This window comes from Pseudomonas sp. L13 (assembly GCF_009935965.1).
Lineage (GTDB): Bacteria > Pseudomonadota > Gammaproteobacteria > Pseudomonadales > Pseudomonadaceae > Aquipseudomonas > Aquipseudomonas lactis.
This window is the reverse complement of sequence record NZ_QODJ01000027.1, coordinates 1-54,231: the sequence shown is the minus strand read 5'-3', so window position 1 is coordinate 54,231 and position 54,231 is coordinate 1. Positions and strand designations below refer to the sequence as shown.

The window sequence follows — 54,231 nt, the reverse complement described above, 5'->3', positions numbered from 1 at the left end:
CTTGTACAGAAACCCGGCGAAAGCACTTGGTATGTTCGTATGGCAGTACCAACAGGGGTTCGTCATGCCTTTGGTGGTCGCACCAAGCTGATCAAGACGACTGGCACCAGCAATAAGGCCGAAGCCATGGACAAGCGGCTTCCGATCCTCGCTCAGTGGAAAGCAGACATCAAGGCAGCACGAGATTCCAAAGCTGATAGTGGGGATGAGTGGAGACTCGCTCAACACACGGCGGGGCTTGAACTTCAGGCGAAGCTCTCCAGTGCGGTAACCCGTATTTATACGCCACTCCCTCCGAACACCCCTGCGCCCAATCTTTCATGGTTTGAGCGCATCCCAGAGATTGTCACCGAACTTCGCAGCGAGGGCCAAGATGCTTTTGCAGATCGACTCACCGAACACGTAAAAAAGTACGTAGCTGTGATCGAAAACGGCGTTACTGCCGGGGAAGCAATTGACCTTCACAATGAACTCCTAACGATCATGAGCGATATGGAAGCGGCGTGTATCGCAGACGAGTACAACCTCTCTGAAACTGAGCAGCAGGAAGCTCAAACAATTGCTCGTAACCCGGCAACCTACAAACCAGTTTCACCTATTACGGATCATCGTCTGGAACAGTTCAGAACGTACCGGGTGAAAGATGGAATTGCGGCCAAGACCATTGACCAGCAGGAAGCCAAGCTCACAAAGCTGTCTGGTTACCTTCGTGATCAAGGTACATCGCTGACCAGTGCGACCATTGCCGCGTGGTTGGAAACGCTCAACCTATCGAGCAAGACCAAAGCTCAATACTTGCTAGCAGGTTCAACGTTCTGGCGGTGGGCAACGAAGAATGACGCGCGTTGGCAAGAGTTGCACCTGGGACTCGACAACCCGTTCAAAGGGCAAGAACTTCCCAAGGTGCGTGGTAAAGCTAAGGCAGATGCAGCCCGCAAGGCGTTCGCCCCAGAGCATATTGAATACCTGTACGGAGTCGCCCAAGCAGACGGTAACCAGACGTTGTGTGACTTGATCATGTTGGGTGCCCACACCGGCTGCCGTATCGAGGAGCTTGCTCAGCTTCGCAAAGAATCGGTGGTGAAAATTGAAGGTGTTCTGAGCTTCAATATTGACGACAGCAAGACTGTCGCTGGTATCAGGCAAATACCTGTTCACCCTTCCCTGTTGGCCACGGTCGAACGCCTGATTGCTGATAGTACAGACGGATTCCTCCTGCCAAGCTCAGCCGGAAACAAGTACGGGATTCGATCCGATTCCCTTAGCAAGGCATTCGGCAGACTGAAAACAGCACAAGGTTTCGGCAAACACCACGTATTCCACAGCGTGCGGTCGATGGTGGTCACCCTGCTACTTCGTAGTGGAGTACCTGGCCCCACCGTTGCAAACATTGTCGGTCACGAAACTGGATTGGTTACGTTTGACGTTTATGACGAAGGTGCTAGCCCTCGGCAGAAACTAGATGCCCTTTCCAATCTGTCATTCAACTTCTCATAATCGCAACATATTTCCACAACAAAAATCCTGCCCCACTCACTGGACGCATGCAGACAAACACAGCAAGCGACGACATTCAGCGGGGCTACTGCCTATTCACTACAGACATGTAAACTGCTATGTTTAAGTCATAGCCCTTTTGATAATCCGTCAAGGCGGCAATGAGAGCGGAAAATCAAATGCAAAACAAACCAAAGATAGTGCTTTTTCTAGGCAAAGCAGATACTGAAGGCGTCACCATTAGATTAAAGGCCGTCGGCGCACTATATAAACGAAAGATGCTAGAATCTCGCGTAGAAAACTGGGAAAAAATAATAGCGATATTTCATGAGTTTAATGTATCCTCCGTTATTGTAAAGTTAACAGGTACAACCTTCAGGGCACTTTGCGAAGAGCGATACAGCGAAGTACGAGAAAAGTTATTAACATTGATTGCATCAAAACCAAACTTATTCCTCGGACACGAATCGCTCCTGGTGGGAGTGGACGAGTACAAGGAATATTATGAGGAATACAAAGAAGCTCCCGAAGCAGGTCAAGTTGAAGACATTAATCCTGAGCTAATTGATCCTGAGCTGGCTGAAGACTATGAGTACGAACTAGATTACATAAACATTTTCGACCCTCTCCCTACAGAAGTGATCAAAGAGGTTACAGATTTATTTACAAGGCATGAAATAACTATAATTCCATACAGGAAAAACGTGGAGCTAGTTGTTATCGCCTCCAAATTTGTCGAGCAAAATGACAGCAACTTAATATTCAGAATCTATGTCCCTTCCGAGCGAATGTGGGCAAATGAAGCGGAGAAGCTATTGCAGCTATTCCGAGAATATTTACACAAAGTTTCCGGTCTAAACGTCCGTCAAGAACAACACAGAACGAATCACGGTGTAGTTTATGAATTCTTTGGAGGGGATGGTGTAGAGCCAACAATACTCCCTCAGAAATTCAATGAGTTTTCATCCTTTATGGAAATGTGCGTCTCCAACCCTGAACACGCACAACTACTATTAGAATCGACACACCTGAACAAAGCCGAAGTATTCAATTTAGTCGAGCGATATAGTCGAGAAGCAAGAAGACTGCATGTAGATATTAAGCAAGAAAGAGAAAGAAAACTTCTTGCCATCAGACATATTCTAGAAAGTGAACTTTCCGAATATGCCAGAACTGAGCGCGACTGGGAAATTATTGAAAAAATCATTGATGGAAGCGTACCTGCCGTCACTGGAATATCCTCAGCCCTTTCCATAGATCGCCGTCAGCTCCCAGAAGCAAATAACAATGTAACTATAAATGTAAACCCCCAGATTATAGGAACAATTAACGGAGTAGTAGCTCAGCAAATACTTGGCGATCAACATCTTGGCACGGACGCAAAGCAGTTACTTGAGTTAATCGAGCTATACGCTGGAAGCAATAAAACCACACTAGCATCTGCCGTGCATGAACTGAGCGATAAAAGTTCTGCACCCGAAGATAAATTATCAGCAAAACACCATTTGAAAGGCTTTCTTTATTCCGCTGCCGGAAAAATCGGAGATGTGGCTTTGGATATAGCCCAGAAGTACATCGAAAAGCAGGCAGGTCTGTAAAGGCGAACGCATGAACCTGTAACGGTGGAGCTATTTACTTTGGTTGCCCTAGATTTGATCACGGCAATTAAAATGAATAGTTCAGCCGGCAAAACACAGCTGTACTCACCAGTTAGAAAACCAATTATTGAGGCATGGGAGGAGCATTTCGTCACTCAAATCCCACCAACACCTAATGGCAGGACTTAAACAAGATACAAACAAATAGTGTTCAAAACAACCATTACGGTATTGACAATTACTCTCATTTGGGAGATAATGCATATATTGGAGAGAACAGATCAGCCGGTCTCTTTCCAGTTGTTTTAGCCAGCAACTGCGGTTCCCTCTAATGCAATCCTTGCCCATTCCTTCAAGGTTTGTATCGTGGTCTGATCCGCCAACAATCTCTCTCCTGAACAAAAAGCCCACATCCCTAACCGGTGTGGGTTTTTTGTTTGTCCGTAGCGAACACAATTAAACACTTCCCAATTATCTAACGAGGTAGCATCTTATGCGCACAACCCATTGTATTGCCTGCAATAAAGAACTGATCAACCGACGTACACAAACGAAAACTTGTAATGCTGCTTGCCGTGCAAAGCATTGGAGGCAATCAAGAGTAACAATTATTCCAGTATCCATCCTGTTCAGTCTCACCAACTACGCACTGTTGAAGGCTGCTGCTAATACTGCTGGCGCTTCGATTAATCAATATGCGCATGATCGCGTAATGTCCAATGAGAGTTCGCAATGAAAATATTCCTCAATCAAGAGTCTGTGAGGCAGTTGGAAGCATTGATGGTGCGCACTGGCAATACTAATCCTACTCACATGGTAAACGTGATGATCAGTACTATCACGAACAACCTCAGAAAAGCTGACGCGAAGAAAGCTGCAAATATCTAACTCCATCAATCCAAATACTTAACCACAAGTCAGAGGATCGCAACCCTATCGAACAAAAGGAATAGAGCATTGAACTACATCGTCGTCCATAAGCAAGCACAACTCATTCAGAAAGTGATAACCAGCTCAACACCACTAACACCAAGCAATGACTATAGCTTTTATGAAGTCTGAATCATCGTACTGAACCACTTTTATAAACTACATAAGAAAGCAATTGCCAAAGGTGTGCATGTGTCAGTCGGTGAGCTTATGCACAGTTGTCCAAGCTTCAAAGAACAAGTCAGCAACGGCAAACAAAGCAAGGTGCAGATCGTTACCACTCGTTATCGCTGAGTGCTTCTGTAAGCGACTTACAGCCCTAAATAGCTGCCACCCTAGGCTACCCTATAGCTTGCCACTTTTAAGGCTCTGTAAGCCACGTAAATCAAGGGTTGAATATGCCAAATCAGCCTTATGCCAGCTTAGTTTCAATACAAACAAACCCAAAGGATAAACAACAGATGAATACGCCACTACTCGAAAGGCACCTTGCCATGCTGCAAGTGAAGCATTACTTATCGTTGCAGCAATCTGCAATTGCTACTGGTGACCGCCATGAACACCGCCGTGTAGCTGCAATGCTTGATAAGTTTGTTAGCGAATATGGTGTTCACGCTTTGCGTCAAGCTCAGGAAGAATTGTGATGAGTATCAGCCCGGATTCCTTTAGCCGTGGACTAATAAGGGCACTTGAACGGCGTGCGAAAGAAAGCACCCGGCAAAAAACCACACAAATTGCACAGAAGTTTGATAGTGATGCAGTCAGCATAAGCGCCAGCATCAATACCACTAAACTCAGCGATGAAGAGTATAAAGCCACACTAGTGCAGAAAATGATCGCACTAATTCACAAGAGGAATATGAAATGAACGACAAGGCCAAGATAGTGATAAAAGGAGTTCCACCTGCATGGAGCGATACTGAATTCGAAACACGAGTTGACGGATGGGTAAATGTTTACCGTGGCACCACTCAGTGTATGGAACATGTACGGTCACCACTTCCTCATGACTTTCTTGAGTTGATAGCTTTGAAAGTAGCAAGGGGCTATACAGTAGCTCGCAATCAAGCTGTTACAAATGAGGCGCTCAATCATGCCTGCTGGATGATCAAGCCACTATTACACCAGCAGAAAGATATTGATGACATTCGAATTCGAGTCAAGGCTGAGTATGTTGAATTCTTACAAGCTGAGCACGTCCGATATCAAGACTTGCTACGTCAACAGCTTATCCAAGCATCGGAAGCGAAAGAGCAGAAGAAGGTTGTTGACGCTCGCAACAAGCGACTGTTAGAAATCGACAAAGAGGTGAGTGACACATATTCCCCACTTGTCATTCCGGGGTGATCCAGTGATCCAGTGACAGACGCTGTTAGCGATACCTGCTAAAAGCTCCCACAACGGCTTTACAGAACGTTCCCGATGCAACCCTACCCAATGTGGCCCCTACAGCTAACAATGCTGTTCGGGGCTTTTGCTTGCTGAAATTTACCATAGCGGTTTCACCAAACGCCCATTGACGCCCTCATGTAAAAAATGTTTTAGAAAAGTCCGAATTGTCAAGTTTTAATTGACGAACGGCATGAACGCCTGTATAATGCCCCGCTCAAAACAGACCCAGTCAAAACCTCCATGTGATCATGAGTCGATCCCGACTTAGGCATCATGCGGAGTTTTACGTGCCTGTGATTTGCCCACAACATCCGGCAGCTACCGAGAGGAATTGCCTAATGAACTGAACTAGCTAAGGAGAACATTCCCATGTCGTACCCGCTCACCACTAATTCGCCTGCCACCAGTAAGTCCCTCCCCTTTCCCGAACTGCTCTCATCAGCACGATTGGAAGCATTGAACGCACGCTTCGCCGCTAACGCCGGTCAGTGGCTGGCAGACAATGCACCGAAGACCAAAACCAAGCTTCCTCGAAAGCCGAAGAGCACACGCGGACCAAAGCCCAAGATTATTAAAAATCCGTTTTATGGCTTCATCGGATGCACAACGTACTGGGGGCGCTATCCGGTGTTTGCACTGGACATCATCGAGGGTATCGCGCGACTTGACTGGCATGATCGCCCTGAAGGAAATGGCGGAAAATCCATGCCATTGTCAGTACGCAACCTCGCAGTAATTCTGGAAAGCCTCCCGGTCGTCACTAATGAGGGTGTAGAGGATTTACTGCAATTGAAGGAAAGGCACGCAAGACGTTACGTCAAAGCAATTGAACTAATCGTTCCAAATATGGTGAAAAGTCGCCCTCAATCTCTAATCAACGAAATGGATGACATCGAGCCTGAGCTGAAAGCTTGTGACTGGGATGATGGGGATGATCTGTGCAAACCAAGCGCCGAAGAGCTGGCCAAGCTGCACCACGACCTTCGCACCCTGACCCAGTTCAAGACGGCGGAAGAGTACGATGCGAAATATCCGACACTTTCAGCTATCACTAATGTCGTAGCCTTGCCGGTGCGCACTGAGCAACAGAACCGCCACCAGCACCCCATGAAGCTCGACGTATTGGAGATGCTAACACAAGGTGTGGCGATCAAGGCCATCGAGCGAGGCACCGGAGTATCGGCAAAGACGATTAGGAATTGGCGTGACAATGTACAGATTGTGCAAAACGAGTTGCAGGCCGCTTAAGCGGACTCACTGGGGGGGGGGGGAGTAATACGGCCGCATGTATAATAGAGTGAAGCGAAGCGAAACGATGCTTTTTTCTTCTTTGGAGATTGTCCAAAGTATAGATCCATTAAAGATTTCATTTAAGGGGAACACCCCTTAAGTATTTTTTAGAGAAAATAAAGAGAAGTGAGGGAGAAGATCCCTCAAATTAAAGAACATGATCTTAGAGAATAAACTGTTCTGTCGTAACGACAGGAGACACCTGCTCTGTATTCACAGAAGAAAGATCAATAGCGGTGGACTTCGTTATTCCACCTATTGAAGAGCACTTCACTTCGTTCAGCTTGCGAACATATCTTTATATCGATATTTATTAAACGCTAGAGAGCCAATCCTGATTATCAATCAGAGATGTTTGCAATCTTCTGTGTGTACACAGAACAATTAGATGTTGCTGTGCATCGCACAGAAGAAGATCAAGAGCGGGAGGGGTTTATCACCCTTTTCTCCCTAAGAGCATTCACTCCTTCGTCGCTCACTGCTGACACGTTCTGTATTGAAGAGTTAAAACTCTATAAGCCATTCCTGATTGACAATCAGAGATGTTTGCAATCTTCTGTGTGCACACAGAACAATTAGATGTTGCTGTGCATCGCACAGAAGACGACACTACGGCTTCCTATCCTTTTAAACAAGTCTGAATAGCTAGACATCAAGGTCTAATTTACTACCACAGTGCTTGCACTTAATAGCCTCCGCTCTTACCGGCTCAGCACAAAACTGGCACTTTTTCATACCACCATAACTTCCAGTATCAGCAGCCATTTGCTCTTTGTTCTTAGCCATTATCGCCCAGAAAAAACCAACAACCGGGCAGAGGAAAGCAACAACCCACATTGCAATAGGCTTAGCATCCATGTTATTTCCTAGAGAATAGGAAGCTATCATCATCAGCGGTACCGCAGGGGCAACCATAGAGAAGAAGAGAAGTAAACCTGAGCGTCCTTTTTTGCTTGCAATAAACGAGATAAGAACGCAAAGAATGATAAAAACAATAAGCCAGTGTACAGGTTCCATTTGAACTTTCCTGAGTTAAAAATAGTATGTGTATCGCGCTACACTTCGACTGGAATAAGAACCCCTAGTTATGCTGAGTGTTTCTTTTCACTTTGTAATAGTGGACTGCCAGCATTTTGTTTACCTGTATAGGGTTCTAGGGAGCGTCCCGCGCATCCCCCTCTGCGATTGACCCCATGCTTGCCATCATGTACGCAGATACTGGGCAACGCTGAACAACGTGATCGTCCAAGGCTTTATCAGGGGTGAAGTGAATCCCCATTCGCAGGGATGATCGCATCAATGACTCATACAAAAGCTAAGCTCTACCGCAACAGCTATGAGCTCCATACTCACCTATGAACCATCTATGAACTAGCAATATCCTTCTGTGCTTTCATGCACTTCTCGCGCTGGCCCTCTGCAAACTCATGAGCAATAAGTTCCGCACGTTCAGAACTTAAAACATCGACCGTATAGGCTTCGTCGATAATCTTATATTGGGCTAAACGACTGTTAACGTTAGTTATGTTACGATCCACCATTTCTTTAAGTGTATGTTTAGGTGCGAAGAGTTGACGAAGCTCCATTGTGTTATACGCTTGGTAGCGAATTGCGTCACACAGTGCTGCTACGGCTTCTGATTCAGATTGAGCGCCATGAGCTTGACTAACATACATACTCAGACTGCACAGCGTCACACCTACACCTACGAGGAGCTTCTTGATTGCTCTCCGACAATCCTCGGCATCAGCGTCCATTTGGTCTTTGATTTTAGCTACCCCAAAAAGTCCAGAGACCATCACCACGCAGGGAATATTGACCTTCATACCTTTACCACTCCAAATCAGCTTGCTATCGAAATCAGCAACGAGCCACATCCAATCACTGATCAGCGGCGCTCAGCCATTACCCTGACTTCAATAATGCCACGCCCGCTTAATTATTCATAGCATATGGTGAAGACATCCTTGCCACGACATCAGACAGTCCACCCCGAATTAGAGGGGGCACGGTTTGGACATAGGTCTAGCATTCGGAAAAACTCTCCGAAAAAGAAGGAAGGAAGCGGGATTCACTCAGGAGGGGTTAGCACTTGAAGCTGACGTTCAACGAAATTACGTCAGTCTCATTGAGCGCGGCGTAAATCAGCCAACCATCACAACAGTGTTCAAGCTCGCAGGAGCTTTAGGGTGTAGTCCCTCCTCGCTAGTCGAAGATGTAGAAACTCTGGTGAATTCAGGCTCACAGAGCCAACACGAGTGAACCCTCCCCGCAATCAAGCTTCAGATGCAGGTCAACGCCCAATCCTAATAAAGTGTTGTCATCGCCTTTATCAGGCGAAGTATCAGGAGTGAAAGTGAATACCCATCCACTGGGATAAGCACGCCAATGGGCTACAGAGCTGATTTCTATTGACCTCCATCGCTCACAGACCAAACACAGTTCACGCTTTCTCCGTTTTTATTAAAATTCTACGGCGATACCAGCACACGCGGGGAAACAGACCACTTTCACCAGGTCGATACAAAGCATTCAAGACGAGCGTTGATTTCATCGAGCCGTTACGCTCGCCAACGATGCATTTGTCGTATTACGATCCTTGCAGGTCATTCAGGGACAGAACGCCATGCAAGACAATACAGACAGTCAAATTGCTACGGCAGACGTGCTAACCCTTTTGTGGGAAGGTCAGCTAGCTCTAGCTGCGGGCATCGAGGAAATCGCCCTATGGGTTAGAACAAATGGTTCACCTGATACGCATGAAAACGTGATCGATGCCCTCAGAACCCTCGATAGGAATGCCGCAGCCATAACCACAGGCATCCTCAAGCTTAGGCGATAGCTTCTATCAAAGAACTCTAGCTCTCCGATAGTCCATAGACCGTCCGTCGCATCCCGAATTTAGCTATCAATAATCTATTCAAAATAGGTTAAAGATAAATTATCATTGATCTATCAAATCGGTAGATCAAAGGATAGTTAGCTATGAATGCCCACCTGTATCTCAGAGCCTCGACCAAAGACCAAGATGCCAATCGTGCCAAAGTCGCCCTTGAGTTGTTCGCAGCCGAGAAAGGGTTGGGCATCGTTGGCATCTATGCAGAGAACATCAGCGGAACAAAGCTCAACCGTCCTGAACTGCTTGCGCTGCTCGATATTGCCGAAAGTGGAGACGTGCTATTAGTTGAGTCTGTAGACCGCTTGAGTCGTCTCTCGCAAGCCGACTGGGATGCTCTCAAGGCCACGATAAAGGCAAAGGGACTCCGATTAGTGGTAGCCGACCTACCCACTAGTCATATGCTGGTTGAAGCCAAAGGCATCACCGGTCAAATCATGGATGTGATCAACAGCATGCTGATTGACCTGATGGCAACCATGGCAAGACTGGATCAAGACAAGAGAGTTGAGCGCATCAAGCAAGGGCTTGAGAATAAACGCGCTGCCCATCCTGACTGGAAGCCATCCGGTAAGAGCAGGAACGGCATGTTGTGGGCAAAAATTGAGGGGCTACTGCTCAAACATCCAGACCTCAAGCCTGACGACATTGCCAAGATCGCTGAGTGCGGGGTAGCAACCGTGTACCGCGTCAAAAAAACAATGAAGACAGCATAAACCTGCAACGTCGCGTAGTTCGTTTTGAGCGTGCTTACGCAAAATCAAGTGTACTTCCCGAACAAACAGACGCACACCTCCCCGCAGCCCTTAAAGGCGCTCGCAAGGTGTTTTGATTGCGCCTGCCATACCCCCATCAATCCATACGGATTTTAGGAAAATGGAGCACCCCACGCTCGGTCAGCGCTCAGCCGGTCAAGCGATGCCGCCGTATCGCAGGGATTTCCACCGATGCCACGCTCCCGGTTGATCTGAATACAGACTCTGGAATAACGGTGGAATTGGTTTTTGGAAAAATGGGTTACGCTTACGCGAAACATCGCACTGATGTCTTGGACACGGGCGCTTATATCATGTTCGCCATTAATGAAGGCACTGAAATAGCCAGCTACTTACCTAAAACACGGGCGATATGCTGCGTCAAATCATATACTTCATTGGATAGCAGCCGGTACTCATCAGTAACTTGCTCTTGGCTTTTATTAGCCAGAAAGAAAAGCTTAGATGCCGACTCATAAACCAAGCGACTCAAATCAGAGGATCTGTCAATCCCGTTGACACGCACCCATCGATCAATAGCACCACTAGAAAGGCCGAACAACTCTTCACCCCAGCCTTTATTATTGACGAGATTCAAAATTTCCCGCTGCGCATCGATTCGATTATTAAACTCTCTCATGATAACTTTTGGCTCCGCAGTGCTTGCATCCATTGCGGTACGACTCTAACCGCTTCTATTGCCGCATCAATCTCATTAGACATAATAGGCTCCCCATATCCGCGCGTTGACAGCAACCGTGCACGAGTCAGGATTGAGAATGCTTCGGAACTTATATCCAGACTGGGGTTAACCAGCAGTGGTGATCGCCTCGAAAAAATCGGCTCGCCCAGTGTAAGCGAGTGGCAAGTTGCGAAGTTTCTTACCGCTAGAAAAATGCAAGACAAATGAAATGTAGCACTATTGCTAGATTGACTCACCGCGTCAAAGGACCGCTCATAAAGCACCCGAAATTTTTCACAATCCCCATCCCCTTGAGCGTAAACGGCTGGAACTCCTAATCGCTCAAGAAAGTCAGAACCATCCGAAGCAAACAACAGCTTCGACTCTAGGTGTAAATGCCAAGCAAATGGATTGCCCTCTTCCCAAAGAGCCCTAAGCCGACCGTACTGGTATACCGAATATTTTTCAGTATCTATATGCGGAGCAGGACCATCAACACAGGCAAGCAGATCAACATCAGAACCCTTGTCAATTTCCCCTCGGCATATCGAGCCAAATGCATAAATATGCATCATCACCTCCGCCCAAAACGCTTCACAAGGATTGCCGTGAGGAAGGCAAAACCCAGCAGACGTGTTGCAGCAACGCCGGAAGAAAACCAGACTGGATAAGCGTGAGGGCTGACAATACCAAAGAACACTCCGGGAGAGGCAATAAAGCTCGCAACATAATCTCGGATATCCCAAGGACTACCGAACGCAATAGTATCGTAAGCCGCAATTCCGACATGAACAGCGATTATCGCCCGCAGTAATTTGAGAGTGTTTTCGCCATTGCCCCAAATCACATCCAAGATCTTAAATTCAAGCCACTTGAAAAACTGCGGTACTTTTTTCCAGCCCTTGTATTTGGTTCGATAGTACGACTCACTAGATGACCATGACTTTCGTAAATAACTAGAGGTCGCTTCCAACTCTAGGGAAATTGCTCTATTTACTGCCTTTGCATCACCAATCTGCTGGAAGTTCATACGAAGTGATCGAGCAAAACGCATCTGCAGATTTTCTTCACGCGGAGCTTCACGCTCCAGAATATCATCATCTATCTGACAACGTTCGAACACGGCGTAATCGAACTTACAACCAGCAAAAGATGACTGATGCAGGTTGCAACCAATAAATCTACAGCCAGTGAAATCGCACGAATCAAAAGAGCAATTGTTGAAATAGCAACCATCGAAAACACTATGCTGGAATGAGACATTAGTAAATTTTATTTTCTTGGCATTAAGCCGTACGTACACCTTGAAAGCGAACTCAGTACGCTCACTCGAAACGTCTTCGTGGACATAGTAGTCCGTTATAACTGACCGATTGCCTTTCTTGAGAGCTTCATGGTACCCCTCAGCCGGAACAGGGATAACGGGACTATCGTCCCTTGCTGGCTGCTCCAAAGGGACTACTACTGCATCCGCAGGTGATTTCTGGTCTGTCATTTTATTCACGCACTTCAACGTGCACAGCTAGCATTAGGCTGGATACTGAAGGAAAGTCGCTTACGCTTCAATCACTAACCCAAACGCAAGCCACGAGCCGCTGCTTTTTACCGATGATGATGGCTATAGATCAGATAACAAGGTGACGAGTGGTTTCGGCACCGCAGAAGGAAGGACCGCACCGTAGCAAGGAAATCGTAAAGCGAGTACTGAAACAGAGTGGGCAAACCTAGTGGTCAAACACAAAAAATTGCAGATGAAAAAAAACCCCGCAAATCAAAGACTTACGAGGCTTTTCTATGTATGGCGGAGAGATAGGGATTCGAACCCTAGGTACCGGTGAAGGTACAACGGATTTCGAATCCGTCCCATTCGGCCACTCTGGCATCTCTCCAACGGCGCGCATCATAACAGCATGATTGATGGATGCAAAGCGCCGAAGCGATTTTTTTCCGTGCTATCAGATGCTTGCGTCGATTACAGCGGTACGCCGAGGCGCTTGGCGACTTCTTCGTAGGCTTCGATCACGTCACCGAGGCCCTGGCGGAAGCGGTCTTTGTCCATCTTCTTCTTGGTGTCCTTGTCCCACAGGCGGCAGCCGTCCGGGCTGAATTCGTCGCCCAGGACGATGGAGCCGTCGTGGAATACGCCGAATTCGAGCTTGAAGTCCACCAGCAACAGGCCTGCGTCGTCGAACAGCTTGCTCAGCACGTCGTTGACCTTGAGGGACAACTCCTTCATGCGCGCCAGCTGCTCAGCAGTGCCCCAGCCGAACGCCACGACGTGGGATTCGTTGATGAACGGGTCGCCCTTGGCGTCGTCCTTCAGGAACAGTTCAAACGTGTAAGGGTTGAGCTTGAGGCCCTCTTCCACGCCCAAACGCTTGACCAGGCTGCCGGCGGCGTAGTTACGCACGACGCACTCGACCGGGATCATGTCGAGTTTCTTGACCAGGCATTCGTTGTCGCCCAGCAGTTTGTCGAATTGGGTCGGGATGCCGGCCGCTTCGAGTTTCTGCATGATGAAGGCGTTGAACTTGTTGTTCACCATGCCTTTGCGGTCAAGCTGTTCGATGCGCTTGCCGTCGAACGCCGAGGTGTCGTTGCGAAACAGCAGGATCAGGCGGTTGGCGTCGTCGGTCTTGTACACCGACTTGGCTTTGCCGCGGTAGAGTTCTTCACGTTTTTCCATGATGGGCTCCGCTTTGAGTAAGGTGGGCTAGGCGATGTGTCGCCAGTCGAGCCCTGAATCTTGATCGGCCAGTTGCAGCCAGTCCGGGTCGCACCCTAGGGTGTCGACAAAACATTGCCGGGCAAGCGTCGGCAGGTTGTTCTTGCTGCTGAGGTGAGCCAGGACCAGGTGTTGCAGGTCTTGCCAGCCCAACTCATACACCAGGTATGCGGCCTGGTGGTTGTTCAAATGTCCCAGCTCGCCGCCCACCCGTTGCTTGAGAAAGTAAGGGTAGTGACCGCGTGCCAGCAGGTCTCGGCAGTGGTTGGACTCGATCATCAAGGCATCGAGGTCCCGGTAACCCTCCAGCACTTTGGCGCAGTAAGAACCCAGGTCGGTGAGCACACCGAAGCGCCGCTCACCGTCACTGAATACATATTGCGTCGGCTCCTGGGCATCATGAGCGACCGCAATGACATTGATGCTCAAGGCGCCAATTTGCAGTTGCTCACCACCGGCCAGGAAGCCCGCAGGCTCAATGGGTTTGCGCATCCCGCGCAACGTGCCGCGACTCAAGTACACCGGCAGATTGTAGCGCCGAGACAGCAAACCCACGCCATGCACATGGTCGGCATGTTCGTGGGTTACCAGAATCGCGCTCAGTTGCGTGGGGTGAACCCCCAGGCGCAACAGGCGCCGCTCGGTTTCCCGCAGGGAGAAACCACAATCGACCAGCACGTACGTGTCATCATGGGCGACCAGCGTACCGTTCCCTTGGCTACCGCTGCCGAGAACGGCAAAACGCATCGGATCAGCCCAGGTTGTCTTGAATCACGCCCAACACTTTGCGCGCTGTTTCAGCTGGCGCGACGGTGTTGATGTTCTTCTCGACGGTGACTTGCACGCTTTCGCCCACCTTGCTCAAACGAACCTGGTAACGCTCGGCACGGGTTTCGATCTCTTCCTTGGTCGGCTGGCTGCCGAACAATTTGCCGAAGAAACCTGGCTCATCGTCTTTCTTCTCGGCCTTTTCAGCCACGTTGATGTAGTACAGGCCCAGGCTGCGGTTGATGTCTTCAACGCGCCAAGGGCCCTGCTCCAACGCGCGGCCAACACTGGCCCAGGCGCGGTCGAGGTCTTCACCCAGGTTCAGCACGACGTTGCCGCTGCCGTCTTCGGTGAGGCTGACGCGGCTAGGGGTGTCGTAATCACGGGCGGCGAGCAGGGAGACGGAACCGCCCTTCTCGGAGATACGGCTCATGCTGGCAAGCATCTCGTCGACCAGCGCGGCGTCGACACCGGTGTTGACCGAGCGCGGGGTGAAGTCGACGTTGGCCGTACTGCCGGCAGGGCGCTCGGCGCTGACCACATAGACTTCACTGGTATTGCGCTGCACGCCAGGCTCGATGCGCACACGCACACGGGCTTCGCTGTCGGCGGCTACACCGCCCGCCAGCAGGCGCTGGGCCATGTTGGCAGACAGCTCACGACCTTGCTGCCACGCGGTGGTGAACTCACCGGTCTGCGGGCGTTGCTGGTCAAGACGGAAACCGTTGTCCTGGAAGAACTGCACCGCCACCGGCCAGACTTCGGCAGGTGGACGCTGGGCCACGATCCAGCGGTTGTCGCCGCTTTTTTGCAGGCTGTAGTCGCTGGCATCGGCCACGGCCGTGATCGGCTGTGGGCGTGGCACTACGTACTCACCCTTGACCGTGTCGTCGGCAACGTTGCGTGGAATCGGCAGCAGCGGGTCAAGGCGCTTGGCGACATTGACATCAGGCGGCAGTTGCATCGGTTTGGTTGCTTGCGCTTCCAGGTAATCGCTGCCGCGGTCACGGAAGTAGCCTTCCGGGCCCCATACCCAACCGCAGCCACTGGTGCTGGAGATAATCAAGGCAAGTGCGGAAAGTCCGGCCAATCGCTTCATGCGTAGTGCTTCCTCAATTAAACCAGGACGCCGGACTGGCGCAGGGCCTGTCGCAGCGGTTCGTGACAGGCTTCGCTGAGGCGGGTGAGCGGCAGACGGATACCGTCCGGCATCAGGCCCATCTCAAACAGCGCCCACTTCACGGGAATAGGATTGGATTCGATAAACAGTGTCTTGTTGAGCGGCATCAGCTTCTCGTGGATCGCACGAGCGGTGGCTGCATCGCCGGCAATGGCGGCGGCACACAGCTCGCTCATGGCACGCGGGGCCACGTTGGCGGTCACGGAGATGTTGCCCTTGCCACCCAGCAGGATTAGCTCGACAGCGGTGGCGTCGTCACCGGAATACACCAGGAAGTCGCTGCTCACGCCGGCCAGGATGTCCTTGGCGCGCTGCAGGTCGCCGGTGGCTTCCTTGATGCCGATGATGTTCGGCACGGTGGACAGGCGGATCACGGTCTCGGCCTTCATGTCGCACGCGGTGCGGCCCGGCACGTTGTAGAGGATCTGCGGGATCTGCACGGCTTCGGCAATGGCTTTGAAGTGCTGGTACAAGCCTTCCTGGGTCGGCTTGTTGTAGTACGGGGTTACCAGCAGGCAAGCGTCGGCGCCGGCCTTCTTGGCGTTCTTGGTCAGCTCGATCGCTTCACGCGTCGAGTTGGCGCCCGTACCGGCGATCACGGCAATGCGGCCCGCCACGCGCTTGACCACGAACTCGATCACCTGGATGTGTTCTTCCACATCGAGGGTGGCCGATTCACCTGTGGTGCCGACCGCCACAATGGCGTTGGTGCCCTCTTGCAGGTGGAAGTCCACCAGTTTGCCCAGGCTGTCCCAGTCGAGACGACCTTGTGCATCCATGGGTGTGACCAGTGCCACCATACTGCCCGCAATCATGCAACCGCTCCTGCCGGAAAAAGAGAGCCGTAATGGTACTGGCGCCAAGATGCTTGTACAAGCGAAGTACCGCGTGAGGATGCGTTCTGGCGCAACTAAACGTCGGGCGATGCCATCATTGGGCCAAAGCACCGCCCGAAGCCGGCTGATCACGCAATGAAAACGCCACCTCCTAGCCCTTGGCGACGCTTTTCGCTACCCTTGATCCTTTGATCGATACCGCCCACACGGCATCGACCGCTCATCGCTTTAGGAAGGCTGCATGTCCACCCCCACAGTTCGCGAACAATTCCTTGTTATCAGTGCCCTCGGCGCCAACCCCATGGAGCTGACCAACGTGCTGTGCCGCGCCAGCCATGAGAACCGCTGCGCCGTCGTGACCTCCCGCCTCACCCGCCATGGCGAGTGCAGTGCGCTGGTCCTGCAGATTTCTGGCTCCTGGGATGCCTTGGCGCGCCTGGAAACCGGCCTGCCGGGCCTGACCAAGAAGCATGACTTCACCGTCAACGTGGTACGCAGCGCCGCCCTGGAAAACCGCCCCCAGGCCCTGCCGTACGTAGCGTATGTCAGCTCGGCCTACCGCTCGGACATCGTCAACGAGCTGTGCCAGTTCTTTATCGACCATAACGTCGAACTGGAAAACCTGACCTGTGACACCTACCAGGCGCCACAAACCGGCGGCACCATGCTCAATGCCACCTTTACCGTGACTTTGCCGGCCGGCGTACAGATCAGTTGGCTGCGCGACCAGTTCCTGGATTTCGCCGATGCCCTGAACCTCGACGCCTTGATCGAGCCATGGCGCCCACAGAACCCAATGTAAGGAAGTACTTCTCTATGCCGGTAGCCATCGACACACCCGTGGCCGATTTCGAGGCCCAGGCCACCAGCGGCCAGACCTTCAGCCTCGCAGCCCTCAAGGGCAAGCAAGTGGTGATCTACTTTTACCCCAAGGACAGCACCCCTGGCTGCACCACCGAAGGCCAGGGTTTCCGTGACCAGTACGCCGCGTTCAAGGCCGCCAATACCGAAGTGTTCGGCGTATCGCGTGACAGCGTGAAGTCCCACGAGAACTTCAAGGGCAAACAAGAATTTCCGTTCGAGCTGATCAGCGATAAGGACGAAGCGGTCTGCCAGCTGTTTGATGTGATCAAGTTGAAGAAGCTGTACGGCAAGGAATACCTGGGCGTGGATCGCAGCACCTTCCTGATCGACAGCCAAGGCGTGCTGCGTCAGGAATGGCGCGGCGTGAAAGTGCCGGGGCATGTTGATGCCGTGCTGGCGGCAGCGCAGGCGCTGAACAAGGCTTGATCTTGCCTCGATAAGCATAGGTATCTACACAACTTTTAGGCTGTAGCCGCCGCCGACGGTAACCACGATGCGAAGCGAGCCGCTCTTGATCTTGATCTGCTTTTGATCTCAAGCGCCCCGTCAAACCACGCTGGCCGGAATTCGACAGGGATTTGGGGGGTAAACCGGCAGGGATGCCGGTTTAGCCGCCCCCCAAAATCACTGGCGGATTACGGGCACACCGAGCCTAAGCGAGGTGCCGAGTGGTGGGGCAAGAGCGTTTTGCTTACTTTTGCGCTTTTCAAAAGTGAGACGCCGTCAGGGCGGAACCCTAAGTGGCCGTTACCGCAGCAATGGATATGTACACAATCCAACTGTGTTGACCGCCAGGCCGCCTTCGCGAGCAAGCCCCCACAGTTTGATCGCTGGATGTCAGGTAGATAGGTGTCGGCTGTCAGGCCGTCATCGCAGGCAAGCCAGCTCCCACATTTGGATCGAGGTGCGTCAGTTAGATCAGCGTCGGCTGTCAGGTCGTCACGGGAGCAAGCTCCCTCGCCACAGGGTCAACGTCGTACCGAAGTGGCCTAGATACCTATGCCTCAATAAGGCTATCAGGCCTTGCGCAACCAATAACGATACACACCCTCGGCGGCGTCTTCATGCTCCAGGGTGTGGCCGGCCAGTTTGGCAAAGGTGCGAAAATCGCGCTGGGAGCCGGCGTCGGTGGCAGTCACCTTGAGCACCGCACCGCTGGCCAGTTTATTGAGCGCAAGCTTGGCCTTGAGCAACGGCAGCGGGCAGTTCAGACCGCTGGCGTCGAGTTCGGCGTCACAGGCTACAACGTCGGTCATGGTGTTACTCCAAGCAAACATTTAGGCTGCTTAGAATATCTGGTCCCAAGCTCAGTGTCCGGCTACAGTAAGCTCTTTGTCGAAAGGCTTTGTGCATGACTTTTTTGCGCCCTACCCTGCTGACGCTGGCCTGCCTGCTGGCCTCCCCGGCCTTCGCTGACGACCTGCCGTCACTCGGCGACGCCAGTTCTGCCATTGTCTCGCCGCAACAGGAATACCAACTGGGCCGCGCCTGGCTGGCTTACCTGCGCGGCCAGGTCTCGCAACTCAATGACCCGCAACTCAAGGATTACGTCGAAACCAGCGTGTACAAGCTGGTGGAGACCAGCCAGGTCAATGACCGGCGCCTGGAATTCATCCTGATCAACAGCCCACAGCTCAACGCCTTTGCGGCACCGGGCGGGATCGTCGGGGTCAACGGCGGTTTGTTCCTCAATGCACAGACCGAAGGCGAGTACGCGTCGGTACTGGCCCACGAGCTGGCGCACTTGTCCCAACGCCACTTCGCACGAGGCGTGGAAGCGCAATCACGCATGCAACTACCGATGATGGCCGCCCTGCTTGGCGGCATTATCGCCGCCGCTGCGGGTGCCGGCGATGCCGGTATCGCCGCGATTGCCGGCTCACAAGCCGCCGCGATCCAGGAGCAGCGCCGCTTCTCCCGCCAGAACGAACAAGAGGCCGACCGCATCGGTATCCTCAACCTGGAGAAAGCAGGCTACGACCCGCGCTCCATGCCGACCATGTTCGAACGCCTGATGCGCCAATACCGCTTCGATGCCAAGCCGCCGGAATTTTTGCTGACTCACCCGGTCACCGAATCGCGTATCGCCGACACCCGCAACCGCGCCGAACAAGCCAAACCCGGCGGCAAGGAAGACAGCCTGCGCTATCAATTGATTCGCGCAAGGGTGCAATTGAAATACGAAGACACGCCAGGCCTCGCTGCCAAGCGCTTCCAGGCGCAGCTGGATGAAAACCCTAAAAATGACGTCGCGCGCTATGGCCTGGCCATCGCCCAGATCAAGGGCACCCAACTCAAGGAAGCGCGGGAAAGCCTGGCGCCGCTGCTGGCCAAGGCGCCCAACGACATCACCTACAACCTGGCCCAAATCGAGCTCGACATCACCAGCAACCGCATGTCGGATGCGCAGCAACGTACCGACCGCATGCTCACCCAGTACCCCAGCAACTATCCGCTGAACCAGGTGCGGGTAGACCTGTTGCTTAAACAGAACCGTACCGCCGATGCAGAAAAGGCGCTGGACGGGCTGCTCAAGTCGCGTCCGGACGATCCGGACGTGTGGTATCAGGTCGCCGAAACACGCGGCTTGTCCGGCAACATCATTGGCCTGCATCAGGCTCGTGCCGAATATTTCGCACTGGTGGGGGATTTCCAGCAAGCCATCCAGCAGTTGGACTTTGCCAAGCGGCGCGCTGGCAATAACTTCCCGCTGTCCTCGCGCATCGACGCCCGTCAGCGTGAGCTGATCGAACAGGAGCGCCTGGTAAAAGGCATGATGAGCTAAACCCGCCGCCTACAAAAAAGCCCCGCTGCCGTTAACTCGGCAGCGGGGCTTTTTTATGGGGCTAGCGGATTACTCGGCCAGCTTGAAGGTGATGAAGCTGGCACGGCCTTGACGCAGGACGCGCATCGACACCGAGCGATTCTTCGGCAACGCCTTGGCGATGTCGGCGAATTCCTTGGTGGTATCGATTGCCTGGTTGTTCAAGTGAGTGATCACGTCACCTGGTTGCAAGCCGATCAAGGCGGCTGGGCCATCCTGAACTTCCTTGATCACCACACCGCTTTGCAGGTCGAAGGTTTTCTTCTGCTCGGCAGTCAGTTCAACCACGGCGATACCCAGGCGGTTACTGCTGCGCTCGGCACCTGGCTTGGCATTGCCCAGGGCATCCAGGGTCGCGCCTTCTTCCGGAATTGCCCCAACGGTCAGTTCGACATTCTGGCGCTTGCCATCACGAATCACTTCCAGCTTGGCTTTGCCGCCGGCCTTGAGCGCGCCGACCAGATGAGGCAGGTCCGCCGACATGATGATCGGCTGGCCGTTCATGCTCAGGATGACGTCACCCACTTTCAGGCCGCCTTTGGCCGCAGGGCCATTGTCCTGAATCTGCGCAACCAGGGCCCCCGCCGGTTTGTCGAGACCGAAGGACTCAGCCAGGTCCTTGTTCACTTCCTGGATGACCACGCCCAACCAGCCGCGACTGACCTTGCCGCCGCTTTTGAGCTGATTGGAGACGTCCATGGCCACATCGATCGGGATCGCGAAGGACACGCCCATGAAGCCACCGGAGCGGGTGTAGATCTGCGAGTTGATGCCCACCACTTCGCCGGCCAGGTTGAACAGCGGGCCACCGGAATTGCCCGGGTTGATCGGCACGTCGGTCTGGATGAACGGCACGTAGTTTTCGTTTGGCAGGCTGCGACCGATGGCGCTGACGATGCCTTGGGTAACGGTATGGTCAAAGCCGAACGGCGAACCGATCGCGACCACCCACTGACCGGCCTTCAGGTCCTGGGACTTGCCCAGTTTGAGCACCGGCAAGTCCTTGCCATCGATTTTAAGCAAAGCCACGTCAGAACGCGGATCGGTGCCAATCAGCTTGGCCTTGAGTTCACTGCGGTCGGCCAGGCGCACGAGAATCTCGTCGGCATCGGCAATCACGTGGTTGTTGGTGAGGATATAGCCATCAGGCGAAATGATGAAGCCGGAGCCCAGGGATTGGGCTTCGCGCTGGCCACCGCCGCCACGGGGGGAGCGTGGTTGCGGCATCCCTCGTTCGAAGAACTCGCGCAGCATGGGCGGCAAGCCTTCCAGGTCGGGCATCTGCTGGTTCGAGACCTTGCGATCCGGCAGCTTCTGCGTGGTACTGATGTTCACCACGGCAGGCGAGGCCTGCTCCACCAGTTGGGTGAAGTCAGGCAGCTCGACCGCTTGCGCAGGTAAGGCCTGGCCCAGCACCAGCACTGTGGCGACTATGGATAAGTAAGACTTCAAACGTGGTATCGACATACAGCTCCCGTTACGACGAGCAGGGTTAAGCGACAGGGTTCAATAAACGCCGGATACTGCGACCGGCATTTTTGTTCCGCGAACAAACAAGGCCAGAGCCATCAAACCCTGACCTATAAAAAACATGGGAAGTTTTTGCAAGTGAAAATGCTGATCCAGAGATTTCATACGCCCAGCATCCAACCAAATTCGGGCTCAGATTGAAACAACAGGATGAACATAAGATTAACGATCTCAGGGCTTGGCAGCGGCCTTTTCACCACGCACCGACAACGCGATACGTTCAGCAGTGCCGATGGGAATTTCGCCCACCACCGTGACCATCATTTCGCCATCCACCGTATTCAAGCGCCGCGAGACTGCCACGGTCGGCCCCAACTGAGCGCGGGTTTCATTTACGTCAGTGCCAATGGCCGACTCAAGAAACACCGAAAAACGCGCGAGCCCATCGTCATACATCAGGCTGTCGACGGTAGATTTCGTTTGGGTATCTTTGCGTGTGGCGCTGCTGATTTGTTGGAAACCAGGCGGTAGCCAGTCCAAATACCATCTTTGCGTGGCAGATAGGTCAGGTGCTTTAGCGGCAGACATTGTTACCGGCGAACAGTCGCTGCTGGGCTGCAAGTCCTGGTCAGAAGGAGTAACTGAAGTATCCAGGCGCGTGAACTGAAAACGCTCCAACAACTGCCCTTGATCGTTGAGCAGCAAGGACTTGAGCGGCAGCGCAGTCTCACGATCCAGGTGTAATTCAAACCCATAACGGTAAGGGTCACGCGCACTGATCGACACAATCACCGCATTACGACCGGCCACGCGGGATTTGCCAATGACGGCCAGCTCATAGAATGGATTGAGTTTTTTGGGGTCGAGAATACGCGAGGGTGCATCAGAAGAATGACCGAGGCTGGCAACCAACGTGCCACTGACGCATTGCGCCCGGCCGTCTACCCGAACCGCTTCCTGGGCGGAGCCATCAAGCTGCAACAAGCGTTCACGGACATGACCATCCTGGACGCGGTGCCAGATGTCATGGGTGGAAAAACTGCCGTTACGTTCGTAGACAAACGTACCTTCAAAGCTTTGCTGCTGCTCTGCACGCCCAAGTCGAGTCAGCCAGTCTTGGGCTTCATCGGCATGGGCGGATAGTGCAAACCAACTACTGAGCAAAAGCGTAAGGAGCGGTATGGCGCGCATAGGGCTCCTTAGCGAATCAGCGGTTTTCCTGACTTGCTGCACGAGCGTATGGCAGAGCGCTTTCAGTGCCTTTGGCGGCCGATTCCTGCGCATGTTGACGCAGGTAGCCTGGAAGGCGCTGATCCTGCCAGCCGGATTGCCCCTGAAGTACACCATTGGCCATAGGGCCGGTGGTATCGGTGCTTTCCTTGTAGCCAGCCAGCACGGCCGGGCCTTTGACTTGCGGACCGGCCATGACCGGTTGCTGAGTCTGTTGGGCCAGCTCGTTGCCTGCGATCTCGTCCTGGTTGTACAGGCGAACACCTGCCAACACAGCAACGGTCACCGAAGCGGCCACTGCCAGACGACCCAGGCTGCGCCATGGACCACGCGAGGCTTTTGCCGGAACGGCTTCATCAGCCAGTGCAGCAGAAACGGCCGCAGCAATATCCAGACGAGGGATTAGGAGATCCTTGTGCATCACCGCCCGAGCGACTTGGTAACGAGACCAGGTATCACGGGTTTGGGCGTCATCAAATGCATTGAGCACTCGACGAAGTTCCAGTTCATCCGCTTCGTTATCCATCACTGCGGACAGCGATTCCTGCAGGGCATCACGACTCATGGCGGTTCCTCTCTTGGCTGTCGCCGCTGTCTTTAGTTTTCCTGCAACAACGGTTGCAAGGCTTTGTCGATGGCTTCCCGGGCCCGGAAAATCCGTGACCTCACAGTCCCCACCGGACATTGCATGACGCTCGCAATGTCTTCGTAACTCAGACCATCGAATTCACGTAAAGTTAACGCCGTACGCAAATCTTCTGGCAGTTGCTGAATAGTGCGATGGACGGTGCCTTCGATCTCGTCGCGCAGCAATGCACGCTCCGGCGACTCGAGATCTTTGAGGCCGTGATCACCATCGTAAAATTCTGCATCTTCTGAACTGACATCACTGTCTGGTGGGCGGCGACCGCGTGACACCAGATAGTTCTTCGCCGTGTTAATGGCGATGCGGTACAGCCACGTGTAAAACGCACTGTCACCGCGGAAATTTCCAAGTGCACGGTAAGCCTTGATAAAGGCTTCCTGTGCAACGTCCTGCGCTTCATGGGTGTCGTGCACAAACCGCACGATCAACCCGAGAATTTTGTGCTGGTATTTCAGCACTAGCAGATCAAATGCTCGCTTATCACCGCGCTGTACGCGCTCGACCAGCTGCTGATCCTCTTCCTGGGTTAGCATGAACACTCCTCGTTGTACTTGAAGGAGGCTTGCATAACTAAACGATCAGGCTTGCAAACATAGACTCGGGCTTTTCGCAAAAGTTCTCCCCCTTCAAGCAAGTTTCCGGCATGCACTGATTTGGCACACACGAAAAACGCAGCACGGTCGGTGCCGGCTGCGCGAATAATCTTGTCGCCGGTTTCGTGACGCGTCCAATGCTCCCGACGGGCCAATAAACTCAACGTTTTCCCAGCTTTCGGGCAACCTGCTATTGAGTCGGGGCTCATGCAAAAAGTTCCCGTCCCGCCAACCGGCCATTTCCCAAAGCTGCGCAGCATAATCTCACAATGCCACGAAGGCGTGGCTATTGTGCCGCTCCACCCCTCTATATACTAGTGGCCCGTGTGACCCTTTGATTCGCCGATCCAGGCGTCCTGTTTGCGCCCCCTTTGGATCGCTTTTTGCGGAATCCGTCAAATGAGCCAACAGTTTCAACACGATGTCCTCGTAATCGGCAGCGGCGCCGCCGGCTTGAGCCTGGCCCTGACCCTGCCCAGCCATTTGCGTATAGCGGTTTTGAGCAAAGGCGACCTGGCCAACGGCTCGACCTTCTGGGCCCAGGGCGGTGTCGCCGCAGTGCTGGACGACACCGACACCGTGCAATCCCACGTCGAAGACACCCTTAACGCTGGCGGTGGCCTGTGCAATGAAGACGCCGTGCGCTTCACCGTCGAGCACAGCCGGGAAGCCATCCAATGGTTGATCGACCAAGGTGTGCCGTTTACCCGCGATGAACATGCCGGCAGCGACGATGGTGGCTTTGAGTTCCACCTGACCCGCGAAGGTGGCCACAGCCATCGCCGAATCATTCACGCCGCCGATGCCACCGGGGCCGCGATTTTCAAGACCCTGCTCGACCAGGCCCGCCAACGCCCCAACATCCAATTGCTGGAGCAGCGCGTCGCCGTCGACCTGATCACCGAAAAACGCCTGGGCCTGGCGGGCGAGCGCTGCCTGGGAGCCTACGTACTCAACCGCACCAGCGGTGAAGTCGATACCTATGGCGCACGCTTCACCATTCTCGCCTCGGGCGGCGCCGCCAAGGTCTACCTCTATACCAGCAACCCCGACGGTGCCTGCGGCGACGGCATCGCGATGGCCTGGCGCTCGGGCTGCCGGGTCGCCAACCTGGAGTTCAACCAATTCCACCCCACCTGCCTGTATCACCCGCAGGCCAAGAGCTTCCTGATCACCGAAGCCCTGCGCGGCGAAGGTGCACATTTGAAGCTGCCCAATGGCGAGCGCTTCATGCAGCGCTTCGACCCACGTGCCGAACTGGCGCCGCGCGATATCGTCGCCCGCGCCATCGACCACGAAATGAAGCGCCTGGGTATCGACTGCGTGTACCTGGACATCAGCCACAAGCCCGAAGCCTTCATCAAGACCCACTTCCCGACCGTCTACGAACGCTGCCTGACCTTCAATATCGACATCACCAAGGGCCCGATCCCCGTGGTACCGGCCGCGCACTACACCTGCGGTGGCGTGATGGTCGACCAGCATGGCCGCACCGACGTGCCGGGCCTGTATGCCATCGGCGAAACCAGCTTCACCGGCCTGCACGGCGCCAACCGCATGGCCAGCAATTCACTGCTCGAATGCTTCGTGTATGCGCGCTCGGCGGCAGCGGACATTCTTGGACAACTGCCGCGCATCCCGGTACCTGCCGCCCTGCCCCGCTGGGACGCGAGCCAGGTCACCGATTCGGACGAGGACGTGATCATCGCCCACAACTGGGACGAGCTGCGGCGCTTCATGTGGGACTATGTGGGCATCGTGCGCACCAACAAGCGCCTGCAACGGGCGCAGCATCGGGTGCGCTTGCTGCTGGATGAGATCGACGAGTTCTACAGCAACTATAAGGTCAGCCGCGACCTGATCGAATTGCGCAACCTGGCCCAAGTGGCCGAGCTGATGATTCGTTCAGCCATGGAACGCAAGGAAAGCCGCGGCCTGCATTACACCCTCGACTACCCCCAGATGCTGCCCGAAGCCCGCGACACTATCCTGGTGCCAACCACCTACGGCGGCTGAACTTCAGGCGTACCCGCAGGCGCCGATGCACATCGGCGGCCTGCGCATCCTTGGGCACGCAGATGGACCGCACTCGCCGTTCACCCTGCACCCGGTAACGCAACACCACGATCAGCGGCAACGCCAGGCTGTCGGGCCGCAGTTGCACAGAGCGCCACCCGCGTGCGGCGCTCCATAATTGCCAGCCATCGTCGTCACGGCGCAGGCCTCGAATCGACGAACGGTGAGTGAGCAGGATTTGCCGCGGTAATACCCAGGCACAATGAGCCAGGCATAACAGGATGCCGAGGCTTGAGTAAGGCAGGTTTAGAACCAGCAGGCTGCCCAACGCGATCAGTTGGGCAAGCACATAGGCCGCCAGCAACAGCCGCGAGGCCTGCCAGCGGCATTCGAAACGATTACTTGGGCTGGACACGATCCAGGATCATCCGAACCATGCGCTGCAGCTCCGGGTCTTCGGATTCGGCGCGCTCCATGAACCAGCCAAACATGTCCTGGTCTTCGCACGTGAGCAACCTGACGTAGAGGTCGCGGTCCACCTGATTGAGCGTCGCGTACACCTCTTTGGTGAAAGGCACCAGCAACACATCCAGCTCCAGCATGCCGCGACGGCTGTGCCAGTAGAGGCGATTGATTTCTACATCTTCGACCATGGAGCCCTCCTAAATTAGAGCGCAAGTATACAGCCCCGACGACACCGGAACAGTCGGCTTTGGTCGACCGCGACGAAACTATGCATTTGCCGGACGCCCCTCTATGATGCACCCATGACTTTTTGACCTGCGATGACCCATGGCTGACTCCGCTTTTTTCTGCTCCCTGTCCCACGAAGGCGTTCTCGCCGTCCGCGGCTCTGATGCTGCCAAGTTCCTGCAGGGCCAACTGACCTGCAACCTCAATTACCTGAGTGATACCCAGGCCAGCCTGGGCGCGCGCTGCACGCAAAAAGGCCGGATGCAGTCGAGCTTCCGCATCCTGCTGCAGGGTGATGGCGTACTCCTGGCGATGGCCACCGAGTTGCTTGAGCCGCAGTTGGCGGATTTGAAAAAGTACGCGGTGTTCTCCAAGTCCAAGCTCACCGACGAAAGCGCTGCCTGGGCGCGCTTCGGCCTGGCGAACGCAGACGCGGCCTTGACTGCTCTGGGCCTGGAACTGCCGGTCGAAACCGACAGCGTGGCACGCAACGAGGCATTGATCGCCGTCCGTGTTTCCCCAGACCGTGCCGAGCTCTGGGTGCCCGCCGAACACGCCGACGCCGTGCGCAGCCAATTGGCCACGCAGTTGCAACAGGCCGACTTGAATGCGTGGCTGCTTGGCCAGATCCGTGCTGGTATCGGCCAGGTAATGCCCCAGACGCGCGAGCTGTTCATCCCGCAGATGCTCAACCTGCAAGCCGTGGGCGGCGTGAGTTTCAAGAAAGGCTGCTACACCGGCCAGGAAATCGTCGCGCGCATGCAGTACCTGGGCAAACTCAAGCGGCGCCTGTATCGCCTGAGCCTGGAAACAGCCGAACTCCCCGAGCCAGGCACCCCACTGTTTTCCCCCAGCCATAACAGCGCAATCGGCGAAGTGGTCATCGCGGCAAAAGCTGACCAGTCGATTGAACTTCTCGCCGTGCTGCAGGCCGAAGCTGCCGACAGTGGCGACGTGCGCTTGGGCACCTTGGAAGGCCCAGGCTTGCACCTGCTTGACCTGCCTTACCAACTGGACCGAGATCGCGAGATTCAGCGTTAATCGCCGTACTTTTTTGCAGCACCCTAGAGAGCATGAATGAACAAGCTGGCGGAAAAAGTCCAACAGGCGTTGGTAAAGGCCATCGATAACGATGACCTGGTTCTGCCGACATTGCCGGAGGTGGCCCTGAAAATTCGCCAGGCCGCCGAAGACCCGGAGATCAGCATCAGCCACCTGAGCAAGGTGATCAGCCGTGACACCGCCCTGTCGGCGCGCCTGATCAAAGTGGTCAACAGCCCGTTGCTACGGGCCAGCCAGGAAGTCACCGACCTGCACACCGCCATCACCCGGCTAGGCACCAACTACAGCAGCAACCTGGCCATCGGCCTGGTGATGGAGCAGATCTTTCATGCCCGCTCCGAAGTAGTCGAACAGAAAATGCGCGACGTGTGGCGCCGCAGCCTGGAAGTGGCGGGCGTGAGCTACGCGTTGTGCCGTCGCCACAGCCAGCTCAAGCCAGACCAGGCGGCGCTGGGCGGCCTGGTGCATCAGATCGGCGTGCTGCCGATCCTCACGTATGCCGAGGACCACTATGAGCTGCTGGCCGACCCCGTCAGCCTCAACCACGTCATCGACAGCATTCACCCAGTACTGGGGGACAAGCTGCTACGAGTGTGGGACTTCCCCGAGATGCTGGTGAACGTGCCGGGCCAATACCTGGACCTGACACGCGACTCTGCACGCCTGGACTACGTCGACCTGGTGCAGGTCGCCGCGCTGTACTGCCACCGCGGCACCGACCATCCCCTGGGGACCGTGCCGATTGCTACATTGCCGGCCCTCATGAAGTTACGCATAGACCTGCACAGCGATGCTCTGCGCAGCGAACTAAACGAAGCTCGCTCGATGTTTTACTGATCAACCCGCGATAAAACTCACGCGTACCTTAAGCCCCGCCAGCTCGCCATCATGCAGGCTGATCTGCGCCAGGTGCGCACGGCAAATCTCCCCGACAATCGCCAACCCCAAGCCCGAGCCCATGCCCTGCTGGCTGCGTCGATAAAAACGCTCGAATACCCGGTCCCGCTCATCCAGGGGAATACCGGGGCCGTCATCCTCTACCTCCAGCACCGCCGGCGCGGTCACCCGCAGAATCACATTGCCGCCGGGTGGTGTATGGGCCAAGGCGTTATCCACCAGGTTGCTCAGCAACTCATTGAGCAGCGTCGGTTCGCCACGCAGCCATACCGGCTCATCGGCCTCCAGCGCCAGGGCCACACCCCGCGCGTAGGCCAGCGGCGCCATGGCCATACCGAGCTCACGGGCCAATTGGCTTAAATCGAGCAACTGCGCACCACCTTCGGCAATGGCCCGGGCACCGTTTTCGATGCGAGCCAGGGACAACAATTGATTGGCCAGGTGCGTCAGACGGTCGGTGCCCTGGGCGGCCGTTTCCAGGGTGCTGCGCCAGGTGGCCGGCTCTTCGGCACGCAGGCCCAGTTCCAGCCTGGCCTTGAGCGCCGCCAGGGGTGTGCGCAGCTCGTGGGCAGCATCGGCAATAAACTGCGCCTGGCGCTCGAACTGCCCGCGCAGACGTTCGGTGAAATGGTTGAGCGAGCGCACCAAGGGGCCGAACTCATCCTGAACCTCCACCAATGGCAGGGGCCGCAGGTCATCAGGCTGGCGCTCTTCTACCGCCGTGCGCAGGCGCTCCAGCGGGCGCAGGGCGGCGCTTACCGCGAACCACACCAGCAACAATGCGCCGATGGCGAGCATGCCCAGGCGCAGCAGGGTGTCAGCCATCAGGCTGCGAGCCATGGCCACCCGCGCTTCGTCGGTCTCCGCGACACGAATTTCGGCCATGCCATTCATGTTCGGTTCCGAGACGGCCTTGAGCAGGCTCACCACCCGTACATGCTGGCCCAGGTACATGGCGTTGTAGAACCGCGCCAAGGCGGGATAATCGTCGGTGCGGGGCGTGCCGGGCGGCGGGCCGGGCAGGTTTTCGTAACCGGAAATCAGCTTCTGATCAATGTCATTGACCTGATAATAAATGCGCCCGGCACTGTCGTAGGCAAAGGTGTCCAGGGCGACATAAGGCACATTGGCGCTGAGGGTGCCGTCCACCTGGGTCAAGCCGGCGGCAATGGTGCGCGCCGAGGCCAGCAGCGTGCGGTCATAGGCGGTGTCGGCGGCTTCGCGACCGTTCCAATAAGCGCTCATGCCGCTGGCGAGCATCAACAGCACCAGCAACAGCGCCAGGTTGCACAGCAAGCGCCAGCGCAAGCTGCTGGGCTTATGCATCACGGGCTTCCAGCAAGTAGCCAAGGCCACGGAAGGTAACGATGGCGATGGGCTGGCCATCGAGTTTCTTGCGCAGGCGATGCACGTAGATTTCGATGGCGTCGGGGCTGGCCTCCTCGTCCAGGCCAAATACCTGGGAAGCCAATTGTTCCTTGCTCATCACGCGGCCCGGCCGGGCGATCAAGGCCTCGAGTACCGCTTGCTCTCGGGAGGTCAAGGTCATCAGTTCGCCTGCGACCGTGAAGCGCCGGGTGTCGAGGTCGTACACCAGCACACCGCAGGTCTGCTGGCGCTCGCCGCCCAGCACGCTGCGCCGCAACAGTGCCTTGACCCGTGCTTCAAGCTCCGTGAGTTCAAACGGTTTGGCCAGGTAGTCATCGGCGCCCAGGTTCAGGCCGTGCACGCGGTCTTTTACATCACTGCGAGCAGTCAGCATCAGCACCGGCAGGTTTTTTCCACGTGCCCGCAAACGCGCGAGCACCTCGAAGCCATCCAGGCGCGGCAACCCTACGTCCAGGATCACCGCGGCGTATTCCTCGCTGCTCAAGGCCAGGTCCGCCGCTACGCCGTCATGCAACACATCAACGGTCAAACCCATGCTCTTGAGCGCTTGGGCGACACTTTCGGCGAGCTGCAGATGGTCTTCAACCAACAGGACACGCATGGATTTCTACCTCATTCAGGGGTGGTCGGCGCCACGCTTTGCCCGGCAGTTTACAGCCGCAACCTGGCCTGTGAAGCCCGAAAACATTGAAAGGCGATTGAAAGGTTAGTGAAAGCTTCGCCCTTTAGCATTCAACCACGGTGGTCTATGCCCGCCGAGTTGCCTGACCCGTAGCGCCCGAAAAACGCCTCGAAGCGTTTTCGCCAAAATAAGAACAATAACGGAGTACACCACGATGCTGTCGACCCAGCCACAGGCTTGCCCGCCTGTTCGCTCTTCCCGCCTGACCCACACCGTCCTCGCCAGTGCCGCTGCCCTTGCCGGCTTTGCGCCGCTCAGCCAGGCTGCCTTCTTCGAAGACAGTAGCGCGACTCTGGAAACCCGCAACATGTACTTCAACCGCGACTTTCGCGACGGTACCAGTGCGCAGCAATCCAAGCGCGACGAATGGGCCCAGGGCTTCATGCTCAACCTGCAATCAGGCTACACCGACGGCACCGTCGGCTTTGGCGTGGATGCGCTGGGCATGCTCGGCGTCAAGCTCGACTCCAGCCCCGACCGCACCGGCACCGGCCTGCTGCCGACCCACGATGACGGCCGCGCCGCCAACGAGTACTCCAAGCTGGGCCTGACCGGCAAAGTGAAAATCTCCGCCACTGAGCTTAAGATCGGCGCGCTGATCCCCGAACTGCCGATCCTCAAGCCCAACGACGGGCGCATCCTGCCGCAGACCTTCAACGGTGGCTTGATCACTTCCAAGGAATTCAAGAACCTGGTGTTCACCGGTGGCCGCCTGGATAAAGCCAAGGACCGCGACGACACCAACTACGAAGACATCGCGCTCAATAACAAGAACAGCCGCTTCCTCAGTGGTGCCACCGGCAAGCACTTCAACTTCGGTGGCGTCGACTACAAGTTCGCCGACAAGATCACCGGCAGCTACCACTTCGCCCAACTTGACGACGTGTACCGCCAGCACTTTCTCGGCATGGTCGCATCACGCCCGATGGGCCCTGGCACTTTCGCCGCCGACCTGCGACTGGCCATCAGTGATGACACCGGCTCAGCGCGCGGCGGCAATATCGACAACAAGTCCCTCAACGGCCTGTTCAGCTATGCCCTCAATGGCCATAAGCTCAGCGCCGGTTACCAGCACATGTCCGGCGACAGCGCCTTCCCGTATGTGGATGGCAGTGACCCGTACCTGGTCAACTTCGTGCAGATCAACGATTTTGCCGGCGCCGAAGAACGTTCCTGGCAGGCACGTTATGACTACGACTTCGCCAAGCTGGGCATTCCGGGCTTGAGTTTCATGAGCCGTTACCTCTCGGGTGACAACATCAAGCTCAAGAACGGCGAGACCGGCAAGGAGTGGGAACGCAACAGCGAGATCAAGTACGTGGTGCAAAGCGGCACGTTCAAAGATGTGGCCGTGCGCCTGCGTAACGCCACCTATCGCTCCAACTATTCGGCCCGTGACGCAGATGAAATGCGCTTGCTGGTCAGCTACAGCGTCGCACTTTGGTAGTACCCCCTTATAACAACAACGATGGAGAGCACCATGACCCTTTCACTGCGTAAATTTGCCCTCGCCGCCGGCTGCATGCTGTTCGCCGGCCAACTGCTGGCCGCCGACGAACCCAAGCGTCCGGAGTGCATCGCTCCAGCCTCCCCTGGCGGCGGTTTTGACCTGACCTGCAAACTGGCGCAAAGCGCGCTGGTCAACGAAAAACTGCTGACCAAGCCGATGCGCGTGACCTACATGCCAGGCGGCGTGGGCGCGGTGGCCTACAACGCAGTCGTCGCCCAGCGCCCTGCGGATGCCGGCACCCTGGTCGCCTGGTCGAGCGGTTCGCTGTTGAACCTGGCCCAGGGCAAGTTCGGCCGTTTTGACGAAAGTGCCGTGCGCTGGTTGGCGGCGGTGGGCACCAGCTATGGCGCCATCGCGGTAAAAAGCGACTCGCCCTACAAGACCCTCGACGACCTGGTCAAAGCCTTGAAGAAAGACCCAGGCAGCGTGGTGATCGGCTCCGGCGGCACCGTCGGCAGCCAGGACTGGATGCAAACCGCGCTGATCGCCAAGGCCGCCGGGATCAACCCGCGCGAACTGCGTTACGTCGCCCTTGAGGGTGGCGGTGAAATCGCAACAGCCTTGCTGGGTGGCCACATCCAAGTGGGCAGTACCGACATCTCCGACTCCATGCCACATATCCAGAGCGGCGACATGCGCCTGCTGGCGGTGTTCTCCGAGCAACGCCTGGATGAACCGGAAATGAAGGACATCCCGACCGCCAAAGAGCAAGGCTATGACATCGTCTGGCCGGTGGTGCGTGGCTTCTACCTCGGGCCAAAGGTCAGCGATGCCGATTACGCCTGGTGGAAAGACGCCTTCGACAAACTGCTGGCTTCCGAGGAGTTCGCCAAGCTGCGTGACCAGCGCGAGCTGTTCCCGTTCGCCATGACCGGCCAGGAGCTGGACACTTACGTGAAGAAGCAGGTGGCTGACTACAAAGTGCTGGCCAAAGAGTTCGGCCTGATCCAGTAACCGCCCCTCTTTTGTGTAATGCCCCTGTAGGAGCGAGCTTGCTCGCGAAGAACGCAAGTACACCGTGTGCATCCAGGATGGCCGGCGTCATCGTTGACGTTTTTCGCGAGCAAGCTCGCTCCTACAAGAGGGGCCTTGGAGTTTTCTATGCTCTTACAACGCATTTTTGCCGCGGCGCTGTTACTGGCCTGTATCGGCCTGGCACTGATGGCCTGGCCGTATCAGGCGGCTTTTTCCTACGAACCCGTAGGGCCAAGAGCCTTCCCCCTGCTGCTGCTCGGGCTGATGGGCCTGGCGCTCATTTACATGATGATTCGCCCGCAGGCGACCAAACACACCGACGATGAACCCGCACTGGACCAACCCACGCTGATCAAGATCGGCATCTGTGTGGCGTTGCTGCTGGTGTTTGCCGGCACGTTCGAATCCTTGGGTTTCATTCTCAGCAGCATGCTGATCGGTATTCCGATGGCACGGCTGTATGGCGGCCGCTGGTGGCCCAGTGTGGTGATCATCACCTTGATGAGCGTCGGTCTTTATCTGCTGTTCGATAAAACCATGGACGTACCGTTGCCCCTCGGCCTGCTCGACGTTCTGGAGAACTGATATGGATACTTTTGGCTATCTGGGCCAGGGTTTCGGCATTGCGCTGAGCCCCTATAACCTGGTGACCGCGTTGTGCGGCACCTTGATCGGCACCGTGGTCGGCCTGTTGCCGGGCCTGGGCCCGATCAACGGCGTGGCACTGTTGATCCCCATCGCCTTTGCCCTGGGTTTGCCGCCCGAGTCGGCGCTGATCCTGCTGGCAGCTGTGTACCTGGGCTGCGAATACGGCGGCCGCATCAGTTCGATTCTGCTGAACATCCCGGGCGAAGCGTCCACCGTGATGACCACCCTCGACGGCTACCCGATGGCCCGCAAAGGCCTGGCTGGCGTGGCACTGTCGTTGTCGGCCTGGAGTTCGTTCATCGGCGCGTTTATCGCCACCTGCGGCATGGTGCTGTTCGCCCCGCTGCTGGCCAAGTGGGCAATTGCTTTTGGCCCGGCGGAATATTTCGTCCTGATGGTGTTTGCGATTGTCTGCCTGGGCGGCATGGCCGGTGACAAACCGCTGAAGACTTTTGTGGCGGCGCTGATCGGCTTGTTCCTTTCCTGCGTGGGCATCGACGCCAACAGTGGTGTGTACCGCTTTACCGGCGACAATATTCACCTGACCGACGGCATTCAGTTCGTGGTGCTGGTACTCGGGCTGTTCTCCATCAGCGAGATCCTGCTGCTGTTGGAAAAAACCCACCGTGGCCAGGAAGCAGTGAAAGCCACCGGGCGCATGATGTTCAACGCCAAGGAAGCCTTGTCGGTACTCACCGTGAACCTGCGTTGCGGCGTGTCGGGTTTTATCATCGGCGTGTTGCCGGGTGCCGGTGCGACCATGGCGTCGGCCGTTGCCTACATGACCGAGAAACGCATCGCAGGTGCCAGCGGCAAATTCGGCCAAGGCGACATGCGCGGCCTGGCCGCCCCGGAAACCGCCATTGGCGCATCGGTCTGCGGCGCCATGGTACCGATGCTGACCCTCGGCGTTCCTGGCTCGGGCACCACGGCGGTGATGATCGGCGCCCTGTCGCTGTACAACATCACTCCCGGCCCGCTGCTGTTTCAACAGCAACCGGACATTGTCTGGGGCCTGATCGCCTCGTTGTTCATTGCCAACATCATGCTGGTCGTGCTCAACATCCCGATGATCCGCATCTTCACCCGTATCCTCGCCGTGCCGAACTGGGCGCTGGTGCCGGTGATCGCCATCATCACCGCGATTGGCGTATACGCCGTGCATGCCACCACCTTCGACCTATTCCTGATGATCGCCATCGGCATCTTCGGCTACATCCTGCGCAAGCTGGACTTCCCGCTGTCGCCGCTGCTGCTGGGCTTTATCCTAGGCGGCCTGATGGAGCAGAACCTGCGCCGTGCGCTGTCGATCTCCAACGGTGCGCTGGAAATCCTGTGGTCGAGCCCGATCACCTTTGGCGTCTGGGTACTCACCGCAATCATGCTGCTCGTACCGCTGCTGCGTATCTGGCGTAAACGCGTGCAACAGCGTCGTGCCCTGGCCGATGTCTGAGGTCACCTTTAAACATTGGTGGGGAACACCGCTGGTCGGCCTGGCCGGCGGTTACCTGGCCAGCCTGGTGGGCTGGCCTTTGCCGTACATGGTCGGCTCGTTGCTGGCGATCATCCTGGTGCGCTGCCTCACGCCCTGGCAGTTGGCAGAGATTCCCGGCGGGCGCAAATGCGGCCAATGGGTGGTGGGCATCGGCATCGGCCTGCATTTCACCCCGGTGGTGATCGAGCAGGTGATGAGCCACTTCGGCTTGATCTTCTTCGGCGCACTGGTCACCAGCTTGTCGAGCGTGGTGGGCGTGTGGTTGATGCGCCGCAGCGGTGAAGACCGCGCCACGGCGTTTTTCTCCAGCATGCCGGGCGGTTCCGGCGAGATGGTCAACCTCGGCGCCCGCAACGGCGCGGTGCTCAGCAGGGTGGCGGCCGGGCAAAGCCTGCGTGTGCTGGTGGTGGTGCTGTGTGTGCCAGCAATCTTCAAGTATTTGCTCGGGGGCGGCGCGCCGCAGTTTCATCCGGCGCCCGTAGACTGGGCGTGGCTGGCCCTGCTGTTTCCGGTGGGTGCGCTGGTTGCCTGGGGCTGGCAACGCTTGCGCCAGCCCAACCCTTGGCTGTTCGGGCCATTGTTGGTGAGTGCGGTGGCCAGCGTGACTTGGGACTTGCACATTGGCCTGCCCGACGGTGGCAGCCAGATTGGCCAATGGTTGATCGGCAGCGGTTTGGGCTGCCACTTCAATCGGCAGTTCTTTCGTCGGGCACCGTCGTTCATGGGCCGCACCTTGATTGGCACGGCGTTGACCATGCTACTGGCGACATTGGCGGCGATGGGCTTGAGTGCGCTGACTCACCTCGACCTACGCTCGCTGACCCTGGGCATGATGCCAGGCGGTATCGCTGAGATGAGCCTGACAGCCGAAACCCTGCAGCTGTCGGTGCCCTTGGTGACAGCGATGCAGGTGATGCGCTTGTTGTTCGTGTTGTTTTTGGCCGAACCTTTGTTTCGGCACTGGAACCGTCAGCCAGAAACACGCTAAACCTTCCCGCATTTTGAATGTGCCTGGCCTCAGACCGGTGGCAAACGCCACTCGATCGGGGCCTCGCCATTCTGCTCAAGAAACTTGTTGGCCCGGCTGAAATGCCCGCAGCCCAGAAACCCGCGATACGCCGACAACGGCGAGGGATGCACCGACGTCAGCACCAGATGTTTGGTGGCATCGATGAGCTTCTGCTTGCTTTGAGCATGGGCGCCCCACAGCAGGAACACCAAGTGCGGCTGATGCTCGCTGACTACCTCGATAATCCGATCAGTGAAGAACTGCCAGCCTTTACCCGCATGGGCGTTGGCGTTGGCGCGCTCCACGGTCATGGTGGTGTTGAGCATCAGTACGCCTTGGTCGGCCCAGCTTTGCAGGTAACCGTGGTTGGGGATGTCGATGTTCAGGTCGCGCTTGAGTTCTTTATAGATATTGACCAGCGACGGGGGCGCCGGCACGCCCGGTTGTACCGAGAAGCACAGGCCGTGGGCCTGGCCAGGGCCGTGGTAGGGGTCTTGGCCTAGGATCACGACCTTGACCTTGTCCAGCGGTGTTGAATTGAGGGCGTTGAAAATCAATGGGCCGGGCGGATAGATCTCTTTGCCATCGGCATGTTCCTGGCGCAGAAACTCGCGCAATTGCGCCATGTAGGGCTTCTCGAACTCATCGCGCAGGGCGTGTTTCCAGCTGGGTTCGAGTTTGATACGGTCGCCATCGGTCATAGTTGAATTGTCTTGTAAAAAAGAATGAGGCGAACCCTAGGAAAGCCGGCCCCGCTTGTCAATTGATCTGACACAGCACCGGCACTTTCCCACGAAGGGATCATACTCATCCTTCACCTTCTCGATTGAGGCCACGATGAACCTGCATTTCGAAGAACTGACCGGCAGTGGCGGCGCTCGCATCGGCATCGCCAGCCTGGATGCGCCAAAGTCCCTCAATGCCCTCTCCCTGCCGATGATCCAGGCCCTGGATGAGCGCATGGAGGCGTGGGCCAAAGACCCGCAGATCGTCTGCGTGCTGCTGCGCGGCAACGGCCCCAAAGCCTTTTGTGCCGGTGGCGAAGTACGCAGCCTGGCCCAGGCATGCCGTGAACAGCCCGGTGAGGTTCCAGCCCTGGCCGCGCAGTTTTTTGCCGCTGAATATCGCCTTGACTACCGCCTGCACACCTACCCAAAACCGTTAATCTGCTGGGGCCACGGTTATGTATTGGGCGGTGGCATGGGCCTGTTGCAAAGTGCCGCCGTGCGCATTGTTACGCCGAGCAGTCGTTTGGCCATGCCCGAGATCAGCATTGGCTTGTACCCGGATGTGGGGGCCAGTTGGTTCCTGTCCCGCCTGCCGGGCAAGCTCGGCTTGTTTCTGGGCCTCACTGGCGCCCATATCAACGGTCGCGATGCACTGGACCTGGGTCTGGCCGACCGTTTCCTGCGTGATGACCAGCAAGACGAACTGCTCGATGGCCTGCTGCAGCTGAACTGGCAGGAACAGAGCGCGATGCAACTCAACAGTCTGCTCAAGGCGCTGGCCCAGGAGGCGGTCAGCGACCAACCCGAAGCGCAATGGCTACCACGCCGCCCACAGATCGACGAATGGCTGGATGTAGGAGATGTGCGCTGTGCCTGGCGTGCCTTGAGCCTGCTGCGCGACCACAGCGACCCGCTATTGAACCGCGCTGGCAAAACGCTCAGTGAGGGCTGCCCACTGACGGCGCATCTGGTGTGGGAACAGCTCCAGCGCGCCCGTCACCTCTCATTGGCCCAGGTGTTCGAGATGGAATACACCCTGAGCCTTAACTGCTGCCGTCATCCGGAGTTCGCCGAAGGCGTTCGGGCGCGCCTTATCGACAAAGACCAAACGCCTCATTGGCATTGGCCGGATATCAATACACTGCCGGAAGCAGTGGTGCAGGCGCACTTTGACAAGGCCTGGGAAGGTAGGAATCCTCTGGCGGATTTATCTGACTACTGACAGGTCTGTACGCTTGTTGTTGACCTTGAAAGCGCAATTGTCCGGCTGGCTGTCCACGCAGGTATACACCGGCAACTCGAACGCATCGGGCTGCAGCTTCCAATACAAGGTACTGGTCAACGACATGTTGATAATTTCGTTGCCCCTGCTTGGCCTCAACGCTACCACCCCGTTCCAACTGGTGCGGTAGATACACTTGTCCATGTAGCCGTTTCCTCTCTCCTCGCCGTCGCCCGGCATGAAGACTGCGCCAATGAACCCGTCGACAACACCACGCGACGCTACCCTCGGGCTTTGCCAGCGCAGGCCATTGTCCTGGGCGCGATAATGGCCGTCGACGTACACAATCTGCGTCGTATAAGGACAGCCCTGCTCCGCTCTTGCCGATGCAATGAAGCAGCTCATCAGCAGGAGCACGCAAATCAATTGTTTGAACATAGGGATTCCATCTGCTCAGTCTCACCACGCAAAAGCACAAGGCTTCTCGTCAGTGAAGTACAGCTAGCGCCTCAAAGATAGCTGTTAAATCTGACAGTACGGACATACGGTACCTATAAAAAACGGCGCAGGATGCGCCGCTTGTTTTTCAAGATATTTAACGGTGACCGCCGCGGCCACCTCCGTGGTCGGAACCACGCCCACGCCCGCCATTGCCCCAGCGGTCGCCCCACCCCTGGTTTGAGTAGGGCCGGTAGCCGGCCCGTGGGTAATAACGGGGTGCCGGTTGGTAGTAGCGCGGCGCCGAATAGTAGCGAGGCTGGGGCGCATAGTAGCGAGGGGCTGGCGTGTAATAGCTGCGCCCGGAAGGGTAATAACGCGGGCCGCCGTAGTAGTAGGCTGGCGCCGGTGCGGTGTAGACCTCGGAGCGATAGTAGGTAGCGCCTCCATCGTAGTAGGGCACGCAGGCTGAAAGGGTCAGGCCGAGCAAAGCGATAAGCAGCAGTCGTCGATACATGGCGGCCTCCTGGACCGCGGAAGAGCTCCTCCAGCGACGCTGGCGAGCGGCATTCAGCCTTCACTGAATGACGAAATATCTGACATCAAAAACCGAATCTGGTGCGTTCGCGACACAAGTGGAAACATCTGTTTCAGACGAAGTGAAGCCTCGCCAAAAAGCCATGGTGATGGAATGCCGCTCAGCCGCGCTGTATCGTGCAATAACTAACGCGCCCTACCCGATTCCCTTCTGAACCGACCCATGACCACACCGACCCTCTGCCCCGCCTGCGGTGCCCGCAACGACTGCTCCCTGGCCGACCCGCGCACGGCCGGTCAGGCCTGCTGGTGCTACAGCGTCACCATCGACCCGGCGGTGCTTGAAGCCCTGCCAGATGAACTGCGCAATAAAGCCTGCCTGTGCCCGCGCTGCGCCCAAGTGGACGAACAGTTGCGTCACCGCCATGCGCGTTGATCGCTTCCTCAGCAACCTGCCACAGTTCAATCGCAAGCAAGTGCGCCTGTTGCTGGCGGAGCGCCGGGTAACCATCGAGGGTGTTGCAGTCAGCGATCCGCACCATGACGTACGGGAATTCAGCCAGGTCTGGGTGGACGGTGAAATCCTGCAAGCGGGCAAGCCGGCGCGTTATTTCATGCTGCACAAACCTCAGGGTTGCGTCAGCGCCACATCAGACCCGCAACACCCCACGGTCCTGGACCTGCTGGACGAACCGGACAAAGCCGACCTGCATATCGCCGGGCGCCTGGATTTCAACACCACCGGCCTGATGCTGATCACCAACGACGGCCAATGGTCGCGGCGCCTCACGCAACCGCAGACCAAGTTGCCCAAGGTGTACCACGTGCAAACCGAACAGGACATCGGCCCGCAGTACGCGCAGACGTTCGCGGCAGGCGTGTATTTCGCTTTTGAAGATCTCACTACCCAACCTGCCGAACTTGAACTGCTGAGCCCTAGAACGGCCCGGTTGAGCATCATCGAGGGCCGCTATCACCAGGTGAAGCGCATGTTCGGGCATTTTGATAACAAGGTGACCGGCCTGCACCGCGAACGAATGGGGCCTTTGGTGCTGGATGCGTCGCTTGCGCCGGGTCAGTATCGGCCACTGACTGACGACGAGATCCGACAAGTCTGACGACCGTTCAGCCGGTGACGGCAAAAAACCAGCCGCTTGCCTTGCGACCTGCCTTCGGTGCTGCTTGAATCAAGGCGTCAGCCAGATGATGACTGACAAGTCGACCTATAACCTCCAAGAAACACCTTGCCTCGCCCGCGCTTGATCTTCGGGCCCTCCCGGCAAACCGCCCGCCATAACAACACCCGCCGGCCAGCCGTCATCGGGCCGATATGGGCGCTCATTTTCCAGGCGTATGCCTACCTGTCATAAAGCTCGTGCAGAGTGATTTGCGCGCACTACCCGCTTGCCAGGAGTCTTACGACATGAGGCCAGAAATCGCTGTGTTGGATATACAGGGTCAGTATCGGGTGTACACGGAGTTCTATCGCGCGGACGCAGCGGCCAAGACCATCGTCTTGGTCAACGGCTCCATGGCGACCACAGCGTCCTTCGCTCAAACCGTGAAAAGCCTGTACCCGCAATTCAATGTGGTGTTGTACGACCAGCCCTACGCTGGCCGGTCCAAAATCCACAACCGTCATGAGCACATGTTGACCAAGGAAGTCGAAGGCCAGATCCTCCTGGAACTGCTCGACCACTTCGCCGCTGAACACGTGCTGTCCTTCTCCTGGGGCGGCGCCGCCACATTGGTCGCCCTTGCGCACCGGCCGCGGCGCGTGGAAAAAGCGGTGATCAGCTCATTCTCTCCAGTGATCAATGCGCCAATGCGTGACTACCTGGAACGGGGCGTCGACTACTTGGGCAACCTCGACCGCGACCGTGTCGGCCACCTGGTCAACAGCACCATCGGCAAGCATCTGCCGTCGCTGTTCAAACGCTTCAACTATCGCCATGTCAGCAGCCTGGCCGCGCACGAATATAGGCAGATGCATTTTCACATCAGCCATGTGCTCAACAGCGACCGACAGTGTTACCTCAAGGCCGCCAGGCAGATCGATATTCCGGTGCTGTTCTTGAACGGCGAATGGGACGAATACACCCGTGCCGAGGATGCCAAGCTGTTTGGCCAGCATGTCGCCAAGAGCAGCTTCAGCACCATCCAGGCAACGGGGCACTTCCTGGACATGGAACATAAAGCCGCGTGTCGCGATAGCCGTGAGGCCGTGGTGGGCTTCTTGAAGGGTCAGCGGCCCGCCAGCCCGTTGCGATATAGCCAGGGCCAGGCGCAGCATGCATGGGCGCTTTGAAATCAGGCCTGGCACTGTGGCGAGCAAGCTTGCTCGCCACACGCAACTCTCACATTTTTCAAAGAAAAACTTCAAATCCAGCCGAACATCTGGTACAAAGTCAGCCGCTCTGAGCGGGTATAGTTTAGTGGCAAAACGAAAGCTTCCCAAGCTTTAGTTGAGGGTTCGATTCCCTCTACCCGCTCCACTTCTGCTTTTCCCTCGTTGTTGCGCATCATCCCCCATGCTTCCACATCAGCGACCCGCCCAGTCAGTACGGGGCTGACCGCCTCTACTTCCTTGTGACCAGTGCTGGTCGTAAGCGCTGTGTGCTGCGGTACAAAAAACCCAATGGGAAATGGGGATGGAATGCGTTGGGCGCCTATCCTAATGTCAGCGCCAAATACACCTGAGAAAAAGCACGGGCCTCGTTGAAGCTTAATGCTGCTGGCGTTGACCCCATTATTACGCACAAAGCTGCCCTGAAGGCGGCACAGGCTGTTGCTGAAGCCAATACCTTCAAAGTGGCGGCTGATTTGTGGCTGGATAAGAAAATCAAAGAGGGTCGGGCTGAGAAAACCTCAAAGGGATTGGCGGCGCCCTGAAGAACGACATCCTCCCTGCCCCACCGCATCTCCCCCCCTAAACACTTGTCTGCGTTTAGGAGAGCAGACACCGTCACTTACAAAAATACGTCACTTAGACCTGAGACTCTTCAGCTCTGAAGAAAATTTCAACCTTTTCGTTTTTTACGAGTTTATTCGAACTAAAATCAACAACATCTACAGCCGGCTCACCAAATTCCTTATACTCGTCTATCGGCCTCAATGAAGGAGCCAAAGGCATCGCCGCACGAGGGTTTTTATTGATGACCGGTATAGGAATCTGAAACTGAAGACCACTAAATGCAAACACCAAAACATACTTGATATTTAGCGACTCATACTCCAATTTAGTTTTACAGAGCATGCATCTAATCGTATCAGGATCAGAAGGACCTGGAATTTTCCAAACAATAACTTTTTGCTCAACCATGAGTTGAGATTGTTCTTTAGACAACAACCATCCCTTGAGAAACTCTACGTTGAACCTCTCACTTTCCGGCATCATCGCCAAAGCCATCTTCACAAAAGTCTTGTATATAGCCGTCGGATAGTACGGCTGACGTTCTAGAGTAAATTTCAGCAAATCATCTTTCACTCGAACATAGACAGGCTCATCGCCGTCAGCTACTGGTGAAACCTCTACATTTAGATCCCGATTTTCGTTTACAGTGACCTTCAGCTTTTTATCTTCACTGTACTTTAATGGCTTGCGACCTCTAATCCTATTCATCACACGATGTGGATGAAAGTATTTCCCGAAGCTATCCTCTACGTTATCTCCAAAGTGCTTATTACAACTATCACACTCCAAATTATCTATAAGTGTTTTATTCCCTATCAGGAGTGGTATGGCATGAGCTTCTTTTTTAAAAGTGGTTTCACCTTCTCCTAGATTACAAAATCTACATACCTTATTAATCACTCCACCCAGATAACGCTTTTTTTTACCGGGATGCAATGTGACACTCTTAACATCTATATACTCACTGAAAAAATTTTCTCCAAGTATCTTGTGGCGTTTTTCAAAATCAGAAATCATGGGCCGTCCTTGATATTTTACCCAACAAAGGCAATATGCCATTATTGCAATAACCTTAATCACACAACTACAAAACTCTCATCCACTCAACTTTTTCTGATATCCTCCCAAAAACTCATCGACATCTTACAGCTAAAAAATGCATGAGCCCACCACAAAACTACACCTCTAACTTAGTCTTCGCGATTAACGCAAGCGTGCACAGGCCAACATTATTGCTTAATTAGCTGGGCAGCAAAAAAATAGGGTAGTAGATCCAAAGCTGAAACTTTTGCTCCACGAGCCTGTAAGACCGTCGCAGCCGGAATTGCTGTCTGCACATCACCTCTAAGATCACTTATCGGCGACTCACGGTTAAAGGTTTGCCACAAGAACAGCTCTTCTGCGCTCAATTGCTCGCTCAGTTCGCGCAAGGTCTTGCCGAGCCGCAAAGCCAGCGCCATGAGAACCCCCAACTCCGGCTAAGCGTTTAGGCGTTTCCCGCCATGCCGCTGGATCAGGTGAGTCAGACTCAGCGCTGACACCGCTCAGCTCAAACGCTTTAGCCACCAACCGGTCGTGCATCGGACTAAACGCCTCGGCCAATTCGTCATCGCCAAACAACCTGCGACCCGACAACTCAAATAACGTCCGCACCAAAACAAACGCATACAGCGTTTGAAATTGCCAACGGATCGAGGATTTTGTCGCGCAGATCGCTATCGCTTGTTCTCGCACGCGGCATCACGCACCTCCATTGCCCGTATCAAAACTGACCGCCCCGGTGATCCGCACATTGAACGTGCCGTTCACCGTGCTATTCGGCGCAGCGTCCCAGGTGAACTGGGTCACAAGTCCAAGAAACAACGAGCAGGTCTTGTCCCTGAACGCCACTTTAAATGCACGCAGCTCGCCGTCGCGCTTCGCTCATGGCCTCCTCGGCCTGCTTGCTGAAGGCGCGGGAGGCACGCCCCAGCTCGGCGCAGACCTGTTTGAGCAGGTCGTGGGTGGTGTCGGACATGGTTTATCCTCCCGACTGCTGTGGGATGGCAGCCCGAAGCCGGGCCAGGGCGAGTTCCAGTTCGATCACAGGGTTGTGCTGCGAGCGGTTCAAGCAACGGCGTGCCAGCAGACCTGCCAGTTTTGCGCCTTGCTTGATAGCGTCAGAGGCGAGTAAGTCGTCGGCAAAACCCTGCTCGACGGCAGCTCTGCCGGCGATCCAGTTGTCCGCGTTCATCAGTTGCTGCATGGCGTCTTGGGAGCTGCCGGTGCGGGCGGCGTAGATATCTGCCATGGCCTGATCGAACGGCGTCAATCTCTCGGCCATCTCCATCAGGTCATAACGATTGCCCATGGCAACGACCCAGCAGTTGTGAATGTTCAGGAATCCGGCGCGGGCGATGCGTACCTCGTCTCCGGCCATTGCAACAATCGACGCAGCCGATGCGGCTAGCCCTAGCACCTTGATTGCGACCTTGCCGGAGTAATCCCGCAGCAGGTTGTAGATCGCCAGGCCTTCGAACATATCGCCGCCTGGTGAGTTGATGTTTACCGTGACATCGGCGTCGTCGATAGCGCGTAATGCGGCGGCGATGCGTTTGGCGGTGACACCTTCGCCAGTCCAGGGATCGAAGCCGATGGGGTCGAAGATCGAGATCGTGTGCTCATCCTCGATGGCGGCTCGGATCGATGGTTCCAGCGCTCCAACGCCAAGGACCTAACTCCGCCGGACAGGTCGGGACAAGATGGCAGCCGAGGCAAAGGGAGCAATGAACGAGTCGCCATATAAATCTCCGATGGGTGATGCAAGCCTGGGAACCAAAGCTCGATGAGCGGAAAAATTAGAATGCTTAGGGTTAGCCCTCAGAAGGCAAAATGCTACTATCGCCGTTTATTCAGAGGGAATTGGGTTATGTCCATCAGCAATTTGATCAAACACTTCAAGTCTTCACCAACACTAACCACAGATGTCAGCGATTTCACTTATATGGAGCCACTTGGTGAAGGCGGAAATAGCACGGTCCTCCTTTTTGAAAAAGGAAGTACAAAATACGCGGTCAAATTTCTTGAAATCCATGAAAAAAATAAAATACAACGTTTCAAAGATGAATATTTCTGTGCCGCACAGATACCAACCCATCCAAACATTTCCCAACTGTTTCACTTCGACAAAACAGAAATCTCAGGATCCCCCTACTTCATAGTCATAATGAAGGCTTATTCAGGCACTCTAAAAGTCCTAAAAAACGATAACGATAACGACCTAACTGGCAACCTATGGAGTATTTTCCAAAACCTCTGCAATGGTCTAAAACACCTGCATAACCATGGAATAACCCATCGAGATATCAAGCCACAAAATATATTCCTAGACGCCAAGACCGGACAGTACGTCATCGGAGATTTAGGAATCGCACACTTTGACGAAGATAGGTTTACAAAAGAAGCAAAAACAAAAGCAAACGAGCGCACCGGTAACTATCTGTTCAGTGCTCCAGAGCAAGCAAACAACAATGAACGTGCAACTTTTGCCAGCGATATATTCGCATTAGGTCAAGTAATGCACTGGCTAGTCACAGGTACAGCCAACAGAGGCATAGATCGGAGTAGATTCTCGAAAGAAAACTCCCCAAAGCGTCTAAAACTGCTGGACTCAATAGTAGATCAATGCCTAAAAAACAATCCCACCGACCGTTTTCAATCAGTAGAGTCGATAGAGGAATTTATAGGACGCACGGAAGCACAACCGATACGTGACATACGTGATCGAATGAGAGATCTCGATTTATGCATTCGGCAGTCTTTCCCTGAAATCACTGATTTATATTCCACGGAAGACCGCCATGAAATTGAAAGATTCATATTAAACTTCAACAAAGTCTGTAAAGCTGAAGAATTTTGGTATCAAGGGTCTAGCAATGGCGATGGAAAGCTCACACCGTTTGAAAAACTAGAAAACGGGATCTGGCTACTCAACAAATACAACGAGATTAAAATTAAAAAGCTAACAATTTACAAAGACCCTAGCCACTTCTATAAAAGCTTTTTCGCACTTACCATTGAACCATCAGAAAGGTTTGAAATTATAGATAACAAAGAAAATAACGTCAGCAGAGGCTTCACCTACAACCTGCCTGTAGATGAAGCCGTACTCTGGAATGGCAACTACATTTCAGCTGAAAAAACCCACAACGGTTACTACAACACGGGATCCGAAGTCATCCCTGTTACAGAACCAGAATTTCAAACACGATTCCGCCATATAAACCAACCTTATGCATACATTGTCATTCCAGATGGTAGCGGGGCTTCTCGAATTATAGATCGTACCCCGACCTCACGTTTGCTCTCATCTGCTCTGGGCTACTCGGGTATCGACAAATATGACATCAAGCAATTCCTGCAAAAAATTGAGAACCATCATTCTAACGAGTTAACCATGTTTGATTAAAGACCCATCAAGCACGCCAACAGCAACCGTGCTGCCAAGATAACGTCAAGAAGTACTCACTGGCGCTGTCTCAAGCTGCTCAAGAGATATCATCGCTGCTTGGACCGTGAAGACCTCGCCACCCCGAATCGGCGGCAGGTTTTCAAAGCGGCGGACTTCGTTGCGATTGATCCAGCCGTGGGTAAGCCCACTGATGTAGAAACTGGCGCGACCGGCGCTATCAGCTCGCAGCAAGCCCTCTGCGTCGTTTTCGTCGATCAGGCAGCGGTTGATTTCCTGCTCGATGTTCACCAACAACGGGCGCAGGCTGTTGGTGAGCAAGTGCAAGTTTTGCGCTTCAACACTGGCGGCCCAACTGCTCTGCTTGGTCATGTGCCCGACCATGAACGGCGGCACACGAAACCAGCGACAGATCTCTTCGACGTAGAAGGCCCGGGTCTCCAGCATCTACGCGGCTTCGGGGTCCATGGTGATGCCCTGATACTTCAGGCCCGCTTCCAGCAACATGGTTTAACCGGCGTTTTTCGAGCTGCTGAATTCTTCCAGACTCTTGCGCAGGAGTTCGCGTTGCTCTTCGGTCAGGGTGCCTGCGCCTTGTGCAGCGCCGCCTTCAACGGTGAGGAAACCTGAGGCTTGCAGGCCGTTGGCGAATACCTTGGCTGCGGCCTCCTCGGCCGACATCGAAGCGCCGAAGATGTCGCGGCCGGTGGGCCCTAGATAACGCCCGACACAAGGCCGGGCGCTGGGCTAAACATTCAAACAGCGTTCAACCGCTCAACCATATCCGGGAAGCGCTCAACCAGCTTAATCAACAACGCCGCCTGAGCATTGGGCTTGGACTTCGATTGCTCCCAGTTTTTCAGCGTGTCAGGACTGGTCCTGATCTGCCGGGCGAATACAGGCTGTGACATGTGCAGCTTTTCACGGATGGAAATGATCTCGGCAGCCGTCACCTCTGGGGAAGCAAGGGCCTCCACTTCGTACTGACGAAGCGTAATCTTCCCCTGCCGGTGTTCAGCCATCTCGCCAACACCCTGCATCAGTTCTGCAAACAGATCGCGCTTTTTCATTTTCCACCTCGTTTTTTCAGCTCTGCATCAATCGCAGCTTTCAGTGCTTTCTCCTGATCAGCGGTCAGGTTAGCTATTTCATCCTCGTCATGACAGACGGCGCGGGGTCAGCCGACCCGAAAATTCTTGTATAGCGAACCGAAAAAAGCCCTGAAACCCGCGCACCACTTGACCCATTCGCCCCCCTCTACCCGCTCCACTCAGATTTGCATTTGCGTCAGGAGGGTTCTGGCGCAGGATGCACAAAAAACCGGTCCTTGGTGACCGGTTTTTTTATGCCAAAAATTGAGTCTCCAGCGCTCATCTGCTCCTAGACAGTCGAGCCTGGGGGCGTGAAGCACCTCGTAATACCTCCAAGCGGCGCCATTTCCGCGGGCTCATACACTTCATTCAACACCTATCGAAAACTCGGACATCGACCGCTGGTAGGTAGAGTGTTGATAATTTTATAGCAGTGGTTATAGTCACCACCAACACACACCACAAGGAGGTGATGTGGATAGCCGGTATCTGATAGGACACATCGTTGCAGACGGTTGGTATCTGGTGCGCATCAGGGGCAGTCATCATCACTTCAAGCACCCGACAAAGCCGGGGCTCGTGACGATCCCTCATCCCAAAAAGGACCTGCTGGATAAAACCGCTAAAAGCATTTTGAAACAGGCTCTGCTGAGCTGACCGTCCCTGGAGGGCAAGAGCATGCTTTACCCCATCGCAATTTCAACGGGCGACGAAAAACACGCCTGGGGCGTGGAAGTCCCGGATATTCCTGGCTGTTATTCGGCTGGCGATGACCTGGATGACGCCATGGCCATGGCCCGCGAAGCCATCGAAGGGCACTTTGAGATCCTGGCAGAAGATGGCGCGCCGATCCCCACCGCGCAGAAAGTCACCGTGCATGCTGCCAACCCTCAGTACGCCGGTTGCACCTGGGCAGTGGTGGACATTGACGTGACCAAATATCTGGGCAAGGCCCAAAAGCTCAACATTACCCTGCCCGGCTATCTGTTGAATCGCATCGATGAATATGTGCTGAATCATCCGCAGGAAAAGAGTCGTTCGGGGTTTCTGGCGTCGGCGGCACTCAAGGTATTACAGCAGGAGCGGTAGTTGCACCTAAGTAAAGTCTTACTGCGATGAGGGCCAAACGTCGCGATGATATAGGCTCGTCGCCCCAGAGACCGGAAGCAGGCAATGCTGAGAACCAAGCAACCCACACCCAAAATCATCCTGCGCCAAGTGGCCGGCTGGGTGCTGGTTTTACCATTGCTGATCTCGTTTGTGCGGCTGCCCTTCCCCTTCCCTTTTAGATTATTGCTGGAGTTAGGAGTGATTGTCGCGTCAGGGTATGGCGTAAGGTTTGCGTGGCGTCACGCAAACCCAGGCGTGGCTATGTTCGCTTTGATTGTCACCCTGCTCAACGTCATTTCTATGGCCATGTTAAGTACAGCGTCAGTCCTGAAGGCCCTTTACATCATCGCTTGGCTCTACGTGTACCCCTATTATTCAAGCTGGGTTTACTGGAACTTCTAGTTTGACCGCAAGAAACGTAGTTTCCAGACGTTCTGATGGACCTACAGTGACGTCGTCCCCTTTCAAGGAGCCTGCCGATGACTTACCACTACAAACTCATGCCTTCCCCTGTCGGTGAACTCACCCTGGTGGCGCGCGATGGCAAACTCAGCGCCATCCTCTGGGAAGTAGAGCGCGCCAACCGTGTACGCCTGGGTGAATTGATCGAGTCCCACGACAGCCCGGTGCTTTTGGAAACCGAACGCCAACTGCAGGAATATTTCGCTGGAACGCGTAACCAATTCGAGCTGGCACTGGACTTCACCGGCACCGACTTCCAGAAGCAGGTCTGGCAGGCACTGCTGACCATCCCCTTCGGCGAAACCCGCAGCTACAGCCAGATCGCCGAGCAGATCGGCAACCCAAAAGCCGTGCGCGCTGTCGGCGCGGCGAATGGGCGTAACCCCATTTCAATCATTGCGCCTTGCCATCGGGTGATTGGTGCTTCTGGCGGCTTGACCGGCTTCGCGGGCGGGCTGGCGGCCAAGCAGTATTTGCTGGCGCTGGAAGGCACCGGCCAAGGGGAACTGGCGTTATAGGCCACGTCCAGAACGGGCCTGAACTGGGCATAAAAAACGGCGGCTGGATTCTCTCCAACCGCCGTTTTTCATATCAGGCAGCGGCCTCAGCCGTCGCCTTGATGGCCCTTGCCATAGGTCGAGGCCAGGGCGCGGGCTTTTTGCAGGCGCTCTTCAAGCTTGGGCAGCGTCTCATCCACCAGCGCCTTTATCTCTGGCACATCCGACGCGGCACCCTCTTTCTGGAACAAGGCAATGGCGTCTTCGTTCTCCTTGACCTGCTGCGCAGTATAGGCAGCGTCAAAGGAATCGCCGTCCTTGAGTTCGGGCATCAGGGTTTCGGCTTTATCGACGATCTTCTCTCGCGGGGCCACTGGCAAATCAAGCTTCTTGGCGATAGCCGCCAAGTGCTGGTTCGCCAGGGTGCGTTCGTTGATGACCTCGATGGTGTAGTCCTTGATCTCTTGGGACGAAGTCTTGGCGTGGGCCATGCGACTGGTTTCGATATCGGCCATGCCTTTGGCCGAAGCCTGCTCGATGAATTCAGCAGGCGACTGGGCGAAAGCATTGCTGGCGCCGAGGCCCAGCAGCATCGCGAAACTGGCGGTGCGTAACCGGATAGCCATGCGGCTCATGATGGGTTCCTCCAGGGCAAAAATAGGCGCGGGGGCATACACCCCGCCCTGAATTCGAATTTCCAGGGCGGCAAAGGTTTAGAAAAAACTTCCCTGTGCGACGAACGGTCGTCGCCGCCTCAGGCCGCTTTGCTGCCGAATAGACCCGGCAATGCGTGCGCCAAGGCATTGAGGGCGAAGCCGATAAACATCACGCCGCAAAGCTTGGTGATCAGGATTTCATGGCGTTGATACAGCGTGCGCACCCGTTGGGCACCCACCACGCCGATCAGGATCGCGTAGGCCAGCAAGCCACCGATAAAGCTCAGCAGAATCAAGGTCGGCAGCATCGACCAGGTCAACAGCTCGGTCCGGCTGGACAGCAACGCGGTGAAAGTCGCCACGGCCACCGGATAGGCCTTGGGGTTGGTCAAGCCAAACAGAATGCCGTGCCAGAATGGGTGCCGAGCCGCGCCCTGAGGGGCATCGCTGCTGCGGCGTTGGGTACGGATCGCACGCCAGCCGAGCCAGAACAAATACACCCCACTGAGTACGCCGAGCACGTCAAACGCACTGCTGCCGACTTCCCGCGCACCGACGATGGCAATCAGCGCCGTGCTGCACCACACCACATCGCCGAGCAAATGCCCGCACAAAAAACCCGCGCCGGCACGCCGGCCACGGGACGCACCTATGCCGAATACGGCCAGCACACCAGGGCCTGGGGTAATGCCGTAGATAAAACCCGAAGCCAGCACAGCGAGCAGCAAAGATGGGGTCATGGGTACACGCTCCGACAGACGCTTGAAGGTGATCGATTCTGCATGTTTCAGCGCGGTGGGTAAAACTTCATTCCGGCATAGGGCTTGGCACGACAGACTTGCAGCCGCGAGGCCAGATCGCCGACGTGAACCTCCAGCTTATGGCCGTCGGGATCGAGGAAATAAAACGATGCGCCTTCGCTGCGGTTGTCCCGCCACTCCTGTACGCCGGCGGCACGCAGACGTTCGATCAAGGGAGTGAAATCAGCAGCATCGACAGTGAAGGCATAGTGGGTGTAATCCACCGCCGGAGCAATCGAGCGCAACGGGTCCAGCGACAGGCACAACCAAAGCCCAGGCAGTGAGAGGTAGGCACCGTTGTCCCAGGTTGCGTCGAGCTGCAGGCGCAGCAGGTCGTGATAGAAACTGACGCTGCGCGGCACATCGGTGACGGCCAGGGTCAGGTGGTTGAAACCGCTGAGCATTCAGGTTCTCTCGCGTTATCGTTGGTCTGCGGACAATACACCCACCACCCTGCCAATCAACCACTGCAACCCCGCATCCCCACCCCGGCGCGTATGCCAGGCCAGCTCAAAGGCAAACGACGGAATATGAAATGGCGGTGGCACGGCCAGCAATTGCCGAGCGTCAATATTCATCAAACCCCGGGACGACACCGTCAGAATCAGGTCAGTACCCTGGATCAACTGCGGCGCCACGCCCCAGTGCGGCAGGCTGATCGCCACATGGCGGCGTTCACGAATGGCCGTCAGCGCCCGCTCGATTTCCGGCGTGCCGCTGCCGCGCATCTCCAGCAGTACATGGGGACGCGACAGGTAGGTCGGCAGGTCCAGTACGCCGCTGGGCGCCAGGCTGTCGCGGTCGACCAGGCAGGTGTAATGCTCTTCGAACAGCGACGTAGTTCGCAGTTCGGCGGGCATGTCGGGGAATACACCCGCAGCCAGGTCGAGGTCGCCATTGAGCACACCGTCGACCATGCCTTCGCGGCTGGCCTGGATGATCTGCAAGTCGATACCGGGCGCTTCCTGGCGTAGGACGCGAACCAGGCCGGGCAGGAAAATCGCTGCACTGTAGTCAGACATCGCCACGCGAAAGCGGCGCTTGGCAGAAGTGGGATCAAAACAATTCGGCGCCAATAAAGCCTGCACCTGCGCCAGGGTTTCGGCCAAGGGTGCCGCCAACTCCAGGGCACGCGCAGTTGGCACCAGTGTGCCGCGCTGACGCATCAGCAGCGGGTCGCCCAGCATATCGCGCAGCCGCGCCAACGCATGGCTGACCGCCGGCTGGCTCAGGTGCAGGCGCTGGGCGGCGCGGGTGACGTGTTGCTCGCTGAGCAAGGCGTCGAGGATCACCAACAGGTTAAGGTCGATGCGGCGCAGATCATTCATCAGCTGCATGCCCTGCATAAGAATTTGGAATTTAAATTTGTGCGACGAATAACCTAGAGTCCAGCAAAACTTCTGGGAGCGTCGAGATGACGGTGTTGCATTGGGTAGGTTTGTTGGCGCTGGCGGTGTTCGCCGGTGCAGTGGTGCCGTTTCAAAGTGCGATCAACGCCAACCTTGGGCGCGGGCTCGGCCATCCTTTGTGGGCCACCTTGGCGTCGTTGCTGGTAAGCATCATCGTGCTGCTGCCGGTGATTGTGGCGCTGCGTTTGCCTCTGCCGAGCCTGGCCTTTATCAGCAAGGCACCGTTGTGGATGTGGGCCGGCGGTGCCTTTGGCGTGTGTTTTATTTCATTGGCGCTAATACTGCTGCCCAAGCTCGGCGCATCAGGTTTCATTGCGCTGGCCATGGCCGGGCAGATTCTCGCCTCGTTGCTGCTGGACCATTTCGGCCTGTTCGGCCTGGCGGAACGCCAGCTGACAACCTCGCGGGTACTGGGCGCGTTACTGCTGATCGGTGGCGTGGCGTTGATTCAGTTCAGCGGCGCTCAGCCGCCAAGCGATTGATCTGCGCCTGCTCCAGCACCGGCTGCGGCGCGCCATGGCTGGCCGCCTGCAACATCGCACGGCCGACGGTCTCGGTGCTCACCACCCAGTCCGGCTTTAGTCGCCGCACAAACGAAAGCACCGGCCCGAGCACGCTATAGAAAGATTGATACAACGGCGTCTTCGAACGCACACCGTGCAACGGCTGGATGATTCCCGGACGGAACAGATACACCGCCTTGAACGGCAAGCGCAGCAAGGCATTTTCGGTCTTGCCCTTGACCCGCGCCCACATCGACTTGCCGGCCTCGGAACTGTCCGTGCCGGCGCCGGACACGTAGATAAAGGTCATCTGCGGATTGAGCCGCGCCAGGGTGCTGGCCGCCACCAGGGTCAGGTCATAGGTGAGGTGGGTATAGCGCGCTTCTTTCATGCCCGCCGACGAAACACCGAGGCAGAAGAAGCACGCATCAAAACCTTGCAGCAGGTTTTCCAGGGGCTGGAAATCCAGCATGTCGCTGTGCAACACCTGATGCAGCTTGCCGTGCTCCTGGGTCAAGGGCGTGCGGCCCACGGCCACCACTTCCTGCACATCAGCCGCCAGCAGGCACTCGCGCAGCACACCCTGGCCCACCATGCCGGTGGCGCCGAATAACAGAACTCTCATGAAAGGACCTCAGCGGCACGCCGCACGCTTGATGCTTGAATGCATTAGGCGTGTAGCTTAACGCGTGTCGCTGGAGGCTGCGCCTATCAAAACTACACAACTTTGTAAGTTGTCGCAGCCGACGGTAACCACGATGCGAAGCGAGCCGCCCTTGATCTTGATCTGCTTTTGATCTCAGGCGCCCCGTCAAACCACGCTGGCCGGAATTCGACAGGGATTTGGGGGGTAAACCGGCAGGGA

The 54,231-nt window shown here is 55.7% G+C and carries 63 protein-coding genes and 2 tRNA genes (1 of these 65 only partly in view); 31 read left to right on the top strand and 34 right to left on the bottom strand.

Going from position 1 to position 54,231, the window contains the following annotated elements:
- The 6 genes from DK871_RS15305 to DK871_RS15280 all read left to right on the top strand — a co-directional run.
- Positions 1 to 1,497, top strand: the 3' portion of a protein-coding gene (locus tag DK871_RS15305) for a tyrosine-type recombinase/integrase (protein WP_161905625.1). The gene continues 12 nt to the left of window position 1, outside the view; the window shows 1,497 of its 1,509 coding nt (coding positions 13-1,509); its start codon lies beyond the left edge, outside the window; the stop codon is at positions 1,495 to 1,497.
- A gap of 179 nt (positions 1,498 to 1,676) precedes the next feature.
- On the top strand, positions 1,677 to 3,095 hold the full coding sequence (locus DK871_RS15300) for a hypothetical protein (RefSeq protein WP_161905624.1): 1,419 nt from the start codon (positions 1,677 to 1,679) through the stop codon (positions 3,093 to 3,095).
- Between the two features lie 1,328 nt (positions 3,096 to 4,423).
- Positions 4,424 to 4,669, top strand: a complete 246-nt coding sequence (locus DK871_RS15295; RefSeq protein ID WP_161905623.1) for a hypothetical protein — start codon at positions 4,424 to 4,426, stop codon at positions 4,667 to 4,669.
- On the top strand, positions 4,669 to 4,893 hold the full coding sequence (locus DK871_RS15290; RefSeq protein ID WP_161905622.1) for a hypothetical protein: 225 nt from the start codon (positions 4,669 to 4,671) through the stop codon (positions 4,891 to 4,893). The genes DK871_RS15295 and DK871_RS15290 overlap by 1 nt, the downstream gene beginning before the upstream one ends.
- Positions 4,890 to 5,372, top strand: a complete 483-nt coding sequence (locus tag DK871_RS15285; RefSeq protein WP_161905621.1) for a hypothetical protein — start codon at positions 4,890 to 4,892, stop codon at positions 5,370 to 5,372. The genes DK871_RS15290 and DK871_RS15285 overlap by 4 nt, the downstream gene beginning before the upstream one ends.
- Positions 5,373 to 5,786: 414 nt before the next feature.
- Positions 5,787 to 6,665: a helix-turn-helix domain-containing protein gene (locus DK871_RS15280; RefSeq protein WP_161905620.1), complete on the top strand. Its 879-nt coding sequence runs from the start codon at positions 5,787 to 5,789 to the stop codon at positions 6,663 to 6,665.
- Between the two features lie 687 nt (positions 6,666 to 7,352).
- Here the strand turns inward: DK871_RS15280 and DK871_RS28770 are convergent.
- Together DK871_RS28770 and DK871_RS15270 are read right to left on the bottom strand one after the other, a co-directional pair.
- The gene (locus DK871_RS28770) at positions 7,353 to 7,724 is read right to left on the bottom strand and encodes a hypothetical protein (RefSeq protein WP_218581433.1); all 372 of its coding nucleotides are present in this window, start codon (positions 7,722 to 7,724) and stop codon (positions 7,353 to 7,355) included.
- A 347-nt stretch (positions 7,725 to 8,071) separates the two neighbouring features.
- A complete protein-coding gene (locus DK871_RS15270) occupies positions 8,072 to 8,533 on the bottom strand; it encodes a hypothetical protein (RefSeq protein ID WP_161905619.1) in 462 nt (153 codons plus the stop codon).
- Between the two features lie 187 nt (positions 8,534 to 8,720).
- Here DK871_RS15270 and DK871_RS15265 point away from each other — a divergent pair, with 187 nt between their 5' ends.
- Together DK871_RS15265 and DK871_RS15260 are read left to right on the top strand one after the other, a co-directional pair.
- Positions 8,721 to 8,969: a helix-turn-helix domain-containing protein gene (locus DK871_RS15265; protein ID WP_161905618.1), complete on the top strand. Its 249-nt coding sequence runs from the start codon at positions 8,721 to 8,723 to the stop codon at positions 8,967 to 8,969.
- A 723-nt stretch (positions 8,970 to 9,692) separates the two neighbouring features.
- A complete protein-coding gene (locus DK871_RS15260) occupies positions 9,693 to 10,319 on the top strand; it encodes a recombinase family protein (RefSeq protein ID WP_161905617.1) in 627 nt (208 codons plus the stop codon).
- Positions 10,320 to 10,707: 388 nt separating this feature from the next.
- On the opposite strand, the gene DK871_RS15255 is transcribed toward DK871_RS15260, so the two are convergent.
- The 8 genes from DK871_RS15255 to dapA all read right to left on the bottom strand — a co-directional run bounded on the left by DK871_RS15255 (position 10,708) and on the right by dapA (position 16,528).
- A complete protein-coding gene (locus DK871_RS15255) occupies positions 10,708 to 10,998 on the bottom strand; it encodes a hypothetical protein (protein ID WP_161905616.1) in 291 nt (96 codons plus the stop codon).
- Positions 10,995 to 11,612 carry a nucleotidyltransferase domain-containing protein gene (locus DK871_RS15250; protein ID WP_161905615.1) on the bottom strand — a complete coding sequence of 206 codons (618 nt, stop codon included), beginning with the start codon at positions 11,610 to 11,612 and terminating at the stop codon, positions 10,995 to 10,997. The genes DK871_RS15255 and DK871_RS15250 overlap by 4 nt, the downstream gene beginning before the upstream one ends.
- Positions 11,613 to 11,614: 2 nt before the next feature.
- Entirely contained in the window at positions 11,615 to 12,535 is a 921-nt protein-coding gene (locus DK871_RS15245; RefSeq protein ID WP_161905614.1) for a pentapeptide repeat-containing protein, read from the bottom strand.
- A 304-nt stretch (positions 12,536 to 12,839) separates the two neighbouring features.
- Positions 12,840 to 12,929: transfer RNA gene (locus tag DK871_RS15240), tRNA-Ser, on the bottom strand.
- A gap of 83 nt (positions 12,930 to 13,012) precedes the next feature.
- On the bottom strand, positions 13,013 to 13,726 hold the full coding sequence (purC, locus tag DK871_RS15235; protein WP_027604309.1) for a phosphoribosylaminoimidazolesuccinocarboxamide synthase: 714 nt from the start codon (positions 13,724 to 13,726) through the stop codon (positions 13,013 to 13,015).
- A gap of 27 nt (positions 13,727 to 13,753) precedes the next feature.
- A complete protein-coding gene (locus DK871_RS15230) occupies positions 13,754 to 14,512 on the bottom strand; it encodes an MBL fold metallo-hydrolase (RefSeq protein ID WP_161905613.1) in 759 nt (252 codons plus the stop codon).
- 4 nt (positions 14,513 to 14,516) lie between these two features.
- The gene (bamC, locus tag DK871_RS15225) at positions 14,517 to 15,632 is read right to left on the bottom strand and encodes an outer membrane protein assembly factor BamC (RefSeq protein WP_161905612.1); all 1,116 of its coding nucleotides are present in this window, start codon (positions 15,630 to 15,632) and stop codon (positions 14,517 to 14,519) included.
- A gap of 17 nt (positions 15,633 to 15,649) precedes the next feature.
- The gene (gene dapA / locus DK871_RS15220; RefSeq protein ID WP_034135081.1) at positions 15,650 to 16,528 is read right to left on the bottom strand and encodes a 4-hydroxy-tetrahydrodipicolinate synthase; all 879 of its coding nucleotides are present in this window, start codon (positions 16,526 to 16,528) and stop codon (positions 15,650 to 15,652) included.
- Between the two features lie 262 nt (positions 16,529 to 16,790).
- Between dapA and DK871_RS15215 the strand changes: the two genes are divergently transcribed.
- Positions 16,791 to 17,351 carry a glycine cleavage system protein R gene (locus DK871_RS15215; protein WP_161905611.1) on the top strand — a complete coding sequence of 187 codons (561 nt, stop codon included), beginning with the start codon at positions 16,791 to 16,793 and terminating at the stop codon, positions 17,349 to 17,351.
- Between the two features lie 14 nt (positions 17,352 to 17,365).
- Positions 17,366 to 17,839, top strand: a complete 474-nt coding sequence (locus DK871_RS15210; RefSeq protein WP_003189461.1) for a peroxiredoxin — start codon at positions 17,366 to 17,368, stop codon at positions 17,837 to 17,839.
- Between the two features lie 590 nt (positions 17,840 to 18,429).
- On the opposite strand, the gene DK871_RS15205 is transcribed toward DK871_RS15210, so the two are convergent.
- On the bottom strand, positions 18,430 to 18,669 hold the full coding sequence (locus tag DK871_RS15205) for a sulfurtransferase TusA family protein (RefSeq protein WP_161905610.1): 240 nt from the start codon (positions 18,667 to 18,669) through the stop codon (positions 18,430 to 18,432).
- 95 nt (positions 18,670 to 18,764) lie between these two features.
- Here DK871_RS15205 and DK871_RS15200 point away from each other — a divergent pair, with 95 nt between their 5' ends.
- Positions 18,765 to 20,198: a M48 family metalloprotease gene (locus tag DK871_RS15200; RefSeq protein WP_161905609.1), complete on the top strand. Its 1,434-nt coding sequence runs from the start codon at positions 18,765 to 18,767 to the stop codon at positions 20,196 to 20,198.
- Between the two features lie 69 nt (positions 20,199 to 20,267).
- On the opposite strand, the gene DK871_RS15195 is transcribed toward DK871_RS15200, so the two are convergent.
- The 4 genes from DK871_RS15195 to rpoE form a co-directional block, all read right to left on the bottom strand.
- A complete protein-coding gene (locus DK871_RS15195) occupies positions 20,268 to 21,704 on the bottom strand; it encodes a DegQ family serine endoprotease (RefSeq protein WP_014717365.1) in 1,437 nt (478 codons plus the stop codon).
- Between the two features lie 234 nt (positions 21,705 to 21,938).
- Positions 21,939 to 22,898 carry a MucB/RseB C-terminal domain-containing protein gene (locus DK871_RS15190; RefSeq protein ID WP_161905608.1) on the bottom strand — a complete coding sequence of 320 codons (960 nt, stop codon included), beginning with the start codon at positions 22,896 to 22,898 and terminating at the stop codon, positions 21,939 to 21,941.
- A 16-nt stretch (positions 22,899 to 22,914) separates the two neighbouring features.
- The gene (locus DK871_RS15185) at positions 22,915 to 23,502 is read right to left on the bottom strand and encodes a sigma-E factor negative regulatory protein (RefSeq protein WP_032892984.1); all 588 of its coding nucleotides are present in this window, start codon (positions 23,500 to 23,502) and stop codon (positions 22,915 to 22,917) included.
- 32 nt (positions 23,503 to 23,534) lie between these two features.
- Positions 23,535 to 24,116, bottom strand: coding sequence for an RNA polymerase sigma factor RpoE (gene rpoE / locus DK871_RS15180; RefSeq protein ID WP_003172477.1), 582 nt, complete (start codon positions 24,114 to 24,116; stop codon positions 23,535 to 23,537).
- A 459-nt stretch (positions 24,117 to 24,575) separates the two neighbouring features.
- Between rpoE and nadB the strand changes: the two genes are divergently transcribed.
- Positions 24,576 to 26,192 (top strand): L-aspartate oxidase, encoded by a 1,617-nt coding sequence (gene nadB, locus DK871_RS15175; RefSeq protein WP_161905607.1) that lies wholly within the window; start codon positions 24,576 to 24,578, stop codon positions 26,190 to 26,192.
- On the opposite strand, the gene DK871_RS15170 is transcribed toward nadB, so the two are convergent.
- Positions 26,161 to 26,607, bottom strand: coding sequence for a protein YgfX (locus DK871_RS15170; protein ID WP_161905606.1), 447 nt, complete (start codon positions 26,605 to 26,607; stop codon positions 26,161 to 26,163). The genes nadB and DK871_RS15170 overlap by 32 nt on opposite strands.
- The gene (locus DK871_RS15165; RefSeq protein WP_014717362.1) at positions 26,591 to 26,845 is read right to left on the bottom strand and encodes a succinate dehydrogenase assembly factor 2; all 255 of its coding nucleotides are present in this window, start codon (positions 26,843 to 26,845) and stop codon (positions 26,591 to 26,593) included. The genes DK871_RS15170 and DK871_RS15165 overlap by 17 nt, the downstream gene beginning before the upstream one ends.
- A 139-nt stretch (positions 26,846 to 26,984) precedes the next feature.
- Here DK871_RS15165 and DK871_RS15160 point away from each other — a divergent pair, with 139 nt between their 5' ends.
- A complete protein-coding gene (locus tag DK871_RS15160) occupies positions 26,985 to 27,926 on the top strand; it encodes a folate-binding protein YgfZ (protein ID WP_161905605.1) in 942 nt (313 codons plus the stop codon).
- A gap of 36 nt (positions 27,927 to 27,962) precedes the next feature.
- Positions 27,963 to 28,784: an HDOD domain-containing protein gene (locus tag DK871_RS15155; protein WP_161905604.1), complete on the top strand. Its 822-nt coding sequence runs from the start codon at positions 27,963 to 27,965 to the stop codon at positions 28,782 to 28,784.
- Here the strand turns inward: DK871_RS15155 and DK871_RS15150 are convergent, their stop codons facing one another.
- Both DK871_RS15150 and DK871_RS15145 read right to left on the bottom strand, forming a co-directional pair.
- Positions 28,785 to 30,170, bottom strand: a complete 1,386-nt coding sequence (locus DK871_RS15150; RefSeq protein ID WP_161905603.1) for a sensor histidine kinase — start codon at positions 30,168 to 30,170, stop codon at positions 28,785 to 28,787.
- The gene (locus DK871_RS15145; RefSeq protein ID WP_014717358.1) at positions 30,163 to 30,834 is read right to left on the bottom strand and encodes a response regulator; all 672 of its coding nucleotides are present in this window, start codon (positions 30,832 to 30,834) and stop codon (positions 30,163 to 30,165) included. Before DK871_RS15145 ends, DK871_RS15150 begins: the two co-directional genes overlap by 8 nt.
- 235 nt (positions 30,835 to 31,069) lie before the next feature.
- Here DK871_RS15145 and DK871_RS15140 point away from each other — a divergent pair, with 235 nt between their 5' ends.
- The 5 genes from DK871_RS15140 to DK871_RS15120 all read left to right on the top strand — a co-directional run bounded on the left by DK871_RS15140 (position 31,070) and on the right by DK871_RS15120 (position 36,531).
- A complete protein-coding gene (locus DK871_RS15140; protein WP_161905602.1) occupies positions 31,070 to 32,362 on the top strand; it encodes an OprD family porin in 1,293 nt (430 codons plus the stop codon).
- 33 nt (positions 32,363 to 32,395) lie between these two features.
- Positions 32,396 to 33,379 (top strand): tripartite tricarboxylate transporter substrate binding protein, encoded by a 984-nt coding sequence (locus DK871_RS15135; RefSeq protein ID WP_161905601.1) that lies wholly within the window; start codon positions 32,396 to 32,398, stop codon positions 33,377 to 33,379.
- Between the two features lie 147 nt (positions 33,380 to 33,526).
- Positions 33,527 to 33,985 (top strand): tripartite tricarboxylate transporter TctB family protein, encoded by a 459-nt coding sequence (locus DK871_RS15130; protein ID WP_161905600.1) that lies wholly within the window; start codon positions 33,527 to 33,529, stop codon positions 33,983 to 33,985.
- A gap of 1 nt (position 33,986) precedes the next feature.
- The gene (locus DK871_RS15125; RefSeq protein WP_032892992.1) at positions 33,987 to 35,501 is read left to right on the top strand and encodes a tripartite tricarboxylate transporter permease; all 1,515 of its coding nucleotides are present in this window, start codon (positions 33,987 to 33,989) and stop codon (positions 35,499 to 35,501) included.
- The gene (locus tag DK871_RS15120; RefSeq protein ID WP_161905599.1) at positions 35,494 to 36,531 is read left to right on the top strand and encodes an AbrB family transcriptional regulator; all 1,038 of its coding nucleotides are present in this window, start codon (positions 35,494 to 35,496) and stop codon (positions 36,529 to 36,531) included. Before DK871_RS15125 ends, DK871_RS15120 begins: the two co-directional genes overlap by 8 nt.
- 29 nt (positions 36,532 to 36,560) lie before the next feature.
- Here the strand turns inward: DK871_RS15120 and ung are convergent, their stop codons facing one another.
- Complete coding sequence (ung, locus tag DK871_RS15115; protein ID WP_161905598.1) at positions 36,561 to 37,253, bottom strand: uracil-DNA glycosylase; 693 nt, start codon at positions 37,251 to 37,253, stop codon at positions 36,561 to 36,563.
- A 136-nt stretch (positions 37,254 to 37,389) separates the two neighbouring features.
- On the opposite strand from ung, the gene DK871_RS15110 reads away from it, so the two are divergent.
- Complete coding sequence (locus DK871_RS15110) at positions 37,390 to 38,502, top strand: enoyl-CoA hydratase/isomerase family protein (protein ID WP_161905597.1); 1,113 nt, start codon at positions 37,390 to 37,392, stop codon at positions 38,500 to 38,502.
- Here the strand turns inward: DK871_RS15110 and DK871_RS15105 are convergent.
- Both DK871_RS15105 and DK871_RS15100 read right to left on the bottom strand, forming a co-directional pair.
- Entirely contained in the window at positions 38,488 to 38,940 is a 453-nt protein-coding gene (locus DK871_RS15105) for a DUF3757 domain-containing protein (protein WP_161905596.1), read from the bottom strand. The two genes, DK871_RS15110 and DK871_RS15105, sit on opposite strands and share 15 nt — an antisense overlap.
- A 157-nt stretch (positions 38,941 to 39,097) precedes the next feature.
- Positions 39,098 to 39,457 (bottom strand): hypothetical protein, encoded by a 360-nt coding sequence (locus DK871_RS15100; RefSeq protein WP_161905595.1) that lies wholly within the window; start codon positions 39,455 to 39,457, stop codon positions 39,098 to 39,100.
- A 243-nt stretch (positions 39,458 to 39,700) separates the two neighbouring features.
- Here DK871_RS15100 and DK871_RS15095 point away from each other — a divergent pair, with 243 nt between their 5' ends.
- From DK871_RS15095 to DK871_RS15075, 5 genes are all read left to right on the top strand, one after another.
- Positions 39,701 to 39,913 carry a cysteine-rich CWC family protein gene (locus DK871_RS15095; RefSeq protein ID WP_161905594.1) on the top strand — a complete coding sequence of 71 codons (213 nt, stop codon included), beginning with the start codon at positions 39,701 to 39,703 and terminating at the stop codon, positions 39,911 to 39,913.
- Entirely contained in the window at positions 39,903 to 40,595 is a 693-nt protein-coding gene (locus tag DK871_RS15090; protein ID WP_161905593.1) for a pseudouridine synthase, read from the top strand. The genes DK871_RS15095 and DK871_RS15090 overlap by 11 nt, the downstream gene beginning before the upstream one ends.
- 305 nt (positions 40,596 to 40,900) lie before the next feature.
- Complete coding sequence (locus tag DK871_RS15085) at positions 40,901 to 41,785, top strand: alpha/beta fold hydrolase (RefSeq protein ID WP_161905592.1); 885 nt, start codon at positions 40,901 to 40,903, stop codon at positions 41,783 to 41,785.
- Between the two features lie 113 nt (positions 41,786 to 41,898).
- A tRNA-Gly gene (locus tag DK871_RS15080) sits at positions 41,899 to 41,972 on the top strand.
- Positions 41,973 to 42,195: 223 nt separating this feature from the next.
- Positions 42,196 to 42,369 (top strand): hypothetical protein, encoded by a 174-nt coding sequence (locus DK871_RS15075; protein ID WP_161905591.1) that lies wholly within the window; start codon positions 42,196 to 42,198, stop codon positions 42,367 to 42,369.
- Positions 42,370 to 42,463: 94 nt separating this feature from the next.
- Here the strand turns inward: DK871_RS15075 and DK871_RS15070 are convergent, their stop codons facing one another.
- The 4 genes from DK871_RS15070 to DK871_RS15060 form a co-directional block, all read right to left on the bottom strand.
- Positions 42,464 to 43,408: an HNH endonuclease gene (locus tag DK871_RS15070; RefSeq protein ID WP_161905590.1), complete on the bottom strand. Its 945-nt coding sequence runs from the start codon at positions 43,406 to 43,408 to the stop codon at positions 42,464 to 42,466.
- Between the two features lie 212 nt (positions 43,409 to 43,620).
- On the bottom strand, positions 43,621 to 43,851 hold the full coding sequence (locus DK871_RS15065) for a DUF4035 domain-containing protein (RefSeq protein ID WP_161905589.1): 231 nt from the start codon (positions 43,849 to 43,851) through the stop codon (positions 43,621 to 43,623).
- Positions 43,852 to 44,282: 431 nt separating this feature from the next.
- A complete protein-coding gene (locus DK871_RS29175; RefSeq protein ID WP_256677472.1) occupies positions 44,283 to 44,408 on the bottom strand; it encodes a hypothetical protein in 126 nt (41 codons plus the stop codon).
- Positions 44,409 to 44,411: 3 nt separating this feature from the next.
- Positions 44,412 to 45,026, bottom strand: coding sequence for a head maturation protease, ClpP-related (locus tag DK871_RS15060; RefSeq protein WP_375139741.1), 615 nt, complete (start codon positions 45,024 to 45,026; stop codon positions 44,412 to 44,414).
- Between the two features lie 273 nt (positions 45,027 to 45,299).
- Between DK871_RS15060 and DK871_RS15055 the strand changes: the two genes are divergently transcribed.
- Positions 45,300 to 46,838 (top strand): serine/threonine-protein kinase, encoded by a 1,539-nt coding sequence (locus DK871_RS15055; RefSeq protein WP_161905588.1) that lies wholly within the window; start codon positions 45,300 to 45,302, stop codon positions 46,836 to 46,838.
- 45 nt (positions 46,839 to 46,883) lie between these two features.
- On the opposite strand, the gene DK871_RS29170 is transcribed toward DK871_RS15055, so the two are convergent.
- From DK871_RS29170 to DK871_RS15045, 3 genes are all read right to left on the bottom strand, one after another.
- Positions 46,884 to 47,285 carry a phage portal protein gene (locus DK871_RS29170; RefSeq protein WP_256677471.1) on the bottom strand — a complete coding sequence of 134 codons (402 nt, stop codon included), beginning with the start codon at positions 47,283 to 47,285 and terminating at the stop codon, positions 46,884 to 46,886.
- 63 nt (positions 47,286 to 47,348) lie between these two features.
- On the bottom strand, positions 47,349 to 47,519 hold the full coding sequence (locus tag DK871_RS29165) for a phage portal protein (protein ID WP_256677470.1): 171 nt from the start codon (positions 47,517 to 47,519) through the stop codon (positions 47,349 to 47,351).
- A gap of 74 nt (positions 47,520 to 47,593) precedes the next feature.
- Positions 47,594 to 47,908, bottom strand: a complete 315-nt coding sequence (locus DK871_RS15045; RefSeq protein ID WP_161905587.1) for a DNA-binding transcriptional regulator — start codon at positions 47,906 to 47,908, stop codon at positions 47,594 to 47,596.
- A 495-nt stretch (positions 47,909 to 48,403) separates the two neighbouring features.
- On the opposite strand from DK871_RS15045, the gene DK871_RS15035 reads away from it, so the two are divergent.
- From DK871_RS15035 to DK871_RS15020, 4 genes are all read left to right on the top strand, one after another.
- Positions 48,404 to 48,586: a type II toxin-antitoxin system HicA family toxin gene (locus DK871_RS15035; protein ID WP_003189411.1), complete on the top strand. Its 183-nt coding sequence runs from the start codon at positions 48,404 to 48,406 to the stop codon at positions 48,584 to 48,586.
- A gap of 21 nt (positions 48,587 to 48,607) precedes the next feature.
- Entirely contained in the window at positions 48,608 to 49,018 is a 411-nt protein-coding gene (locus tag DK871_RS15030) for a type II toxin-antitoxin system HicB family antitoxin (RefSeq protein WP_161905586.1), read from the top strand.
- 84 nt (positions 49,019 to 49,102) lie between these two features.
- Positions 49,103 to 49,441: a hypothetical protein gene (locus tag DK871_RS15025; protein WP_161905585.1), complete on the top strand. Its 339-nt coding sequence runs from the start codon at positions 49,103 to 49,105 to the stop codon at positions 49,439 to 49,441.
- Positions 49,442 to 49,518: 77 nt separating this feature from the next.
- On the top strand, positions 49,519 to 50,019 hold the full coding sequence (locus DK871_RS15020) for a methylated-DNA--[protein]-cysteine S-methyltransferase (protein WP_161905584.1): 501 nt from the start codon (positions 49,519 to 49,521) through the stop codon (positions 50,017 to 50,019).
- Positions 50,020 to 50,105: 86 nt separating this feature from the next.
- Here the strand turns inward: DK871_RS15020 and DK871_RS15015 are convergent, their stop codons facing one another.
- From DK871_RS15015 to DK871_RS15000, 4 genes are all read right to left on the bottom strand, one after another.
- The gene (locus DK871_RS15015; protein WP_003189402.1) at positions 50,106 to 50,633 is read right to left on the bottom strand and encodes a DUF4142 domain-containing protein; all 528 of its coding nucleotides are present in this window, start codon (positions 50,631 to 50,633) and stop codon (positions 50,106 to 50,108) included.
- Between the two features lie 119 nt (positions 50,634 to 50,752).
- Complete coding sequence (locus tag DK871_RS15010) at positions 50,753 to 51,394, bottom strand: LysE family translocator (RefSeq protein WP_161905583.1); 642 nt, start codon at positions 51,392 to 51,394, stop codon at positions 50,753 to 50,755.
- 47 nt (positions 51,395 to 51,441) lie between these two features.
- Complete coding sequence (gene fos, locus DK871_RS15005) at positions 51,442 to 51,858, bottom strand: fosfomycin resistance glutathione transferase (protein ID WP_161905582.1); 417 nt, start codon at positions 51,856 to 51,858, stop codon at positions 51,442 to 51,444.
- Positions 51,859 to 51,873: 15 nt separating this feature from the next.
- Positions 51,874 to 52,791: a LysR family transcriptional regulator gene (locus tag DK871_RS15000; RefSeq protein WP_375139740.1), complete on the bottom strand. Its 918-nt coding sequence runs from the start codon at positions 52,789 to 52,791 to the stop codon at positions 51,874 to 51,876.
- 77 nt (positions 52,792 to 52,868) lie between these two features.
- Here DK871_RS15000 and DK871_RS14995 point away from each other — a divergent pair, with 77 nt between their 5' ends.
- Positions 52,869 to 53,345, top strand: a complete 477-nt coding sequence (locus DK871_RS14995) for a DMT family transporter (protein WP_161905580.1) — start codon at positions 52,869 to 52,871, stop codon at positions 53,343 to 53,345.
- Here DK871_RS14995 and DK871_RS14990 read toward each other — a convergent pair.
- On the bottom strand, positions 53,317 to 53,991 hold the full coding sequence (locus DK871_RS14990) for an NAD(P)H-binding protein (RefSeq protein WP_161905579.1): 675 nt from the start codon (positions 53,989 to 53,991) through the stop codon (positions 53,317 to 53,319). The genes DK871_RS14995 and DK871_RS14990 overlap by 29 nt on opposite strands.
- Between the last annotated feature and the right edge of the window lie 240 nt (positions 53,992 to 54,231).

Coding starts and splice junctions, on each gene's coding strand:
- DK871_RS15300 (WP_161905624.1), top strand. CDS start 1,677: ATGCAAAACAAACCAAAGATAGTGCTTTTTCTAGGCAAAGCAGATACT.
- DK871_RS15295 (WP_161905623.1), top strand. CDS start 4,424: ATGCCAAATCAGCCTTATGCCAGCTTAGTTTCAATACAAACAAACCCA.
- DK871_RS15290 (WP_161905622.1), top strand. CDS start 4,669: ATGAGTATCAGCCCGGATTCCTTTAGCCGTGGACTAATAAGGGCACTT.
- DK871_RS15285 (WP_161905621.1), top strand. CDS start 4,890: ATGAACGACAAGGCCAAGATAGTGATAAAAGGAGTTCCACCTGCATGG.
- DK871_RS15280 (WP_161905620.1), top strand. CDS start 5,787: ATGTCGTACCCGCTCACCACTAATTCGCCTGCCACCAGTAAGTCCCTC.
- DK871_RS28770 (WP_218581433.1), bottom strand. CDS start 7,724: ATGGAACCTGTACACTGGCTTATTGTTTTTATCATTCTTTGCGTTCTT.
- DK871_RS15270 (WP_161905619.1), bottom strand. CDS start 8,533: ATGAAGGTCAATATTCCCTGCGTGGTGATGGTCTCTGGACTTTTTGGG.
- DK871_RS15260 (WP_161905617.1), top strand. CDS start 9,693: ATGAATGCCCACCTGTATCTCAGAGCCTCGACCAAAGACCAAGATGCC.
- DK871_RS15255 (WP_161905616.1), bottom strand. CDS start 10,998: ATGAGAGAGTTTAATAATCGAATCGATGCGCAGCGGGAAATTTTGAAT.
- DK871_RS15250 (WP_161905615.1), bottom strand. CDS start 11,612: ATGCATATTTATGCATTTGGCTCGATATGCCGAGGGGAAATTGACAAG.
- DK871_RS15245 (WP_161905614.1), bottom strand. CDS start 12,535: ATGACAGACCAGAAATCACCTGCGGATGCAGTAGTAGTCCCTTTGGAG.
- purC (WP_027604309.1), bottom strand. CDS start 13,726: ATGGAAAAACGTGAAGAACTCTACCGCGGCAAAGCCAAGTCGGTGTAC.
- DK871_RS15230 (WP_161905613.1), bottom strand. CDS start 14,512: ATGCGTTTTGCCGTTCTCGGCAGCGGTAGCCAAGGGAACGGTACGCTG.
- bamC (WP_161905612.1), bottom strand. CDS start 15,632: ATGAAGCGATTGGCCGGACTTTCCGCACTTGCCTTGATTATCTCCAGC.
- dapA (WP_034135081.1), bottom strand. CDS start 16,528: ATGATTGCGGGCAGTATGGTGGCACTGGTCACACCCATGGATGCACAA.
- DK871_RS15215 (WP_161905611.1), top strand. CDS start 16,791: ATGTCCACCCCCACAGTTCGCGAACAATTCCTTGTTATCAGTGCCCTC.
- DK871_RS15210 (WP_003189461.1), top strand. CDS start 17,366: ATGCCGGTAGCCATCGACACACCCGTGGCCGATTTCGAGGCCCAGGCC.
- DK871_RS15205 (WP_161905610.1), bottom strand. CDS start 18,669: ATGACCGACGTTGTAGCCTGTGACGCCGAACTCGACGCCAGCGGTCTG.
- DK871_RS15200 (WP_161905609.1), top strand. CDS start 18,765: ATGACTTTTTTGCGCCCTACCCTGCTGACGCTGGCCTGCCTGCTGGCC.
- DK871_RS15195 (WP_014717365.1), bottom strand. CDS start 21,704: ATGTCGATACCACGTTTGAAGTCTTACTTATCCATAGTCGCCACAGTG.
- DK871_RS15190 (WP_161905608.1), bottom strand. CDS start 22,898: ATGCGCGCCATACCGCTCCTTACGCTTTTGCTCAGTAGTTGGTTTGCA.
- DK871_RS15185 (WP_032892984.1), bottom strand. CDS start 23,502: ATGAGTCGTGATGCCCTGCAGGAATCGCTGTCCGCAGTGATGGATAAC.
- rpoE (WP_003172477.1), bottom strand. CDS start 24,116: ATGCTAACCCAGGAAGAGGATCAGCAGCTGGTCGAGCGCGTACAGCGC.
- nadB (WP_161905607.1), top strand. CDS start 24,576: ATGAGCCAACAGTTTCAACACGATGTCCTCGTAATCGGCAGCGGCGCC.
- DK871_RS15165 (WP_014717362.1), bottom strand. CDS start 26,845: ATGGTCGAAGATGTAGAAATCAATCGCCTCTACTGGCACAGCCGTCGC.
- DK871_RS15160 (WP_161905605.1), top strand. CDS start 26,985: ATGGCTGACTCCGCTTTTTTCTGCTCCCTGTCCCACGAAGGCGTTCTC.
- DK871_RS15155 (WP_161905604.1), top strand. CDS start 27,963: ATGAACAAGCTGGCGGAAAAAGTCCAACAGGCGTTGGTAAAGGCCATC.
- DK871_RS15150 (WP_161905603.1), bottom strand. CDS start 30,170: ATGCATAAGCCCAGCAGCTTGCGCTGGCGCTTGCTGTGCAACCTGGCG.
- DK871_RS15145 (WP_014717358.1), bottom strand. CDS start 30,834: ATGCGTGTCCTGTTGGTTGAAGACCATCTGCAGCTCGCCGAAAGTGTC.
- DK871_RS15140 (WP_161905602.1), top strand. CDS start 31,070: ATGCTGTCGACCCAGCCACAGGCTTGCCCGCCTGTTCGCTCTTCCCGC.
- DK871_RS15135 (WP_161905601.1), top strand. CDS start 32,396: ATGACCCTTTCACTGCGTAAATTTGCCCTCGCCGCCGGCTGCATGCTG.
- DK871_RS15130 (WP_161905600.1), top strand. CDS start 33,527: ATGCTCTTACAACGCATTTTTGCCGCGGCGCTGTTACTGGCCTGTATC.
- DK871_RS15125 (WP_032892992.1), top strand. CDS start 33,987: ATGGATACTTTTGGCTATCTGGGCCAGGGTTTCGGCATTGCGCTGAGC.
- DK871_RS15120 (WP_161905599.1), top strand. CDS start 35,494: ATGTCTGAGGTCACCTTTAAACATTGGTGGGGAACACCGCTGGTCGGC.
- ung (WP_161905598.1), bottom strand. CDS start 37,253: ATGACCGATGGCGACCGTATCAAACTCGAACCCAGCTGGAAACACGCC.
- DK871_RS15110 (WP_161905597.1), top strand. CDS start 37,390: ATGAACCTGCATTTCGAAGAACTGACCGGCAGTGGCGGCGCTCGCATC.
- DK871_RS15105 (WP_161905596.1), bottom strand. CDS start 38,940: ATGTTCAAACAATTGATTTGCGTGCTCCTGCTGATGAGCTGCTTCATT.
- DK871_RS15100 (WP_161905595.1), bottom strand. CDS start 39,457: ATGTATCGACGACTGCTGCTTATCGCTTTGCTCGGCCTGACCCTTTCA.
- DK871_RS15095 (WP_161905594.1), top strand. CDS start 39,701: ATGACCACACCGACCCTCTGCCCCGCCTGCGGTGCCCGCAACGACTGC.
- DK871_RS15090 (WP_161905593.1), top strand. CDS start 39,903: ATGCGCGTTGATCGCTTCCTCAGCAACCTGCCACAGTTCAATCGCAAG.
- DK871_RS15085 (WP_161905592.1), top strand. CDS start 40,901: ATGAGGCCAGAAATCGCTGTGTTGGATATACAGGGTCAGTATCGGGTG.
- DK871_RS15070 (WP_161905590.1), bottom strand. CDS start 43,408: ATGATTTCTGATTTTGAAAAACGCCACAAGATACTTGGAGAAAATTTT.
- DK871_RS15065 (WP_161905589.1), bottom strand. CDS start 43,851: ATGGCGCTGGCTTTGCGGCTCGGCAAGACCTTGCGCGAACTGAGCGAG.
- DK871_RS29175 (WP_256677472.1), bottom strand. CDS start 44,408: ATGTCCGACACCACCCACGACCTGCTCAAACAGGTCTGCGCCGAGCTG.
- DK871_RS15055 (WP_161905588.1), top strand. CDS start 45,300: ATGTCCATCAGCAATTTGATCAAACACTTCAAGTCTTCACCAACACTA.
- DK871_RS29170 (WP_256677471.1), bottom strand. CDS start 47,285: ATGCTGGAGACCCGGGCCTTCTACGTCGAAGAGATCTGTCGCTGGTTT.
- DK871_RS29165 (WP_256677470.1), bottom strand. CDS start 47,519: ATGTCGGCCGAGGAGGCCGCAGCCAAGGTATTCGCCAACGGCCTGCAA.
- DK871_RS15045 (WP_161905587.1), bottom strand. CDS start 47,908: ATGAAAAAGCGCGATCTGTTTGCAGAACTGATGCAGGGTGTTGGCGAG.
- DK871_RS15030 (WP_161905586.1), top strand. CDS start 48,608: ATGCTTTACCCCATCGCAATTTCAACGGGCGACGAAAAACACGCCTGG.
- DK871_RS15025 (WP_161905585.1), top strand. CDS start 49,103: ATGCTGAGAACCAAGCAACCCACACCCAAAATCATCCTGCGCCAAGTG.
- DK871_RS15020 (WP_161905584.1), top strand. CDS start 49,519: ATGACTTACCACTACAAACTCATGCCTTCCCCTGTCGGTGAACTCACC.
- DK871_RS15015 (WP_003189402.1), bottom strand. CDS start 50,633: ATGAGCCGCATGGCTATCCGGTTACGCACCGCCAGTTTCGCGATGCTG.
- DK871_RS15010 (WP_161905583.1), bottom strand. CDS start 51,394: ATGACCCCATCTTTGCTGCTCGCTGTGCTGGCTTCGGGTTTTATCTAC.
- fos (WP_161905582.1), bottom strand. CDS start 51,858: ATGCTCAGCGGTTTCAACCACCTGACCCTGGCCGTCACCGATGTGCCG.
- DK871_RS15000 (WP_375139740.1), bottom strand. CDS start 52,791: ATGCAGCTGATGAATGATCTGCGCCGCATCGACCTTAACCTGTTGGTG.
- DK871_RS14995 (WP_161905580.1), top strand. CDS start 52,869: ATGACGGTGTTGCATTGGGTAGGTTTGTTGGCGCTGGCGGTGTTCGCC.
- DK871_RS14990 (WP_161905579.1), bottom strand. CDS start 53,991: ATGAGAGTTCTGTTATTCGGCGCCACCGGCATGGTGGGCCAGGGTGTG.